The organism is Sporosarcina sp. SAFN-010 (genome assembly GCF_059415065.1).
In genome coordinates this window covers 115,343-173,013 of record NZ_JBPFDS010000007.1, presented here as the reverse complement: position 1 = coordinate 173,013, position 57,671 = coordinate 115,343, and the positions used below count along the sequence as shown (strand labels likewise).

The 57,671-nt window shown below is 40.1% G+C and carries 55 protein-coding genes (2 of these 55 running past the window's edge); 15 read left to right on the top strand and 40 right to left on the bottom strand.

Annotation, left to right across the window (positions count from 1 at the left end; translation table 11 throughout):
• The 5 genes from ACR65F_RS10190 to ACR65F_RS10170 form a co-directional block, all read right to left on the bottom strand.
• Positions 1-597, bottom strand: the start of a protein-coding gene (locus ACR65F_RS10190) for a bifunctional metallophosphatase/5'-nucleotidase (RefSeq protein ID WP_440504350.1). It extends 1,299 nt beyond the left edge of the window; only the first 597 of its 1,896 coding nucleotides appear in the window; the start codon lies at positions 595-597; its stop codon lies off the left edge, out of view.
• 106 nt (positions 598-703) lie between these two features.
• Entirely contained in the window at positions 704-1,417 is a 714-nt protein-coding gene (locus tag ACR65F_RS10185; RefSeq protein ID WP_440504349.1) for a GntR family transcriptional regulator, read from the bottom strand.
• 62 nt (positions 1,418-1,479) lie between these two features.
• Positions 1,480-2,094, bottom strand: a complete 615-nt coding sequence (locus ACR65F_RS10180; RefSeq protein ID WP_440504348.1) for a sterol desaturase family protein — start codon at positions 2,092-2,094, stop codon at positions 1,480-1,482.
• A 408-nt stretch (positions 2,095-2,502) separates the two neighbouring features.
• A complete protein-coding gene (locus ACR65F_RS10175) occupies positions 2,503-3,666 on the bottom strand; it encodes a CynX/NimT family MFS transporter (RefSeq protein WP_440504362.1) in 1,164 nt (387 codons plus the stop codon).
• Between the two features lie 62 nt (positions 3,667-3,728).
• Positions 3,729-4,418 carry a FadR/GntR family transcriptional regulator gene (locus ACR65F_RS10170; protein ID WP_440504347.1) on the bottom strand — a complete coding sequence of 230 codons (690 nt, stop codon included), beginning with the start codon at positions 4,416-4,418 and terminating at the stop codon, positions 3,729-3,731.
• 366 nt (positions 4,419-4,784) lie between these two features.
• Here ACR65F_RS10170 and ACR65F_RS10165 point away from each other — a divergent pair, with 366 nt between their 5' ends.
• Positions 4,785-5,453, top strand: a complete 669-nt coding sequence (locus ACR65F_RS10165) for a 2OG-Fe(II) oxygenase (RefSeq protein WP_440504346.1) — start codon at positions 4,785-4,787, stop codon at positions 5,451-5,453.
• A 167-nt stretch (positions 5,454-5,620) separates the two neighbouring features.
• Here the strand turns inward: ACR65F_RS10165 and ACR65F_RS10160 are convergent, their stop codons facing one another.
• The 8 genes from ACR65F_RS10160 to ACR65F_RS10125 form a co-directional block, all read right to left on the bottom strand.
• Positions 5,621-6,079 (bottom strand): DUF2691 family protein, encoded by a 459-nt coding sequence (locus tag ACR65F_RS10160; protein WP_440504345.1) that lies wholly within the window; start codon positions 6,077-6,079, stop codon positions 5,621-5,623.
• 123 nt (positions 6,080-6,202) lie between these two features.
• Positions 6,203-6,820, bottom strand: coding sequence for a hypothetical protein (locus tag ACR65F_RS10155; RefSeq protein ID WP_440504344.1), 618 nt, complete (start codon positions 6,818-6,820; stop codon positions 6,203-6,205).
• On the bottom strand, positions 6,798-7,316 hold the full coding sequence (locus tag ACR65F_RS10150; protein ID WP_440504343.1) for an RNA polymerase sigma factor: 519 nt from the start codon (positions 7,314-7,316) through the stop codon (positions 6,798-6,800). The genes ACR65F_RS10155 and ACR65F_RS10150 overlap by 23 nt, the downstream gene beginning before the upstream one ends.
• Positions 7,317-7,600: 284 nt before the next feature.
• A complete protein-coding gene (locus tag ACR65F_RS10145) occupies positions 7,601-8,029 on the bottom strand; it encodes a hypothetical protein (protein WP_440504342.1) in 429 nt (142 codons plus the stop codon).
• A 46-nt stretch (positions 8,030-8,075) separates the two neighbouring features.
• Entirely contained in the window at positions 8,076-8,765 is a 690-nt protein-coding gene (locus tag ACR65F_RS10140; RefSeq protein ID WP_440504341.1) for a hypothetical protein, read from the bottom strand.
• A gap of 381 nt (positions 8,766-9,146) precedes the next feature.
• A complete protein-coding gene (locus ACR65F_RS10135; RefSeq protein ID WP_440504340.1) occupies positions 9,147-9,908 on the bottom strand; it encodes an AAA family ATPase in 762 nt (253 codons plus the stop codon).
• A gap of 167 nt (positions 9,909-10,075) precedes the next feature.
• On the bottom strand, positions 10,076-10,402 hold the full coding sequence (locus tag ACR65F_RS10130) for a hypothetical protein (protein ID WP_440504339.1): 327 nt from the start codon (positions 10,400-10,402) through the stop codon (positions 10,076-10,078).
• Positions 10,403-10,630: 228 nt separating this feature from the next.
• Entirely contained in the window at positions 10,631-11,257 is a 627-nt protein-coding gene (locus ACR65F_RS10125; RefSeq protein WP_440504338.1) for a hypothetical protein, read from the bottom strand.
• 418 nt (positions 11,258-11,675) lie between these two features.
• On the opposite strand from ACR65F_RS10125, the gene ACR65F_RS10120 reads away from it, so the two are divergent.
• The 3 genes from ACR65F_RS10120 (at position 11,676) to ACR65F_RS10110 (ending at position 14,453) form a co-directional block, all read left to right on the top strand.
• Positions 11,676-12,209, top strand: a complete 534-nt coding sequence (locus tag ACR65F_RS10120; RefSeq protein ID WP_440504337.1) for a hypothetical protein — start codon at positions 11,676-11,678, stop codon at positions 12,207-12,209.
• Between the two features lie 234 nt (positions 12,210-12,443).
• Entirely contained in the window at positions 12,444-13,430 is a 987-nt protein-coding gene (locus tag ACR65F_RS10115; protein ID WP_440504336.1) for a hypothetical protein, read from the top strand.
• A gap of 174 nt (positions 13,431-13,604) precedes the next feature.
• Entirely contained in the window at positions 13,605-14,453 is an 849-nt protein-coding gene (locus tag ACR65F_RS10110) for an aldo/keto reductase (RefSeq protein ID WP_440504335.1), read from the top strand.
• A gap of 304 nt (positions 14,454-14,757) precedes the next feature.
• Here ACR65F_RS10110 and ACR65F_RS10105 read toward each other — a convergent pair whose 3' ends face one another.
• The 6 genes from ACR65F_RS10105 to ACR65F_RS10080 form a co-directional block, all read right to left on the bottom strand.
• On the bottom strand, positions 14,758-15,402 hold the full coding sequence (locus tag ACR65F_RS10105) for a vWA domain-containing protein (protein WP_440504334.1): 645 nt from the start codon (positions 15,400-15,402) through the stop codon (positions 14,758-14,760).
• Between the two features lie 77 nt (positions 15,403-15,479).
• On the bottom strand, positions 15,480-15,986 hold the full coding sequence (locus tag ACR65F_RS10100) for a hypothetical protein (RefSeq protein ID WP_440504333.1): 507 nt from the start codon (positions 15,984-15,986) through the stop codon (positions 15,480-15,482).
• A 169-nt stretch (positions 15,987-16,155) separates the two neighbouring features.
• Positions 16,156-16,440 (bottom strand): YkvA family protein, encoded by a 285-nt coding sequence (locus ACR65F_RS10095; protein ID WP_440504332.1) that lies wholly within the window; start codon positions 16,438-16,440, stop codon positions 16,156-16,158.
• Between the two features lie 133 nt (positions 16,441-16,573).
• Entirely contained in the window at positions 16,574-18,622 is a 2,049-nt protein-coding gene (locus ACR65F_RS10090; RefSeq protein ID WP_440504331.1) for a transglycosylase domain-containing protein, read from the bottom strand.
• A gap of 327 nt (positions 18,623-18,949) precedes the next feature.
• Complete coding sequence (locus ACR65F_RS10085) at positions 18,950-19,351, bottom strand: DUF4362 domain-containing protein (protein WP_440504330.1); 402 nt, start codon at positions 19,349-19,351, stop codon at positions 18,950-18,952.
• 475 nt (positions 19,352-19,826) lie between these two features.
• A complete protein-coding gene (locus tag ACR65F_RS10080; protein WP_440504329.1) occupies positions 19,827-19,937 on the bottom strand; it encodes a putative holin-like toxin in 111 nt (36 codons plus the stop codon).
• Positions 19,938-20,242: 305 nt separating this feature from the next.
• Here ACR65F_RS10080 and ACR65F_RS10075 point away from each other — a divergent pair, with 305 nt between their 5' ends.
• A complete protein-coding gene (locus ACR65F_RS10075; RefSeq protein WP_440504328.1) occupies positions 20,243-21,094 on the top strand; it encodes a DegV family protein in 852 nt (283 codons plus the stop codon).
• Positions 21,095-21,286: 192 nt separating this feature from the next.
• Here ACR65F_RS10075 and ACR65F_RS10070 read toward each other — a convergent pair whose 3' ends face one another.
• From ACR65F_RS10070 to ACR65F_RS10035, 8 genes are all read right to left on the bottom strand, one after another.
• Positions 21,287-22,051: an aldo/keto reductase family protein gene (locus ACR65F_RS10070; protein WP_440504361.1), complete on the bottom strand. Its 765-nt coding sequence runs from the start codon at positions 22,049-22,051 to the stop codon at positions 21,287-21,289.
• A 270-nt stretch (positions 22,052-22,321) separates the two neighbouring features.
• On the bottom strand, positions 22,322-23,440 hold the full coding sequence (locus ACR65F_RS10065) for a P63C domain-containing protein (protein ID WP_440504327.1): 1,119 nt from the start codon (positions 23,438-23,440) through the stop codon (positions 22,322-22,324).
• Between the two features lie 881 nt (positions 23,441-24,321).
• Positions 24,322-26,175, bottom strand: a complete 1,854-nt coding sequence (locus tag ACR65F_RS10060) for a hypothetical protein (protein WP_440504326.1) — start codon at positions 26,173-26,175, stop codon at positions 24,322-24,324.
• Between the two features lie 224 nt (positions 26,176-26,399).
• Entirely contained in the window at positions 26,400-26,702 is a 303-nt protein-coding gene (locus ACR65F_RS10055) for a hypothetical protein (RefSeq protein ID WP_440504325.1), read from the bottom strand.
• 175 nt (positions 26,703-26,877) lie between these two features.
• On the bottom strand, positions 26,878-27,336 hold the full coding sequence (locus ACR65F_RS10050; RefSeq protein ID WP_440504324.1) for a hypothetical protein: 459 nt from the start codon (positions 27,334-27,336) through the stop codon (positions 26,878-26,880).
• 98 nt (positions 27,337-27,434) lie between these two features.
• A complete protein-coding gene (locus ACR65F_RS10045) occupies positions 27,435-29,360 on the bottom strand; it encodes a DNA/RNA helicase domain-containing protein (RefSeq protein WP_440504323.1) in 1,926 nt (641 codons plus the stop codon).
• A gap of 303 nt (positions 29,361-29,663) precedes the next feature.
• The gene (gene sstT, locus ACR65F_RS10040; RefSeq protein WP_440504322.1) at positions 29,664-30,902 is read right to left on the bottom strand and encodes a serine/threonine transporter SstT; all 1,239 of its coding nucleotides are present in this window, start codon (positions 30,900-30,902) and stop codon (positions 29,664-29,666) included.
• A 363-nt stretch (positions 30,903-31,265) separates the two neighbouring features.
• Positions 31,266-32,426 (bottom strand): DUF3221 domain-containing protein, encoded by a 1,161-nt coding sequence (locus ACR65F_RS10035; RefSeq protein ID WP_440504321.1) that lies wholly within the window; start codon positions 32,424-32,426, stop codon positions 31,266-31,268.
• 137 nt (positions 32,427-32,563) lie between these two features.
• Between ACR65F_RS10035 and ACR65F_RS10030 the strand changes: the two genes are divergently transcribed.
• Positions 32,564-33,415, top strand: coding sequence for a hypothetical protein (locus ACR65F_RS10030; protein ID WP_440504320.1), 852 nt, complete (start codon positions 32,564-32,566; stop codon positions 33,413-33,415).
• 255 nt (positions 33,416-33,670) lie between these two features.
• Here ACR65F_RS10030 and ACR65F_RS10025 read toward each other — a convergent pair whose 3' ends face one another.
• Both ACR65F_RS10025 and ACR65F_RS10020 read right to left on the bottom strand, forming a co-directional pair.
• Positions 33,671-34,705 carry a serine hydrolase domain-containing protein gene (locus tag ACR65F_RS10025; protein WP_440504319.1) on the bottom strand — a complete coding sequence of 345 codons (1,035 nt, stop codon included), beginning with the start codon at positions 34,703-34,705 and terminating at the stop codon, positions 33,671-33,673.
• Positions 34,706-34,917: 212 nt separating this feature from the next.
• Entirely contained in the window at positions 34,918-35,838 is a 921-nt protein-coding gene (locus tag ACR65F_RS10020; protein WP_440504318.1) for an HNH endonuclease, read from the bottom strand.
• A 238-nt stretch (positions 35,839-36,076) separates the two neighbouring features.
• On the opposite strand from ACR65F_RS10020, the gene ACR65F_RS10015 reads away from it, so the two are divergent.
• Positions 36,077-36,526, top strand: coding sequence for a hypothetical protein (locus ACR65F_RS10015; RefSeq protein WP_440504317.1), 450 nt, complete (start codon positions 36,077-36,079; stop codon positions 36,524-36,526).
• A 261-nt stretch (positions 36,527-36,787) separates the two neighbouring features.
• Complete coding sequence (locus ACR65F_RS10010) at positions 36,788-37,738, top strand: polysaccharide deacetylase family protein (protein WP_440504360.1); 951 nt, start codon at positions 36,788-36,790, stop codon at positions 37,736-37,738.
• Positions 37,739-37,860: 122 nt separating this feature from the next.
• Here the strand turns inward: ACR65F_RS10010 and ACR65F_RS10005 are convergent, their stop codons facing one another.
• Positions 37,861-38,511: a hypothetical protein gene (locus ACR65F_RS10005; protein WP_440504316.1), complete on the bottom strand. Its 651-nt coding sequence runs from the start codon at positions 38,509-38,511 to the stop codon at positions 37,861-37,863.
• 65 nt (positions 38,512-38,576) lie between these two features.
• On the bottom strand, positions 38,577-39,446 hold the full coding sequence (locus ACR65F_RS10000) for an HD-GYP domain-containing protein (RefSeq protein ID WP_440504359.1): 870 nt from the start codon (positions 39,444-39,446) through the stop codon (positions 38,577-38,579).
• Between the two features lie 370 nt (positions 39,447-39,816).
• Here ACR65F_RS10000 and ACR65F_RS09995 point away from each other — a divergent pair, with 370 nt between their 5' ends.
• Positions 39,817-40,536 (top strand): toast rack family protein, encoded by a 720-nt coding sequence (locus tag ACR65F_RS09995; protein ID WP_440504315.1) that lies wholly within the window; start codon positions 39,817-39,819, stop codon positions 40,534-40,536.
• Between the two features lie 210 nt (positions 40,537-40,746).
• On the opposite strand, the gene ACR65F_RS09990 is transcribed toward ACR65F_RS09995, so the two are convergent.
• Together ACR65F_RS09990 and ACR65F_RS09985 are read right to left on the bottom strand one after the other, a co-directional pair.
• Complete coding sequence (locus tag ACR65F_RS09990) at positions 40,747-41,355, bottom strand: DUF4352 domain-containing protein (protein ID WP_440504314.1); 609 nt, start codon at positions 41,353-41,355, stop codon at positions 40,747-40,749.
• Positions 41,356-41,399: 44 nt separating this feature from the next.
• Positions 41,400-41,906: an antirestriction protein ArdA gene (locus tag ACR65F_RS09985; RefSeq protein WP_440504313.1), complete on the bottom strand. Its 507-nt coding sequence runs from the start codon at positions 41,904-41,906 to the stop codon at positions 41,400-41,402.
• 784 nt (positions 41,907-42,690) lie between these two features.
• Here ACR65F_RS09985 and ACR65F_RS09980 point away from each other — a divergent pair.
• From ACR65F_RS09980 to ACR65F_RS09955, 6 genes are all read left to right on the top strand, one after another.
• Entirely contained in the window at positions 42,691-44,208 is a 1,518-nt protein-coding gene (locus tag ACR65F_RS09980) for a helix-turn-helix domain-containing protein (RefSeq protein ID WP_440504312.1), read from the top strand.
• Positions 44,209-44,716: 508 nt separating this feature from the next.
• Entirely contained in the window at positions 44,717-45,754 is a 1,038-nt protein-coding gene (locus tag ACR65F_RS09975; RefSeq protein ID WP_440504311.1) for a FecCD family ABC transporter permease, read from the top strand.
• The gene (locus ACR65F_RS09970) at positions 45,754-46,779 is read left to right on the top strand and encodes a FecCD family ABC transporter permease (RefSeq protein ID WP_440504310.1); all 1,026 of its coding nucleotides are present in this window, start codon (positions 45,754-45,756) and stop codon (positions 46,777-46,779) included. The genes ACR65F_RS09975 and ACR65F_RS09970 overlap by 1 nt, the downstream gene beginning before the upstream one ends.
• Positions 46,780-46,811: 32 nt before the next feature.
• Complete coding sequence (locus ACR65F_RS09965) at positions 46,812-47,792, top strand: ABC transporter substrate-binding protein (protein ID WP_440504309.1); 981 nt, start codon at positions 46,812-46,814, stop codon at positions 47,790-47,792.
• Positions 47,793-47,877: 85 nt separating this feature from the next.
• Entirely contained in the window at positions 47,878-48,657 is a 780-nt protein-coding gene (locus ACR65F_RS09960; RefSeq protein ID WP_440504308.1) for an ABC transporter ATP-binding protein, read from the top strand.
• A 25-nt stretch (positions 48,658-48,682) separates the two neighbouring features.
• Positions 48,683-49,228 (top strand): nitroreductase family protein, encoded by a 546-nt coding sequence (locus ACR65F_RS09955; protein ID WP_440504307.1) that lies wholly within the window; start codon positions 48,683-48,685, stop codon positions 49,226-49,228.
• Between the two features lie 321 nt (positions 49,229-49,549).
• Here ACR65F_RS09955 and asnB read toward each other — a convergent pair whose 3' ends face one another.
• From asnB to ACR65F_RS09920, 7 genes are all read right to left on the bottom strand, one after another.
• Positions 49,550-51,400, bottom strand: coding sequence for an asparagine synthase (glutamine-hydrolyzing) (gene asnB / locus ACR65F_RS09950; RefSeq protein ID WP_440504306.1), 1,851 nt, complete (start codon positions 51,398-51,400; stop codon positions 49,550-49,552).
• A gap of 56 nt (positions 51,401-51,456) precedes the next feature.
• Entirely contained in the window at positions 51,457-52,773 is a 1,317-nt protein-coding gene (glnA, locus tag ACR65F_RS09945; RefSeq protein WP_440504305.1) for a type I glutamate--ammonia ligase, read from the bottom strand.
• Between the two features lie 21 nt (positions 52,774-52,794).
• A complete protein-coding gene (dapF, locus tag ACR65F_RS09940; protein ID WP_440504358.1) occupies positions 52,795-53,685 on the bottom strand; it encodes a diaminopimelate epimerase in 891 nt (296 codons plus the stop codon).
• A 15-nt stretch (positions 53,686-53,700) separates the two neighbouring features.
• A complete protein-coding gene (locus ACR65F_RS09935; protein WP_440504304.1) occupies positions 53,701-54,939 on the bottom strand; it encodes an LL-diaminopimelate aminotransferase in 1,239 nt (412 codons plus the stop codon).
• A gap of 417 nt (positions 54,940-55,356) precedes the next feature.
• Positions 55,357-56,145: a helix-turn-helix domain-containing protein gene (locus ACR65F_RS09930; RefSeq protein WP_440504303.1), complete on the bottom strand. Its 789-nt coding sequence runs from the start codon at positions 56,143-56,145 to the stop codon at positions 55,357-55,359.
• 729 nt (positions 56,146-56,874) lie between these two features.
• Positions 56,875-57,018, bottom strand: coding sequence for a hypothetical protein (locus ACR65F_RS09925; protein WP_440504302.1), 144 nt, complete (start codon positions 57,016-57,018; stop codon positions 56,875-56,877).
• A gap of 111 nt (positions 57,019-57,129) precedes the next feature.
• Positions 57,130-57,671, bottom strand: the 3' portion of a protein-coding gene (locus tag ACR65F_RS09920) for a class I SAM-dependent methyltransferase (RefSeq protein WP_440504301.1). It continues 160 nt past the right edge of the window; 542 of the gene's 702 nt are visible here — the last part of the coding sequence; its start codon lies beyond the right edge, outside the window; it ends in the stop codon at positions 57,130-57,132.

Sequence of the window (57,671 nt, the reverse complement as noted above, 5' to 3'; positions counted from 1 at the left end):
CGCATCATTAAACGTAACACCGGACATAGGAGCGTTGCCAGCTGCTTCTTCTCCCATCAACCCTAAAATGCCGATTCTAATCCCTTTACGCTCGATGACCATATAATCTTTCACATCGTACTCATTCATCGCTTCTTTTAAAGCTTTTATGTTGTCGGGAAACTCGCCATTCTCATCTGTCGGAAAGATCGTATTTGAAGCAACAATGCTAGGGAGTTCTTCGCCACTGTCCTTTGCGGCGCGTAAACTTCTCGCTAACCCTTCCGCTCTAAAGTCAAACTCATGATTCCCTATTGTGGTTACATCATATCCCATTTGTCCCATCATTTTTAGACCTGGCGCGTCCGTTTGGTAAATCGTTTGGAACAATGTCCCCATTGCGAAATCACCCGCATCGACTAATAGGGCATCCGGATCTTTTTCTCTTTGCTCTTGAATCGCACTATGTAATCTAGCATATCCGCCAACTGTCACTTCCCCTTGCCCTTGCCCTCTATCGATTTCAAACGGAAGGAAATTGTCATGTAAATCATGCGTGAAAAGGATGGTGATGGATTCGTCAGCTGAATCCGCGTTCCCTTTTGGAACATCCATCATGAAGACTGTAGCTATGAGTAGAACGTATGAAAGAAACCTGACTAGTAATTTAGTAATTGTAATCTCTCTCCCCCCTTATGTATCTGTGCAAAGCACAACTCACTTATTACATGTCTTCGAACCTAAATCTCACACCGATTTTTTCATCAGATGATAATTGGTTTGCCCATAACGTATAGCTTTTTTCCATCATCGCATGGGCGAGCTCTTCTGCTTGCTGATCATCACCTTTTAATGCAACGGCCATTAATTTCCTATAATAGTTCAACGATGCCTCTCGGCGAAAAGAGCTTTCAAAGTATTTCATTGCCATTTTTACATAAGCTGGCTCAAAGCCATTGAGCACGAGTGCAAAAAGAGGGTTCTCGGATAATCTAGCTAACTCTTTTTGTACCTTCCAATCATAAGACGCGAAAGCTTCCGGAGTGTCTGGTAACTCATCGAATTCGGATAGCAAGCCTACTACTTTAGGGTGATTCAGCTTAACTGCTTTTTTTATATATTGGGGTGTTAGCGCAATACGCAGTTCTAAAAAGTAGAGAACGAAAGCATCGGGTACTTGGTCAAAGTACTCGATAATATCGACGATTGTTGTAATATTTCCACCGTACCAATAATCATTCACAACAGCACGTTGGCCTTTTCTAAGCGTCAGCCAACCCCCATGACTTAGGCGCTGTAAAACTTCTCGAATCGCAGGACGCCCTATATCATAGATAGTGGCCAATTCTCTTTCCGTCTCAATTTGGCTGCCTGCTAGATATTCTCCTTGAAGGATTGCTTTAATGAGTTCTTTTTCAACAGAGGCTGTTCGATTCATAGCAAGGTCTCCTTTTGGCAACGTATAAATAAAGAGCGTGGAATACGTCTATACCTTTCCACTCAAGTACGCTTCTCTAAATTCTTTGCAGTCTCACTTTTTTCGACCAATTTTTGATCTCTATAAGTTCCGAGCGTTTTATCAACAGAGGTATGCGTCACACCAAACCAGTAGTTTTCATTTTTAAAATGATGCCAAAGATGGGCTTTCTTAATCTTTCTCCCTATCTCCGTTCGCGGTTGAACAGGTCGATGTGCAATGTAGTGCTTCCATTCGTAATACATAAAATAGACAACGATTCCTGCGAGATAAGCAATCATTAATTGGAAGTTTCCTGTTATTAAGTAGAAATTGAGCGCAAAGATTGAGAAGCCAGGCAAACTGAACCAAAGCGGTAAGAATAACAGTTTTAAATTGTTAGGATCAGCGTGGTGATCAAAATGTAAGCGCTTAATCCATTTCAGTAAAAAAGAATTAGTTGGAGTCTTCATGTGAAATAAAAATCGGTGGATTACATATTCACTCATTGCATAAGTAGCCATCCCAATAATGAAAGCAATCCACGTACCTATGTAGAGAGCATTTAATAAAGTATAACCCATGAGCGGAATAAACAGAATAAGCATAATAGCGATATCTGGATACGTGACAAACTCTTTCATGTACTTAGTATTCATTTACATTCCTCCTATCGTATGGTTGAAAAATTCCCGAGGTAGTCTAGTCTATGAAAATGTTACGTTTGGTATGACCATTTTAATCATTGGTCTTACCAAACTATATAGTTTTCTAAAAAGATAGTCAATTAAATTCAAAAGTTGCAGATTGGGCTCAGTCAATGAATAGAATCATCATTTTGAAAGTAATCCCTTCTAACACAATCAGTAATGGATTCAAATTCGTGCAATACCCGCAAATGAGTAGTGAGACAGCAACTCGTCTTAGAATACTCCATATAAATAAAAGCTAGATGAGAGCTACAAAATAGCCTTCACCTAGCTTTTATTTTTCCGCTGCATATGTTTCGACAAACTTCAGAATTTCTGTAGCGTTGTGCCATACACAGTTAACGGCTTCTTATGATTCTAGTTCTCTGAAATTGTATTTCCAATTACTCTATCTCTTCCAGCAGCAATGCCAACTATTAAGATGACAACAGCTAAAGCAATTAACATGATAAGTGGCATTGTCCAACTATCTGTCATATCGTGTAAACCACCAAATACAATTGGTCCTGTTGCTGCCAGTAAATAACCAAACGACTGTGCCATACCTGACATATCAGATGCTTCAACTGCAGTGCTTGTTCTCATGCTGAAAAACATCATAGATAAGCTAAATGCGCTACCTGCGCCCATACCGATCATAATGACTGCTACAGGCATCAAAGTCTGATTCCCAATTAAAACGCCTGTTATACCAAGTATAAACAGCACCGCAGTGGCCCCACTTAGGAGGATTTGATTTTTCATGCGTTCAGCAAGTACAGGAATTATAAATGTAAATGGAATTATAGCAAACTGCATTAAAAACAACATCCATCCAGCTGCACTCATACTATACCCCATGCCTTGCAGGATTTCTGGCAACCACGTCACTAACGTGTAAAAAATTAAAGACTGTAATCCCATAAATACCGTAATCGACCACGCTAGCGGAGAACGAGCTAACGATAATTTCTCTTTTGGTGTGGCCTTCGAATATCCAGTTGGATCTTTACCCTTTTTCAATTGGGGAGCCCAAACCGCAATGGCAATGAAAACAGGAATCGCCCAAAATGCGAGTGATCCTTCCCAGCCAATTTTACCGATAGATGTTAAAGGTACACTTAAGCCGGACCCTAGCGCTGCAAAGATGTTCATAAACACACCGTACATACCAGTCATAATCCCAACTTTTAATGGAAAGTTCATTTTAATAAACCCAGGTAGCAATACGTTACCAAACGCAATCGCAACCCCGATTAAAATAGTTCCTGCGAATAATGCGCCTGTTCCAAATAATGATCGTAAGACAATACCAATTGCCAAGACAACTAATGAAAAGAAAATAGTCCTTTCCATCGTTATTTTATGCGCTATTTTCGGTGCAAAAGGTGAAAGAAGAGCAAATGCGAGTAAAGGAAGTGTTGTAATCGTCCCCGCCAACGCATGGCTAATCCCTAAATCCGTTCGTATTAATGTGATTAAAGAACCAATCGATGTAAGTGGCGCCCTTAAATTGGCAGCAATTAAGATGACCCCAATCATTAAAAGCCATTTTTTCTTAGAATCTATTTTTGTTTGTTGTAATGCTGTATCTTTTTGCAAATTTAGTCCTCCTGAATGCGTTTAATCTTCTTTCTGAAATCGTTTATGTATGTATTTACATAACTAATAGCTGCTTGCACATCTTGCTTCTTAATGGCTTCTAGTAATTCATAGTGAATCTCTTCACTATAGTTAAAGTAGGCATCTGCCACCATTATTTCTTCGATTGAAGACTGCAGTGGTTCAGTTATATGTTCATAAAGACGTTCTAACATCTTATTATGTGATGCTTTAACCATTGCTTTATGAAATATAATATCTGCTTGTAAAAATTCTTGTACATCTCCTTTTTCAGATGCCAATTTACATAACTGAATAGACTCGGTCATTGCTTCTAAATCAAGATCATTACGCCGGATGGCTGCAAGCTGTGCTGCTTCTCTTTCTAAAGCAAGACGCACCTCTAACGTTTCCATGATGCTCGACTTTTCAACTTGTCTATGAAGCGCTACACCAAAGGCACTAGATGATTTTACAACCGTACCGCTCCCTTGTTTGGTCTCAAGTAAACCCGCATGAACTAGAGCACGAATTGCTTCTCTTAGTGTATTCCGACTCACGTCAAATTCCTTCATTAATTGCATCTCTGCAGGCAATTGATCGCCAATTTGCCAATGGCCACTTTCGATAAGTTGTTCAATTTGAATCACCACTTGCTCAACCAACGACAAACGTTCTGTCTTTTTCAGCATGAGTGCACCTCCAAAGGTTCTTTTTGAAAAGTTGTAGGATGATTGGACTTAATCAATATATCACTAAATTTATTATAAGTAAATATGAGAACTCCTGGAAGCTGCCGGTGGAAGAGACTATCATTTTTAATTAACGGGTGATGATTGTTTCTTCACCAATATTGATTAAGTCTGTTAAGATATGACCGAATGGCAAACATATTAGTAAAAACAGGAATATATAACTACCTTTTTGACTACATTCCTAATTTACGATACTTATTCCAGCATGCTAAAATAAATTAACTTTACATCCAAAGAGGAAGTGTGAACCGTACAAGAAGTCCGACATTAGCTGTACACTCATAGCCCCAGGGCGTATTTGATTTGAAAATCAAACTATTGAAGAGGTGTTCGAAGTTGATAGCGGAGAATAAAGAGCAAACGATATTTAATCACGTTGGTAAAAAGATACTGACGGATAGAGAGATTGACATAGTCGCGAAAATCGAAGAACCAATGATCGTCGTTTTAGGCAATATGTTAAGTGATGAAGAGTGCGATGAACTAATCAGATTGTCCACAGACAAGATGAAACGTTCAAAAATCGGCACAACACGTGAAGAAAACCAGTTAAGAACGAGTAGCAGTATGTTTATTGAAGAAAGCGAAAACCTAATTGTTGCGAGAATCGAAAAAAGAATTGAAGCGGTTATGAATATCCCGATTGAACATGGAGAAGGTCTGCAAATCCTTCAGTACAAGCCGGGTCAAGAATACAGAGCACATCACGATTTCTTCTCGTCGACTAGTAAGGTAACTAACAACCGAATTAGTACGCTAGTCATGTACTTGAATGATGTAGAGGAAGGTGGCGAAACGTTCTTCCCCCACCTGAACTTTTCTGTATCGCCGAGAAAAGGGATGGCCGTCTACTTTGAGTATTTCTATAACGATACGATGTTAAATGATGCAACGCTGCATGGCGGAGCACCTGTGGTAACTGGGGAAAAGTGGGTAGCGACACAATGGATGCGGAAACAGAGGGTACGGTAAATGAGAGGTTTTACTGAATTAATTTGTTAGCTCCTTTTTCTGAATAGTGTAAACATATAGATAGTTAATCCATAGTTGTGGTGCCTGTGCAAGAAACAATCATGTTTGTTTAAACATTCATGGTTGTTTTGCGCACAGGCACCTTTTTACGTTTTTTATATGGCAAGCTACTCTCCCCAGACTGAGTAAAGAAGCCCTTTCAGCTCGTCATCCTTCAGTGGTTCAATATTTGTGTACCCAAGTATTCTTGCCCGCTCAGAAAGATGTGAAATCAATTGGTTATTTTTAGCGATGGCGATAACTTGGACAGAGTCAATTACCAAAAGTGAAAACAGGCAGGAGCTCTCCATGAATTCTTTGTAATTATTTATCTCACTTACTGTATCTAAGGATGGAAATGCTTTCAAGTCGACAAAGATCAGGTAGTGCTGGCCACTTGCTAAATGAGTGATGAAATCTCGGTCCGCCATAACGGTATCAGCGATAAAAAAACGTTTCTCATACCCGGTAAAATACGATTCACCGGGACCTGTCCTCCAATACCATGAAGGTTCAGTCATGCCATTCAGCAATTCATACAGTTGGTTTCCGGTTCCGTTCCGGATATCAAAAATAATACCTTGCACACGACCACTCCTTTATTAGTGAAAGCCTGTTCAAGAAACTTTCGTGTTTGTGTAAACATTCATGATTGTTTTGCGAACAGGCATCCAAACATTTCAGTTGGTGATTTTTGGTTTTGCTACGATTTAGTCGATGTAGTTGTTCACGCTGTAACGAATTCCGTCTTCCCCTACATATTGTCGTGGGGCGGTTTTCTCCAATGTGTAAGAGAAGTTATTTTCGCCGGGTACGGTGATGGTATACAGATCTTTTTTCTTTTTAACGGTATAGTTTTTATAGTCGCCCTCTTGCAGCTTCATTTTGGCCAGCTTTGCTTGATAGTTCTCAGATGCTGCCCTGATTTCCGATTCACTCTGTTCTGTTCCCATGAAGGAATCTCCCATAAAATTGTTTTGAATGTACATTGTTTTCCCATCGAAAGCAATATAGTAATTTGTCACTTCAAACGAATCCTGCTGTTTCATAATGGTGCCTTCCCAAGAAGCCGTTACATCTTTAGCGAAAAATCCGGAACTAAGCGAATTCGGTTTGCTGATCAGGATTGTCACGGTGAATGCTATTGTAATAAGCAATAGTATAGAAATAATCGCAGGCTTCCAATGAAACTTTCGATACCTATGCGGTACACTTTTGCTGTGGAAGACCGATTGATGCATGGTCCTTTTTTGTTCCCCTGTGGGCTGAAACGACTCGCTAAGGGAACCGAGTTTTTGAGTCAGTTCATCGTCGGTATAGGATTTCATGAGACATGCCTCCTTTCTCGAGTTCTTTTTTGAATGCGTCCAGTGCGCGTTTCAGTCTCATCTTCACTTTACCTTCAGAGCTCCCAAGTATTTCGGCTGTATCTTTCGTGGAGAACCCCTGGATATGCCGTAGTAGGATGACTTGCTTCTGATTCTTATTAAGGCAGTGGAGCGCTTCATAAAATTCGGTCTCCTGCGCGTTGAGTTCGGCCATTTCTTCGGAGGACGGGTGGCTACCGAACACATGGAAGTCCTTATCGAAAAAGTGAGTCAGAGGATGTTTTTTTCTGAAGTGGTTCAATGTTGTCGTGTAGGCGATTCGGAAAATCCATGTCTTCACCGCGGCACGACCGTCGAACTGATGCGCCTTTTCCACGACTTTCACGAACGTTTCCTGTGTCAGTTCTTCTGCTGTGTGCCGGTTCCGCACTTGCATGAAGATATAGCTGTACACAGCACTGGCATAATCCTCAAACCATTGTTCTGCGGACATCATTTCACCTCTCTTCTATATACTTAGACACTATATTTTGTATTTGGTAACGCTAGTTTAGAAAATTATTTCATTGGTCGTGTATGGCGGATAGGAATGCAAATAGAAAAATGCCCAGTTGCTCCAAGTTTTGTACCGGGAGCAGCTGGGCAAAGTGCTACAGTTTCCACTGCCTGTGCACCGCACAACTTGAACACTATTCAGAGCCGTCCCCGAGTTGCGTCGTGCATAGCGACAATATAATTTTTGGTTTGTTTTTTTCCTTACCGGTTCCTGCAACTTTACAGTTAATTTTTAATGAACAGGTTTTTCAGGACCTGAGCGTTTTCAGGATTCATCCTGCCATAGCTTTCATCTTCCTTGTTGCTGATGATAGTTGCAGAGTCGTCTTCTTCGAACCAGATCCGATATTGGACAAGTGACTCAGGCATGTTTTTGTCTTTCTCATAGAAGAAAGTTGCCAGAACGTCTTCTGGCCGTGCCATGTCCGCTTTGGTATTTGACTGCCACTCCGTATTAACGAATGCTTTTTGTGCCGCTTCCAAGTCATCGTGTTCCACAAGTATCTTTTCTTCTCCTTTTTTGCCATGCTCATCAACCTGTTGCACGTCAATCCGGACGAGTCGTCCTTTATCCTTTTCTGCAGACTGTCCTGAACAGGCAGTGATAACGAAAACCAATGCCAAAAGGGTAATAACTTTCCATTTCGATTTCATCTCTGTCCACCTCTCATTTTGCACTCTTTATATCCCGCGCACGCCGTCACTCCTTAACGGCTGATTCAATTATCCTCTTCATTTTCTCGTTGCCATGTCCTTCATAACCAATTATATTTTCGTCTATCATGTAGATTGTATGGAAAGTGGATCCGTCCTCCAGATGGAAGTATATAAAGACCCTGTTGTCCCTATCACTTTCGTTTTCCGGGGTTATTTCTCCTTTATAAGCAAGCGCTAGGTATTCTTTAAGAAACTCCTCAGTCTGTCTAGTTTCTAGTTCACCCAGTAGGGTATCATCTTCATCACTTCGGATGCTGATTTTGGTCACTTTCCCTCGTATGTCGGCAAGGTCCCCGAGCGTTTCTGCATTCGGATTGTCGATCACTTGAAACACACGCCCATCCGCGAAAACACGAAATTCCGGTTTGTAGCCTATTACTTCATACACAGGCGTCCCTACCGACACATACGTTGCCTCTCCATTTTTCAGTTTATGGCTAGAGCATGCATGACCATCTAGCATATACGTTACCTTACCAAGCCTATCTCCTGTTTCGGGAAGAGTAGTCTCTTTATTAATCATGTCACTGCCATATTTAATGTCGTTTATCATGAGGACATCCGCCCAATCAATTTGACCATCCGGACATCCCCGGATCCCATCCCAGACTGAACAGCCCGCGCTCAGTGAAAGCATAGACAAAATCATAGCCAGTAACCACTTCTTCGTCATCCCATCAATCCTCCTGAAGTTTTCAGATGGTTTCAAACTCAATTTATCAGCTAAGCAAGCGCGGATTTGGCTGTGGATGAGCAAGTCACACTTCACCATAGCAGGTTTATAGTTATTATTTATTCTTAAAGTCAGGTTATTAGATTCATATTATTGTATGAACTATCTGTCATTTCATCATACCTCATTGGTAAACTGTAGTGCATTCTTTTTTCCCACTTTTCCCCTAAATGGCAAAGAGCCACTTGCCAGAGGGCAGCAAGTGGCTTAATTTTCACGGTGACTGTGCAAGAAACTTTCATGTTTGTTTAAACATTCATGATTTTTTCGCCCACCAATTTTTCTCTATTTTAAAATTGATCCACATGTAGATTTTGTCTTTCATCGCTTGAATAGATGATGGAGCAGCCGGTCCCGGTCGCTGAAAAACTGATTCATGATCGAAAAGTGTGGGGTGTCTTCCAATTCGACTTCCCTCATCCCTTCGTTTTCCAACTGATAGATAAAAGCTGTTGGATACGCCATCAGGATCGGCGAATGAGTGGAGATGATGAACTGTGAACCTTCTGTCACGAGCTCATGGATTCTTGAAAGCATCGCGAGCTGCCGGGTTGGCGACAATGCTGCTTCCGGCTCGTCCAATATGTACAGACCGTTCCCCTGGAAACGCTCGATGAACGCCGCGAAAAATGATTCCCCATGTGATTGCTCATGAAGAGACTTGCCACCAAAGGAATCAATGATTCTTCGTCCTCCCAAAGGTTCTGAATCCAGTTCTTCTATGTGGGTGGCGACATTGTAAAATGTTTCCGCACGAAAGAAAAACGAATCATTCGCCCGATGAACGCCTTTGACGATTCGAAGATACTTATCCAGATCGGAATGTGAGTCATAGCTCGAAAAATTGAAATTCCGCGTGCCCCCTTCCGGATTAAACCCAAGGCTGATTGCAATCGCCTCCAGCAGCGTGGACTTTCCCATCCCATTTTCCCCGATGATATATGTGACATTCGGATGGAATGCCAACTCTTGCAAGCCGTGGATGAAAGGCAGATTGAGCGGATAGCGCGCAAAGGACTGGATTTGGTCTCTCTTCAAATAAAGACTTCGTATGTATTGTGTATCCTTTGTCAGTAAGGCCATTGGCAAAGCCATCCCTTTCTATATTAGCTGTTGGGTGTTTCCTTAGTTTTTTCCAGAATACTCCTGCTTGCATAATAGTACTGCATCTGCATAAATGAATTTTTCTTGAGCTGTTCCTTATTCAGATAGGTTATTTCACAGTGAAAGTTTCTCACACAAAAACGTAGTTACATAGAACCGATCAGCAGCATCAGCACCATGATCATCATGAATACAACAGTCAGCAGGAGCAAGAGCAGTGAGACCGCGATATTCCGTCTGAATTCATGGATTCCAAACACCAAGCCAGCGAGAATACTCACCCACCAGACAATATCAATAAGTAGATTGTTGAACTTGTCTAGTACGCCTGAAAAGAACAATACAAGGAGCCCCACCTGCAGCAGTAAGATTCCTAATCCGAAATTTGACGGCCGGCCCAGCGCCTTGTTTTTGCTGAGAACCCCGATTAATAGCAAAATCAGCATCAGTAGAATTCCTGCTGCGCCAATCATTATTGTCACGCTCATCTCTTACCTCGCCCACTTCCCTATTATCCATCACTTTCTTAGTTAGACGCTTAGGTTTAAAATAGGTTCTGAATTTTCGTTAAAACGGAGCGCAATTTTGCAACTATTAGGCTCGTTGGATTTACCAAAAAACACCATTAATTAAAGATTTGCACATACTACTTTTTTGATAAGACTACTTTGGGCTGCCTGTTCTCTTAGTCTATGAATCGCTTATTTTTCAATTACGCCAATTTCATAACCTTCATACAAATCCTGACTTTCGTTCCTCCAATTCAAATAGAGACTCGCCAAGACTTCAACATTCTCAGCTGGAAACTCTCCAGACCGCGAGCCAGAAGAAATCATTTCATTTTCAACATTCTCAGGTTTCGGGTCATACACCACTTTTGTTTCCACGACTTTTCTAATCAATCCAGCCTCAGAATCAATATCCACGACCATCTGTAGGCGAACCTTTCCCTCTTTCGTCGGAACCTCTCTGAATACCAATTTCTCTTTCCCATGTGCCACTGTCTCACCATATGTGTATAATAACTCGCCGGTATCTTGAGAAGTGATGTCCACAATGATGTATTTGTCCGTTGTTCTTTTTGTTAGTACGATGTCTCTTTTTTGGTAAGGGATCTTCACGTAAAGATCGTTCAGTGCAACTTGGTGGTCCGTCAAAGTCGGTGAATCTATATAGTCAGATACCACGCCTGGACCCGATGGCGCCTCATGTTCGATCGTTCTTTCAGGATCAGGATTCGGTTCGTGACCACTATCGATGACTAGCACAGAAATAAAGATGACCGCCGCTAGGAGCACAGCAACTATATAACTTTTCCTCAAACTCATCCCCACTTCCACTTCTTATCTAATATGCACCTTTATTATTCAGGTTTATTTCATTGAACGTTAAGAGAAAAAGAATGGAATCAATTCTATCGAGTTCTTCCCGCCAAAAGACACGGCTGGTATGTAGTTAAAATAGCGAAGGTCAATAAACTAGAACACTTCTTCTTCATACCGCTCACCTGATTTTCCAGCATCTGACTCTTCAATCAGCTTAATATTGATTGAATCGTTCGTCAAGACTCTTTAGAAATGAAACCTGCCGTATTCATAGGATGGTCAATTCCCTCCACATGATGGCAGTCTGCATGTCAAAATCGTGTGTGTTTACACTTCCTTGATATTTACGTGGACAGAGACTCAAATTGATTCGTGTAACTTTCCAGTTGTTTGTTCGTCTAGTTGGCAAAGGTGGGAGCATATGAATAGGCTGACTGTGTTTTTCATGATGAGTATTGTCTTTGTAATGGCGGGCTGTACTTCTGATAAAAGCAATACGGAAGAAACTGAGTCGATACAGGCTCAACTGGTTGCTTCTGAAAAGACATTGCCGAGCAATTTTGAAAGCATTAGCAATCAATCTGTACCAAAGGGGATTCAAACTGAGCTTGTTAAAACACAAGATGTGTACGAAGATTCTTGGAAAGAGTTTCAACTTGAAGGTTCAATTCCAGAAATAGATTTTAAGGCGAACGACGTTTTGTTTGTCGGAATGACTGAATCCAGCAGTTGTCCCTATATCCTCGATTCCCTCAAGACCAACATAGAAGAGAGTCAGTTATTGATTACTTTTGAACCGTTGGATGATGTGTGTACAGCAGATCTGTCACCAAGAAACTTCGTAATTGCGATTGAAAAAAAACTATCTTCCAAGTTAACATCCTTCCGAATTGTATCGGAACAAAAAGAAATTGAAGTCCCAATTTTAGTGAAATCGATTGAGTACGAGGGTTAAGTATAAGGTTCATGTAAATCATGCTTCTGCATTGATGTTTTCGGTGCCATCGCAAACCGCATGTGTTTCAATTAGTCGTCGCTGCACTTTAAATTATGACCATCGTACAGCAATTCCACCGTCATACCCGCTGTTCCTGTCATTTAAATTTCCAGATTAAAATTATCCTGTTTCCGATATCTCTTGTTCTTTCATTGATCTTTTCGCTATGATAGAACCAATGAAACTACAGGGGTGTCACAAATGGAAACGTTCAAGGAACTAATAGGAATGGCGGCCATTACGATTTTTTTCGGTCTGCTGACGTGGGGTCTTACATCATCATACTTAGAAGAGTATGACTTAATGTCCACAGAGCCGAAGTCAGAAACAGTCGCGAGCATAGTCGGTACAAAAAGTCTGTTCAGACCTCCTGCTTACAATGTGAAAATCGAGCAGCCCGACGGTACACCATCTGAAGAACTGTACCGCATCTCAAAAAAACAGGCGGAAGAACTTACTCGGGGGGATGAAATAGAGGGCTATGCGAACGGTCCGACGGGTTTTTCAACGAGCCGGGATATCCTTATGGACAGCATGTTTTATCTGGCGGGCATCGGCGTACTCGGATTCTTAGCTTTCTGCTGCCTGGTCGCTACTATTCTTTCCATTCCTGCGATTGAGCAGGCGGAACAGAAGTCCGCATACAAGCGTTATGTAAAAAAGAAACGAAAAAAGCGCAAAAAGAACAGGAATAAGAAACAGCATGATACCGGCTGGGGAATCGCCGGCGCCATCGTCCTATTCTTCATGTTCTTAGCCTCCCGCTTCCTCCTTAATCTCTTCAGGAAAGTAATGCCTTTCGGAAAGACAGAAACGGAAGCTACGATCTTCGACACGTATTCATACATCACCTACCGGAAACACGAAGATTCCATACGCGAATTCACGGTCGCATTTGATGACCAAGACGGCAATACCATACAAGTCATCAAAGATGTGACTCGGAACACCTTTGCAGATTACGACATCGGTGACCGATTGCCGATCTCCTATGATTCTACTAATCCGTATGACGTCTTTGTCCGCGGCACTTCCATTCAGGACACCTTTCAAGCCCTGCTCACCTGGGAGATGCTCGTCTATGGCTCAATGCTGGCAGTCAACGGATTTGTTATCTGGGCTTATTATGATAGCAGGCTAAAGGGGAAATGGAAGAAACGACAGGTGGATGCTCGGTGAGGTGGATTACCTAAAAACTTTGGTTGTGTAAAGTCATCTCCAAAACAATTCTGAATATCACCTTGATTATGCTGCGCACAGGCAAAGTTTTCAAGGAGGTTTGGCAGCTCTCTTGAAGGGAAAATGAGAGAAAGACCTGTCAGATAAAATAATTGCAAAAGGAGTATGATAAATATGAATACTATACAATCACATCGATTAAACGACGGTACGAGCCTTCCATCAATTGGCTTCGGAACGGTGAACATCAATGGTGCACAAGGAGTAACGTCCGTTTTATCAGCCATCGAAGCTGGATATAGACTCATTGATACCTCGACGAACTATAACAACGAAGGAATGGTAGGAGAAGCGGTTCGGCGGTCATCTATCCCAAGAGAAGAACTGATGATCAGCTCAAAACTCCCTGGCCATTCACATGATTACGACAAAGCGATTCTCATGATCCAAGAATCACTGTACCGTATCGGACTTGACTACTTTGATAAATATTTGATTCATTGGCCACTTCCGAAGCAAGGTAAATATGAAGATGCGTGGCAGGCTTTAGTGGATGCGCAGAAATTCGGACTGATCAAGACGATCGGCGTATCGAATTTTTTACCGGAACACCTAGAGCGGATCATTGAAAAAACAGGTGTTACGCCTGCAACGAATCAAATCGAGCGCCATCCGTATTTCAACAATAACGAACTGGTTGAGTACAATAAAAGCCGAGGTATCCTAACAGAAGCCTGGAGTCCTTTAGGGCGCGAAATAAATGATGTGTTAACAAATGATACCATTGTAGCGATCGCTGAGAAATATAACAGAGAGCCAGCGCAAATTATTATTCGCTGGAACTTGCAAAACGGTGTCTTACCGATTGTAAAATCATCGTCATACAAACATCAAAAAGCAAACCTTGATGTCTTTGGCTTTGAATTAAGTGACGAAGATATCCAAACAATTGATTCCTTGGATAAAGGCGAAGCAGGAAGAGTAGAGGGTCAGCACCCGAACGAATATGAAGAGTTTGAATGATTAGCCTCTTTTACTCATATAATAATGGATGGTTCTGATACCTAAACTAAAAACCTAAAAACCGACTCTATAGAATTTATAGAGCCGGTTTTCTTAGGTTTTAAAAATATTCTCTGATTGATTCATCTATTGTGTGTGATCCAGGTCCTTGTCCTTTAATGGGGAATCAGAAATCGTTATCTAACGAAGCGCTTCTTTTTAACTCGCTACGAGTTACCGCATAAGCACCAGGCAACTTAAGCACTTTACTGAATCGCTCTGGAGTTGTGTCGGACACTGGCAACCATTATAAATTACTCCTCTTTTATCTTTTAGAACTTCTAGTCGTAAAATCTTCTTCGATTCGTTCTTTCCAACTTTCTTGTATTTCACTATGAAGTCTAAACGAACTGATGGTTTCACTAATCACGTCATAATTCAATTCGGTTCCTTCTCCATCCGCGTGAAAATTCGCAGCACGATTTTGTGAAATACCGAATTGACTCGCTGTTGCAATCGCATCGATATTCGCTCCAAGAAAAATGAATTCCCATCCATGCTCGTTCTTTTGGACATCAATCAGCTTTCGAATTTTATCGTACGTGAACTCACGACTCGCATTTTCCAATCCATCCGTCGTAATCACAAACAGTACATTCTCTGCACGTTCTTCATCAGACGTGTGATTGACTCGAAGAATCGTTTTCCCTATCGCATCCAACAGAGCCGTCATCCCTCGTACATAATACGCATCATTTGTCATCGCTTGGACTGTCTGAAGATCGATTCGGTCATGCAACACTTCATATGCATCGTCAAAAAGAATCGTCGTCACACGTGCGTGACCCTCTTCTTTCTTCTGCTTCTCAAGCATCCCGTTATACCCGCCAATCGTATCCCGTTCAAGCCCACTCATTGAACCACTTCGATCTAGGATAAAAACCAATTCTGTTAGACCTTTACTCATCATAATCTCCTCCTCAACGTTTCTATACATTGAGAATAGCATCTGGATGCAACGACTTGGTCGCCTGCGAAGCGACAAATTCATCCACCCAGTACAGGTTGCTCAAAAGCGATTAGCGCTTCATTGACTTGGAAGATATCATGAATTCCTTCGGTAATGAAAAACTGTATGATGACATCAGACTTACTACTAGGGGATAACGCAAATCCCGCTCGCAATAACAAATCCTGCGTCTCATCCAAATCCAATTGCAACGCGAGCGCGAACGCAACGACAGTCGCCTTGCTCGGTCGATACTCTGGATGGTTGCGAATTTTAGAAAATAACTTCCGATCAATATGGGCTTTCTTATATACCTCGCTATCTACCAATCCTTTTTCATCAATCGTGCGCAGCAGCAGTTCTGAAAAGGTTTCATGCACTTGGTTGAAGACATCTTCTAAGCTGCGTTTGTTTTCTTGTATATATATTTCTGATTGGAGTATGTCGGGCTGCTCTTCTAGAATTGAATACGAAATGATGTCAGAAATGTAGTTGTCGTTTATGTATTGTTGAATTCGTAACTTCATATTGTTGGAGGGTGACATAATCTCTTCCTTTCTCTTTTTGCTTAGTATGTGAAAAGCGCCAACACCCAACAAGTGGAGTTGACGCTTTTCTTTCCTGTGCACAGGAAACCATTATGATTTCGCTTCTCGTTTTTTACTCTTCTTTTCAATTTCTTCATCTACAGATACAACATCATCCATTACACTATCACCAAACCATTCCTATAGCTCCAAGAAGCATCCCAATATCATCGGCATACCCGACTACTGGAATCACATCTGGAATCATATCTAATGGTAAAATAAAATACCCCAATGCTCCATAAACGATTCCTTTCGCTTTTTTCGGAACTGACGGTTTTTGAATCGTATAGTAAAGAATCATGGCGGTGTACGTTACTTTCACTCCGGCTGTTTTGCCAAACTTCACAACTTTGTCCCAAAATTTCTTATCTGAGTAATGCTTAGAATAACCTTTGCTAACCTCTTCCATGCAAGTAGCTCCTTTCATCACACTCCTGTTTAAAAGAGTTCATGTTATATCTGCTCTAACCTTGAATCCTCTTCCTCAAACCTTTCCATACAATCTTCATAGTCAGATTAGTTTCTCACACAGGTGCCATTTTTTAATCGTTAAACCACTTCTGTCCCCACTTTTCGATACTCTCCCAAAACTCTTTTCTCTTCCCGTCCTTTTCCTTTTTCTTCTCTTTCTTTTCTCTTTCTTTCTTCGTCTTTTTCTCCTGCTTCTCCAGCTCTTTTATATCATCTTTAATTAACGACAAATCAAAGGTCTTCGTAGATAATTCACTGGCTGTTTGTGACACAACCTGCGCGAAAATGGGCGGTGCAGTAAAACTGCTGGTAGAGGTTAAATAATGGTCGGCGTCTGTTTGATCATATCCGAGCCAGACCGCACCGGCAATGTCAGGTGTATAGCCGACGAACCAGTGATCTTTGGAACCATCCACCCCTTCAAATGGGAGCTGCGTGGTGCCCGTCTTCCCCGCTACGTCCATACCGGAAATCTGTGCTTTTTTCCCAGTTCCTTCTTCTACAGCGCCTTGCAACATATGAGTCATTTGCTCGGCAACTTCCGCATCCGTCACTTGCACGGACTCTCCCTGCCACTTCCCAAGCACTTTTCCTCCCGAATCTTTAATTTCTGTAATCGCATGAGCTTCCTCCATCACGCCATCATTCGCAAACGCGGAAAACGCTTGCGCCATCCGTAAGGGAGAAGTTCCTTTGTCTAGCCCTCCAAGCGCCAATCCAAGCGTACGGTCGTTTTTTGTCAATGAAATCCCAAAACGTTCCACCGCATCCACGCCCTCTTGGACGCCGATCTGATCCAACAGCCAGACGGGAGGAATATTATACGATTGCGCAAGTGCCTCGTACATGGTCACTTCTCCTCTATATTGCTGGTCAAAGTTTTTCGGAGAGTACCCATCCATATCGAGGGGTTCATCCAAAATCAAATCCGACATACGGTACCCGTTCTCGAGTGCCGGAGTATAGACGGCAAGCGGCTTTAGCGCAGATCCGGGCTGCCGGATGAGATCGGTCGCATTGTTGAAGCGTCCCTGCGTATACTCTCCTCTTCCACCGACTAACGCGAGAATTCCACCAGTTTTAGGATTAATGAAAACAGAGGCACTCTGCAACAGCTGATCAGGCGTGCTCTCCGGGAAATTTCTGTTGTCTGCATACACGTCTTCGAGCGCATTCTGGACGACCGGATTGATTTCAGTTGTAATATGCAATCCGCCTGACAGCACTTGATCCTTTGTCAACTGATACCTATTCACCGCCTCGTCTACTACACGATCGATATAATACGGATAGTTCTCTTCATCATGCGGCACTGTTGAATCGGCGAGTTCCAGCTTCTGTCCAATCGCTTCCTCATATTCTTCCTGACTCACATACTGTTCACGCAGCATCTGCGACAACACCAGATTGCGCCGCTTCACCGACTTTTCCATATTTTTCGTAGGCGATAAATTCGACGGGGCTTTAATGATCCCTGCGAGTGTCGCAGATTCGCTTAACGTCAATTCGCTGACATCTTTACCGAAATAAGTCTGTGCCGCACGTTGGACACCCCATGCCCCGTCGCCGAAATAGATTTGGTTCAAGTACTGTTCTATGATTTCCTCTTTCGAATACTCGCGTTCAATCTTCTTTGCAAGGATCAGCTCCTTGAACTTACGGGAGAAGGTACGCTCTTGCGTCAAAAACACATTTTTCGCAAGCTGTTGCGTAATCGTACTGCCTCCCGACACGATTTTTCCTTTGGACGCATTCTCCAGTAATGCGCGCCCCATCCTCAAATAATTAATACCGTGATGTTTGTAGAACCGTTGATCTTCCACGGAAATGACAGCTTCCACCAGCGTTTCCGGAATCTGGTCGATCGATACACCTTCTATTTTCGAATTCGACACCGTGCTGATCACTTCTCCGTTCGGATCATAAATAACCGTCGATCGCGGTGCGGGTTCTTCGAGTTTACTGACATCGCTGAATGTGATGAAGAGATTCAGTACAAGTAGTACACAAAGGACAGCAAGCACAGCACCGACACACACGAAACGAATGATCTTTTTCTTCAGGCTGCGGTTCTTTTTCATTGTTTTTTTATGTTGTTCTTTATATTCGGATCTTTTCATATCGATTCTCCTGCTTTTTTGACTGCGAAGTTTTAGTCGTAATGGTCAGCATACAATTGACGAAAGGGGCTGTTTGAAAGTTGCGAGATTCAACTTTCACGGGTTTTTGGTACGAGTGGAGTGAGCAATGCCTGTGCACGGAACTTTCATGTTTGTTTAAACATTTATGATTGTTTTTTACACAGGCACTTACAGCTCTCCCCACTTACATCCCTTAGTAGACTTAGAAGGCAGCCCAGCCCCCATTCTTAGATGCCTTTACCTGGATAAAAAAGAAACAACCCACCGGTTACAGTAGGCTGCTTTTCATTATGGAAGTTATCGGGATTAATCACTTGGAATTGAAGTTACAGGAATTCCTTCTTTGTAAACTTCACATCCTCTTAGTTGATAAATCGTATGATCGCTTTTTTCTATTATTTTAATACTCTTACATGTATCCTCTATTACTCCGTGATCTCCGAACTCATCGAATCTTGTATCAACTTTAGAACTCAACTTTTTATCAGAATACTTCAGGTCGTGAATTACTGGATCGCCTTCATCAGTGTAGTTTACCACACGAACTTCACTGTCCTTATTATTAGAAACATCTTCCGTAAATTTTTCAAGTAGATCAAGATTCTTTATGTTTCCATGTGTATTGACTACATCATGTTTAGATGGTGAATATTCACCACAGCCAAAAAGAAATAGTGATAGTAAAACAAGAATAGACACTTTTTTCACCAGATCCACTCCCTATATTTTGTTTTATATTTATATAATCAAAATACCCAGTTAACCGATACGGAGTATACACCTATTAACATATATTACAATAAGGAGCATTACTGTTAGAAGCTTTTTGGAGACTTGAACACAATGAGCCCTCTTGGTATGACGCGGGGTGTCATATCTGCACGAATTGACCCCCAATTTGCATACCAAGAAGGATTCGAGTGAGCGCTGCATGTGCACGAATCTTTATGTTTTTTCAAACATTCGTGATTAGTTCTTATACCTGCATCTCTATTGTATAACCCAATAACGAGCGATAGGTGTTATTTCCGAATATTTGTGCTAAACTAAAGCTATACTGAAAAGGACTGAGTGCGTCAACACTCAGTCAATACAGCTGCCACCCTCATGAAGTGCGGGTGGCCAGTTGAACATAGGTGTTAAAAGTAATCACCCTGCTTACTTGGTCGTTAGCGGTGGGTGGTTACTTTTTTCTGTTGGTGTATAAAGCAATCATCGCTACAATGGTTGTTGCCATTGCTGCGAGGAACAACCCAAATTGGAATAACATGTTCATTGCTTCGTATGTCACCATACTAACACCCCCTTTCTCAAGGGAGTGCCAACCGCCCATCCGCTATATGTCGCTGCGTCTATATCATATCACTGCCCGCAATGCGAAACCATACTCCTAATAACCTCGTCGAGCTAATTGTTTGATGTCAATGTAACAAACTTTGGCGTTTATTCAAGCATTCATGAATGTTTCATACACAGCGGCATTTAACACTCGAGAGAACACTTCATATTTTTCATTAATCAAACCTCCCGCACCCACATATCCTGTATAGTGAAACTACATACACTCATCCACACAACACAAACTGGAGGCGACACATAATGGCAAGAATCATCCTAACAACCGAAAGCGGTGCCGATTTGCCGGAATCTCTAGCGAAGAAGCACAATATTCATGTAGTACCGATGCACGTCATCATGGACGGCAAAGACTATTTGGACGGTCATCTGCCTGTAGCAGATATCTTTGATTTCTATAACCGCACGAAGAAGATTCCTTCCACTGCTGCTACGAATACGCATGAGTACCAGGAGTTTTTCAAAACCATCCGGACGGAGTTTCCTCAAAGCGTCATCATTCATATAGGCTATACATCAAAAGCGTCTGTTTCCTATCAGAATGCGTTGACGGCTGCGGAAGATATAAAGGATATTTATTTACTGGATGCGTTGAACGTCACAGGCGGATTGACTGCAGTTGTTATGTATGCGGCTGCCTTGCTCGAAGAAGAACCTGATATCGATCCTATACGTCTGGTGGAGGTGATTGAAGCTAAGGTTCCGAAGTCACGACTAGCCTTCCTTCCCGGCAGCCTGGACTTTCTGCGGGCTGGTGGACGAGTCAGCAATATGGCGTATCTTGGCGGCGCGTTGCTGAAAATCAAGCCGTGTATTGAATTAGTGGACGGTAAGCTTATGTCGACTAGGAAATACCGCGGTAAGATGGAGAAGGTCACTGTAAGTCTGTTTCATGATTATCTACAGCAATACAACATCGATAGACAGCAGATCTATTTCATTTATTCGATTGGACTCAGTGAGACGATCAAACAACGGATCAATGAAATTGCGATGGAACAAGGATTCGAGAATAGTATGTGGATTGAGGCTGGAGCGATGATCTCGACGCATTCCGGTCCTGGAGGATTTGGTATTGCGGGGCTGGAAGTGTAAATAGCTGCTTCAGTATCATTTTTAAGGGTTGCTTGTGTACCGCACAACTCGAACACTGTTCAGAATTGCTCCGGAGTGTATCATACACAATCAGTTAATACTTATATCTTTGCTCGACACTAACATATATATATGAAAAACCCACAGCTGGCGTTGCCACTGTGGTGTTTTTCATCAAATGTAACGAAACTCTTATAATTTGCTAATTCGTTCACGGTCGTTTGAAGTAAGCTCAAAGTCAAAGATCGCTAAACTTTGTGCTTGGCGCTCTTTATTATGGGACTTAGGAATAACGATCACATTCCGCTCAATGCTGTACCGCAACACAACTTGTGCGTATGTTTTCCCATACTGGTTACCAATCTCTTCTAAAATCTGTTTAGCTTGTTCATCGATACCACCGAGCGGCGACCAGGCAACAGTTTCAATCGTATTCTTTTTGTTATACGCTATTAACGTGTCATTCCAAGTACCAATTTGAGATTTTATTTGATTTACTGCGGGTCGCACAGTGCCATTTTCAAGAAGTATATCTAGGTCAGCTTCTTTAAAGTTCGAAACGCCAATAGCCTTAAACACGCCTCGCTTATAATAGTCTTCTAAAATCCTCCACGCTTCCAGCATTTCATCAGGATTATCCCAAGGTCTGTGGAGAAGAAATAGATCGATTGTATCTGTTTGCAGTTTCTCTAAACTCTTTTCAATTTCAGCATGAGCCCAGTCCGCACCAGCAAAACCTTCGAATGTATTCAGCTTTGTCGTAATAAAGAATTTCTCACGCGGCAGAGAAGAATTCGCAATCCCCTGTCCAAGTACTTCTTCATTGTTATAGACTTGAGCAGAGTCAAAATGACGGTAACCATTTTCAATAGCCCAGTCAACTTCTTGCGTGTCTCCTCTTAAAGCACCTACATACTCGTTTCCTTCTTTCCCGTACGTATTGGTGCCACTTCCAATGATTGGTATAGCTATGCCATTATTTAATGTGATATTCTTCAGGATATCCCCTCCCTATACTGTATTTCTAACTTTACGTGTCCAAAAACAGAGAAGAAATCTATTTGTTCTGACAATCGAGAGGGTTGATTTAAAATTAAGTAAGGTAGTGGAGTTCGTATTTAATTAAGAACCGCTTAGTATAAAGTGCCTGTGCCTGAAACTTTCATGTTTGTTTAAACGTTCACGATTGTTTCATACACAGACACCTAAACAATACTAACCTGGATATTATTTCTCTTCTTGATTGTCTAAATCCTCAAGTGTTATTTGATATCTATCTTGCATTTGTCTAATCTTCTTAATTTTGTCACGATACACTTCTTGGAAATTCACTTTAAAATCATCCATGTCTTTAGATAACTTCATCACTGGTATTAGGCTCTCAAGATGCTCTCTGAGATATCTAATTCCATGATCTTTAGATAAAAAGCGATGAATATGGAATTTCCTCTTACTTCGATCTTTTTCTTCATCATATATTAATGGATTTTGTTTATCAATTTCATCCCAAACATTTGGAGGAAGTAAGTCATAAACATATTTCCTCGTGAATTTCGCGAAATATAGCGGTCTCTTAGATGTAGTTGGATCATATGGAACGCCATACAGTTTGAATAATTGTTCAAAGTATTCACTTCTAAACTCTTTTGAATACGGTCTTAATTCTTCTGCGATAAATTGTTCTAATAACAATTGAAGCTCGTCTTTTCCGCGCACGTCTTGGTAATTTGTCGCTTCATCAATTAAAGCTGTAATACCTACTTTAGCTAATGATCGTAATAAAACTTTCGCTTTTTCAAGAACATGTTCTTGATTTTTTGTAATTAGACCTTGTTTTTCAGCTTCCATGTATAAATCACATATTATAGGTATTGTATTTGCATCATACCACTTGCCAGTAGACCCATTAAATTGTGCAACTTCAAAAGGCATTACTTGTTCAATATTCCGTGGATACATCGTTGTTAATAAATTAGCTAAGGATTTCGAACCAATAATGGGTGGAAATCCCTCCACTCGGGTTTCGCCTTTACGCGTTCTATCTAGAGCTGTAAATAAACTTGTGTCTTTAATTATTCTTCTACCATCACTTAATACCGCTCCAGTTAGTACGGTTTCCCCTATATAAAATTTCGATTCATTAACAATAGCTCTAGGCAGTTCTATAAAGTTCCCTATGTTTAGTCCCTCTGTATTTTTTTCTACCAACTCTTTTTGATGATAATTAAAATACCTCATACCGTTATCATGAATAGCTACATATAATTTTTCATCACCAACGAAGTAATAACCAACTTTTAATGCATGGGGCATTTTAAGACATTTTTCAACATATCCTATATTCATTTCCTCACCTCAATGAAAATATATCATGACTCACACTATAGGTCCAGTTAATTTTGCAAAACTTAAAAATACGGACCTTGTGAATTTGAATAAGAAATAAACACAAATTTTCGAACCTAATTGGGAATTGATTTCGACTTGCCTGCGTACAACACTGACGTGAATAATTAAACTATCATGATTGAACTAATATGATAGTTTCTTGATTACGACCACTCGATTTAACCACTCGTGACAACTTTTTTACCATGGTACGTCAAAGAATTTACCACAAAATGACAATGTATGTACCAACCTTGCTGGAACCCTAGTCACACTAGGGAATAAAATGATTTTCAACAGTTCGGATCGTAGATGGTAAACATTTGTACCAACTTGACACGGAGCCTCCACGGGCATGAGTTCCAAGCCATGAGGCCAGCAACAAGTAGCTGGCTTGCCCCGCGCAGGCTATTATACCCGCCTCTCCATGTAAAGTTGTGAGTATTAGAATCATTATCTTTTACCTAGTGGTAAACGGTTGATGTTACTTGGTACATATGTTGTCCCACATTAGTAAATTACTTGACCCGTGTCACAGGTGGTACATTTCACTGGTTGTAATCATTTCTCACACAGGCACGTTTTCAAGTCAGACCGTCCACCAAGATTTAATGCACTATAATCCAACCCATAATCAAACGGCACACGCTCACATTATTTGTTAATAAGTGCACTGGCAGTACCAATCTTCGGTAAAAACAGTAAAAGCCTCTGCAAACCGGTTATGGTGCCAGAGGTTTTTGGTTTTTTTGAAGTACCTATGATTGGTCGCTGTGTACTGCAAAACTCGAGCACTAATCAGAGTAGTTTTGGACTTTTCCTTGCACAGTCATTTGTTTTTAAGAGTTAATTCTGATATACATTTTTGCTCCATACCCTTTAACTCCTTTAATTTGATACCCTTTAGAAAAACTAGATAAAGTTTGGACGAAGTTCTTTCTTAGATCTTTCTTTGCTTCAGTCGTTGCCTTTTTCTTATGTTTAGATTCATTAAACTCTACTATTAATTCATTTTTACTTACTTTTAAAATCAAAGAATCTATATCAGTTGTTACTCTTTGACTTAATGGTTTTGTGGCATCAAAAATTGTAGCTCTTTCTATTAAATATAATTTGAAACCATCATATTTTCTTTTAAGACCATATTTTAAATGATTTAATTCATGTATACGGTCTAAGTCATTATTTGTTTCTAGTGCTTTTTCTAGCGTATCATAGACATTAGCAAATTTTTCATCTTCGAAAACAACGTCAAAGTGATGGTAATTCAGATTATTTTTGTTAGCCACAATTTTAAAATTTGGTTTGAAAAACATTTTTACAATATCCCAAAAAACATCCTCAAATATCCCTATAACATCCCTCATATAAGAACCATAAAACTTTTCTGCTACAGGTTCCATAACCATACCTTTTAATTTATTCTTATCCTCTAAAGAAATTGTATTATTATTTTCTAGTTTTTCTAATAGTTTTATCCTATCCCTATTATTATTTATAAGCATATCACCTAAAACATCTTCAATAACTTTAAAAATTATATATACATTGCCAACTAATTCATTTCGTGTAATGTTGTTTGGAACGCAAAAGTCTATGTAGGTTTCTTCTAAATATTTATTATCATCAATGTTAATTAAAATTTCTTTTTCTCTAAAGATATATTTTAGGTCTTTCAAATATTTATATTGATTATCAAAATTATTCATATTCCTTTTTAACTTTATTCGTGTCAAAACTTTATAATTGTCTTTTACTTCTTTCACCAGACCTTCTGTAAAAATTTCTTGCAACATTATTTTATCTATACAGTCTGACATTCCTAGGTTATACCTTGCACTTTTAACATATGATTGTTGTATACATAAAACTTCCCTATTTAGATACAAATCTTTATTTAAAGCTCCTAATATTGAATTTAAAAATTCAATGCTTTCCGTATTATTTCTTCTTAAATTCAAAGTAATACTAACTAGATTCAATGAGAAAGGGGTATGAGAATAATGGCTATCAATGGATATTATCGCCAACTTTCTAATTGTGGAAAATATTTTTCTAAGTTCCAATAATCTTAAAAAGTTTACTTTGAAATCAATTTCATTTTCTTCCAATAACAATAACTTATAGAGTTCAATTAGTGTTCTCTTTAAATTCGTTGAAGAAATTTCTTTATAAACTCTTGCAATCCCCATAACATAATGTAGTTTAGAATACTCCATATCTACTATTATCTTTCTTGCGTATCTTTTGAGAGAGTTATCTTTTATTTGATCAATTATTTTCTTTCTACTATCTTTGTTTTCGTCAAGATGATAAAGAAGTGCTTTCTCATCTGCCAAAGTGTTTTTGGCATGACCAAAATTAGATAACATAAACCATGCTTTTAATATTCCATTTCCAGATTCTGATTCTCCTTTCAACTTTAAATTCCCGACATTATATATTGATTCACTACTATGAAATTTATCAAAAATATCAACCAGCATACATTGAAGCATTAAATAATCATATCTAGAATGGATGACACTATCAAAAACTCTTGATATCAAACCCAGATGCTTCATGTTTTTTTGTCGGTCAAATTCATTTGTTACATTATAAAGTTCACAAGCTTCATAGCTTTTACCAAAAAAACTAATGTCTAAAAGACCAAATGTCGGAATATTAGCTTGCACGATATGTGTTTTACTCATAAACAATATTCTCCTATCAATTATATTTCACTATACGATGTGTATGAAAATATTCCATTTTTAAGTATTCATTATTTTTTCACCAAACATCTATTCACTATTATATGATTCTAAGTGTTTTCATTTACTTAGTTAATCGGTACCTAGACCCCATACAATTCAGGTACTATTCAGAACCATATGAGATCCACGTACGTTATTTCCATCAACATAGAAAGAAATATTTAGTTAATTTTCTTTGTATTGGCAACTAGTCTCTTTGCCTTTTCTCGGATATTTTCTTTTACTCTATTCGACTCGACAATGTTTTCCAGTGCTCTAATTTCCATATTCTTCTCGAATATTTTTCTAGCATTAGAAATTCTTGTCTTTTGTGCATTTAAGGAAATAGCTTTTGGATTTTCACTTAGCAGTTTCTTAGCCAATTCTCCATTATCAACACTTAAATCACTAAACTCCTCAAAGTATTCAACAAAGATTTCTTTTCCTATAGATCTTAATTTCTTTTCTAAGAGATCTTGATTCATTATCCACGCCACCTTAATGTCTTTTTAGTGAAGCATTTACGGAATTAGTTAATCGGTACCTGGACTGCATACAATTCAGACACTATTCCAAATTGTATTTGCTCCAAGCAACTTATTTTATACTCTACATTATTCTGGTAGAAAATTCTTTTTGTGAAAAATGTTTTGTAGAATTTTAAGATTTTTTACTATCTAATAAGATTTTAGTTGCAACTCCTCCAGCGCCTAAGGCAACTACAGCTACAACAGTGACGAGACCAGTAGCTAAGTTTCTGTCACTTGCTTCTCTTTCATTATTGTAAAGACGTTGATTTTCTTTTTCTTCTCTCATTCTATTTAGTATGTCTTCTCGTTGTTTGTAAAGATTGGATTTCCCAAGAGTTTCGTCAGCTTTATCGATTTCTTTGTTTATATAATTTAATGTTTCCAAGAGACCTTTATTATATTCTGAGGTTGAATACTGATCTGCTAAAGTAACCTCTTTGCCACTCCTTCCAAAATTCAATGCCTCTTTTGCGAAATCAACAAGTACCTTTGCAGCTTCAATATTTTCTTTTAGTGTGTTATTTTCAGGACTTATGTTTCCGACTTTCTTTTTAATGATAATACTCTCCTTGCATTGCATAAGTTTCATTGCTAAGTGCCTGTGCAAGAAACTTTCATTTTTATTTAAACATTTACGATAATTCTGCGCACAGTCACATAGTCACGAACGGTATCTACTAGAAAAATTCAATACTCCCTTTTCTCATCCACCAAATACAAATCCTTCTCCCTCTTCCTCTGATACATCGTCACCATCTCCAACCGTTCTTTCAAATACCCCTGCAGCTCAGGATTCGTGCAGTATACAAAGCACCCCTTCTGCCCCCTTGTCATCAACGTCCGGTAGGTATTCCGAATAATTGGATCCGCCAGTGCGTGAGCCTTCTCCGGATCTTCTTTCGCAAGCTTTTTAATTCCCTTTAGTGATTGATCGGTTTTCGCTCTTCTGGTGAAGTCAGTTACTAACAGTCCATTTTCCATTCTTAAATCATCACCTATAATAACGCCTACATAATCGAATTCGAGTCCTTGTGCTGTATGGATGCAGCCTGCTTCACGAACGGAGGTATTTTCGATTGCCCATGTGTTTTCTATGTTCCAACTGATACCAAAATCATGTTCTGGTAAAGTGATGTCAAAGTGGTCGACGTCGAGTCTATTTGGCTTCGGCCACTCCCAACAGTAGCCCGCCATCATACGAGATTTGTTATTGTGTTTATTTAGCTTCTCAATTTCATCCAACATGGCGTTTGGTTCGTCAAAAATTCGGAAGTCGTAGTCCATCCCCATGTCGTTCGTATTGGCAGTATCTCTAATTTCTAACACATCATCGAGCCATGAAATGTAGCCATCTGATCCGTCACATCTGAACTGAGAAACGAGTTTTCTAGTAATAACTTCTGCACCAAATTCTGCAGCATATTTTTCGATTGTCTCCGTGCTGCCAATATCACTCAATGTTACTTTTTGGTGTTCATCGATGAAAAAGATAGTGAAATGGGAGCCTTTGATCAATTCCTTGACTTGATTTTCCCCTTTGTTTTTGAACATCCCCGATTTCTCGTTCAATCGATGAGCTTCATCTACAATTAAGATATCGAATTCGTTGAGTTCAGCTTCTGTAAAGCTGCCAGAGCCTTTGAATAGGTTATCGATATGGGACTTCTTGAAATCCTTTTTCAACTTAGTTGAATAGATATTTCGAGGAGCTGCATTTTTAGTGACATACATCGCCACTAATTCCTGATCAATCAATTTGACGAGAAGATTGATGGCCAGCACGGATTTCCCAGTTCCTGGACCTCCTTCTACAATCATTACCTGTTTCGTGTTTGTACGAACACTATTGAGTGCTAAGTGGAATGCCTCTTCATAGAAAACTTTTTGTTCATCAATCATGATGAATTCTTCGTTCCCTTTCAGCATGTTGTTCAGTGTGTCCTGCAGTGATTTCGAAGGACGGATTCTGCCGTTTTCAATTTGATAGATTATACGGTCTTGATCACCTAAACGAATGTACTTTTTAATAAATTCTCGAAGCTTTTGAATTTCCCCTTTTGCAAAAACAGGCGCTTTTTCAAGGTGAGGAGCATAGTGTACATCTGTTAACGGATCGTTTTCTGTTTTTCTGTAATTATGTAAATAAGCGCAAGGCTTCAATTGAATTTCCTGTTGCTGGACGTTTTCGTTAAAGTCCTCAATTAATGCAGCATACGACCATGCCTGATAAGAAGGATGAACGAGTTCACGCATTCCTTTTCCTATGTAGGTACGGACTACCCCATCGCGCGTTTGAATCTTCTCGACTTCATCCCATTGTTTCAACTCAACTATTACAACATGATCCTGAGCGCCGTCATTTCCTGCAATCAGGAAATCCACTCGTTTCGATGTATTGGGAATGTTAAACTCAATTGCAACCGCTGCGTCTTTTGGTATCTCATCATCCTGCATAACGTTAGACATCTTTTGGAGAGAGTTTTCCCAAGATCGAATTTCCGCTTTACTTGTCCGGCCGATTTTCTGTTGATAGGAGCTGTAAAGACGATCCACAAGGAGCTCATTGACGACATCTCCTACGAATTGTTCTTTCGTCGATTCATAAATGATCATATAAACACCAACTTACTGAAGTATTCTAGCTCTATCCACATCTTACCAGTAATCCATAATTGTCACAATACTTGATAAATCGACAAAACTATGTAGCGCATGACTTCCGTTTATGTCATCAAAAAGATCCAGGTCTGTTGGAAATTCAACAGACCTGGATTTTCATATTTAGCCTAACTCTTTATACAGCGAACAAATGTGATGAAAGCTATTATGTTTATTTTACTCACCAACATTTATACTAAAAAACTACAATCACCAGATCATCTCCGGTAATTGTAGTCTCTTTTATTCCTATATCCCTTACGACTTCAAAGTAGCAGCGTTACCTACTTTACTTTCTTTATACTCTTTAGCATACTCAGCTGTTGCCGTGAACAAGACGTCAGTTGATGAGTTCAATGCAGTTTCACAAGAGTCTTGAACAACCCCGATGATAAAGCCTACACCCACGACTTGCATTGCAATCTCATTCGGTACTCCGAACAGACTGCATGCCAGAGGGATTAATAGAAGGGATCCGCCCGCCACTCCTGAAGCACCCGCTGCAGAAACAGCTGCAATGACAGATAGCAAGAGCGCTGTCATGAAGTCCACTTGAATATCAAGTGTGTTGACTGCTGCAAGTGTAAGTACAGCGATTGTAACGGCTGCACCCGCCATATTAATCGTAGCCCCTAAAGGAATGGATACGGCGTACGTATCTTCATCCAAGCCAAGCTCTTCACACAATTTCATATTTACAGGGATGTTTGCAGCTGAACTGCGTGTAAAGAATGCTGTGAGACCGCTTTCTTTTAACACTCTGAACACTAATGGATATGGATTTCTGCGTATATAGACATAGACGATCAATGGATTCACAACAAGTGCAATGAACAACATACAACCCACTAAGATTAAAACGAGTTTTCCGTATACGAGTAAAGCAGAAAGACCAGTTGTTACAATTGCATCAAACACAAGACCCATAATACCAATCGGTGCTAGATTGATGACCCATTGTACAACTTTAGTAATGGCATCCGAAAAGCTGCCCAACATATCTTTCGTGTTTTGATTCGCACTTTTTAGTGCAAGACCCAGAATAACTGCCCACATTAAAATACCTAGATAGTTCGCATTCAGTAAAGCATCTACTGGATTGGATACCATATTAAAGAGTAACGTTTGAAGGACCTCGACAATACCTTCAGGTGGAGTAAGTCCTTCCGCTCCTTTAGTCAACGTTAGTGTAACTGGGAATATAAAACTTACTGCGACAGCGACAACCCCTGCTAGAAGTGTACCAATCGCATATAGAGCTAGAACCGTCTTCATATTTGTTTTCGTACCGCGTTTATGCGCAGCAAGTGCGTACATGACTAAAAATAATACTAGAACTGGCGCTACTGCTTTTAATGCACCGACGAATAATGAACCAAAAATAGTGATCCCACTTGCTGCAGGCACTGTTAAGGCTAAAATAATACCAAGAATAATACCAATACCAATTCTTTTTACTAGACTAATTTGATTCCATTTAGCAAATAGATTCTTCATAGCTATCCCCCTTAAACTTTTTTCAAACCCCTCCGATAAAAACGTACAATCGTCCCTCTCTATTGAGTAAACATATGCAAATCTTTCATCAAAGTTGACTGAGGATTAATTTTAACACAAGTTTTTTATAATTGAGTAATAGTTTTTTAATATCAGAATATTTATGAGTTTTTTTGTAGTATCCTATCTATCATTTATGCGTGTAGAGATAGTTATATACTAAAAAAGCTGAAATTACTATTTGTTCTTTAGTAATTTCAGCTTATAGGCTTATAAATCAAAGTGCTGAACCATGCATTTCAGAAAAAATTCCGAACCTTTCCTGAGTTGTGTCGTGCGTAGGTACAATTATCTATTCCTCTTTCACCGGTCTTCAATCTCCAACACCCTCTCATCGTTCAGTATTAGTGTCCAAACGCTGCGTGTCGGTTCATAGCTCACTTTTTCGATGACAATAAAATCGTTTGCATTCTCCTGAATCGCTTTCTCAACAACTTGTGATTCCGAAAGCATAGCACCTGCAGGGCGATAATCAGGAAGTATTTCGACGAACTTCGCTGTACCTTGCGCAGGATATGACTCGGCAAGTGCGCCGGTCGCTTCCACTTTTACTCGCTGCCCGACTGTTAGCTGATCGGCTTCGGGGAATGAATAGCTCACCGCACCTTCTGTTCCTCCTGCGACCAAAAAACTGCCGTTTGAAGTCTCCAAGACAAATCCGCCTTCTTCCACAGGTGACTCAGTTCCGAATTTTTTGGGTTTGATAACCGAAGACTGTCCTGGCTCTGCAACCATGTTACCTTCCTGCTTAAAATTCAACGCATAATCAGGGAATTGTTTTTCCAGTTTCTGCTGCTGTTCAGTTTTCAAAAAGTCGTGACCGATTGCAATTGCTCCTGAAATCGTATCTACGGAAACTGAATAGGAACCACGGCCGTCGAATAGTTCATCCACCGCTTTCACAACTTTATCTTGCTGAACATATAATTCATGCTGCGTATGGGGACTGCGGAAAATATAAATCGGTTCCGCCAAGATCTCTCCCGCATCGATCTTCTGCTGCAAGATGTCGAGGACCTGTTGCAACCGCTTGTCAGGGTCTTTCAGCCCAATCCAAATCCCCGACTGCGCAGCGCCTTCCTGCTGATTTTCAAAGAAGAGCACCCCCTCCTTATCAAGTCCTCCATCGGCACCGTACACTTCTTCGACCGCGTCGATTGCAGCAGGACCTTCAATCGCCTGGACCGCCATGTCCTCTTCCAATTCCTTTGACGGGTTCCCGAAATAACCTTCCGTGTAATCCGTACTAGTCAGTTGCTCCAGAGCTACCAAATCCCGCTTAGGCGACTCTTCGACAGACTGTTTCAGTTCTGCAATAATATCACGGCCGCCTACGGTTTTGATCGCCCGCCAGCTATCCTGCTTAACGGAACTGGTGTCTGTTGCCCGGTCAGTCCCCTCTGTTCCGCATCCACCTAGCAATAATGCAATGGTTATGCCAGCCATAAAGATCATATTTCTCATCGTTCAGTCTCCTTTGACAAGTTAGACGGCGGTGGTGGTGGAATGTTACAGTTTTAAGCATTCAAACAATTTGAGTCCTGTTCATCCGGTAAGCAATCCGCTACGATAAGGGTAATCAGCATTCGGGAGTGTGGCAAATGGAGAGGATAAAAGAAATTGCTGGACTCGCAGCCGTCACGTTACTGTTAAGCTTGCTGACGTGGGGGCCGGCGTCGTCCTACCTGGAAGAATACAACTTATTCTCAGCAGATCCGACGTCAGTAACGGTTACTGAAAAGACAGGAACGAAAGGTTTATTCACTCCTCCCTCATATTACGTGCGTGTCATACTGCCGAACGGTAAAGAATCACAGACTCTCAACCGGATTTCTAAAAGGCAGATGATGGAGATCGAGAAGGATGATTCACTATCCGGATACTCATCGGGTCCGTCTGATTTTTCGACGATACACGATATTGTCATAGACAGTATCTTTTACCTGGCCGGTATTCTCACCCTAGGATTTTTTGCGTTCTGTTGCCTCGTCGCAACGGTGCTTTCCTTTCCAGCACTGGATCGGTTGGAGCAAAATAGATCATACAAGCGAAACGTGAAACGCAAACGGATTAAACGGGAGAAACAGGAGAAAGAAGGAAAAGGCTGGGGGATAGTAAGTGTCATACTTCTGTTTTTTCTATTCTTCTTAGGGCGTTTTGGTTGGAACTTGATACGAAAATTGCTGCCGTTCGGAAAGACAGGTACAGATGCCATGATTTTTGACCGATATTCAGATGTCACCTACCGCAAATACCAAGACTCGATTTATGAACTGACCGTTTCTTTCGAAGATCAGGCTGGACACAATATCCAGGTTATCAAAAACGTCACACGGCACACTTACCAGCAATACGATATTGGAGACAACTGCCGATCACTTTCAACAATGCAAATCCTTACGATGTGTTTGTCCATGCCACTTCTATCAAGGACGCGTTCTAGCTGGCCATGACCTGGGAATCATTCGTCTACGGAGTGCTATTGGCTGTCAACGCTTTTGTCGGATGGGCGTTTTATGATAGCCGGCTGAAGAAAAAGTGGCAGAAGAGTCGGGATCAATAAAATCCTTGAAGTGTACTGGGCAGCTCTGAAACAATTCCTAATCGCGATAAGAAACTATTTATTATTGAAAAGTATGATCCCAGTTTAAAAAAGCTACCAGGAAAAGTCAATGTGACTTCCCCCAATAGCCCTAAGTACGTTCTTATTATATTTTCAACTCTAGTACTCCCTCAATCTCCTTCAACATCTCATACGCACCGTCAGATTTATTGGAGCACACGACAATCGTCGCTTCTTCTTTAGGTACATAAACGGCGCGGAAGTTGACGCCGGGGTCGTAACCCATTTGGATATATTTGACGACGTTAAGTTGTTTGTCTACTGCCATGTAGCCGCCATATCCGTAATAGATCAGCCTGTCTTCATCTACTACTTCACGAGGTTTCATTAGATTCACGGTCATTTCTTCAGACAGCAACTCGTTCGTTTTCAGTGCTTGCCAGAACTTCGCCATGTCTGAAACAGTTGTGTAAGCCCCGCCATCTGGTCCACCTTTAGCTGGTAGTGAGTAGATGTTAGTTTTCCAAGAGCCATCTTCATGTTCAATGTAGCCAAACGCGGTTCGTGCAGGCAATCGATCCGTCTCGAAGTATCCGGAGTCTTGCATGTCTGCTTTTCGGAAAATCCGATCTTCTACAAATTTAGTAAAGCTGACCTTAGCTACGTGCTCAATGATGAGTCCTAACAAGATGTAGCCTGAATTGTTGTATTGAAACGGGCTGCTAGGTTCTGCTTGCATTGGTTCATGTTGAAAAAGCGGCAGGAAGTCCTTTGGTGAACGCACGTTATAAGCTGGACGACTTTCCCACAGTTCTTCGTAATCTTCCATGACGTCTTCATTGAAATAGTCAGGTATCCCCGATGTATGCGTCAGTAGCTGGTGAATCGTAATCTCGCTGTTGAAATGAGGAAATTCAAGATCGACGCAATCGCTTAGTTTCGAGTCGAACGTTACCTTCCCTTCTTCAACAAGCATGCAAATTGCGGTTGCTGTGAAGATCTTGCAGCCGGAAGCAATTGAAAAACGTGTGTTAAGCTGATTCTCTACTTTGTCTGACCAGTTTGAGTATCCGTGGCTACCTGTGATGATGTTATCCCCTTTCCGACCATAAAAGGCACCGGAAAAAGAGAGTTCCTTTTGCTTTTCATCCAAATACGTTGAAATGTTTTCTGTATTCATAGTGATTCCTCCTGGATTCCTTATTTTTTGTATTGCTCGTTAAAAAGGAACCCAATTATGTTGTTCATACCATATAACGAATCATATGAATTCACTCCCTGCCGATTAACGTTACTGCCATTTTACAAGAGACGAATAATCGTTTCAATTATATTCTGAATATTAATCACACTGTTTCATTACTCATATGCTTCAGCTATTTCGAACAAAGGTTATTCCTTAAATAGATGCTTCTTATGCCACTTCAAATACGGTTTATTCTCCTCGGTTCTATTCACCCGCAACTTCCCATGAAGACCATACTTGTTGTAATCCTCTTCAGGGATGCTCGCTGATATATGAATCTTCCCTTGTCCATCAAATGAAATAAGACCATTGTTATACAAAGCATTATGGTTGCGACAAAGTAAGATTCCGTTGTTGGGATCAATACGCTCATTGTTGGTGCTGTCTTTCCATGGTTTTGCGTAGCTTGCCTGAAGCAGTTCGGGCAACTCGATGTCGCAAAGTGCGCATTTATCGTTCCAAAGTGGCATGAGTTCGTTTCGGAATCGTTGGTGGCCAAGTCGGACTTTCGTTTTTGCTTCTGCTTCGGTTTCAGCGAGGATTGGAGTGAGGAAATCGTGCTCCGTTTTTCGCACGGTTCCCATTACGAATTCCAATTGCTCTTCATCGATTTCGTAAATGTTCAAGTCGCTTATGAGCTCGACAAGTTTAATGGTGAGTTCATCGTTGCACGGATATAGATAGCCCTGATTCCCATTGGCGTTTTCCTGAAACGGTGAATACTTTACAGGCAGAAGCGGGAGAATCTCATCGAAAACATCTATGATTGTTAATGGCTTATCAAATTCATAGTAATCTGCCTCTACTAGATAGCCTTTATCGTTTTCATTGCCTGGTAGATGAATTGGGGTTGGCTTTCGTTCTTCCCTGTATCCGGTTTTCGCTATACTAAGTGCGACAATATCCCCTTTTACATAATGGAAAATACGATCCCCCTCATTGACTTCTTTCATCCGTTCCCAGAAATGCTGGACATTTCCGGCACTGTCTTGTTGCAAGGACCAGAGAATTCCTAATTCTTTCTCTTCGTGATAAGTACGTCCTTGCATCACTATGTAACTTTGCATATGGTGTCACTCCTTTACGAACTGGTGCATGTTCAACTACTTTAATCATAGCTGTTAATGAAGGAAGTTGCATCTTTAGGCGTTGAGATTCCCATGCAACTTTACGTTTGAATTTGGTGTAGGAAATTTCCGAACTGTGGTATTCTGGTTCTAATACAAATCGGATACACTCGGGTGAATACTAATGGATTTTATAGGAAGTAAGTGAGTTAACCAACAAAAAGGGAGGAGGAAGAACATGGACAAGGAATTAATCAACACGTTGAAATACGTCTTGGATGACGCTCTCCAGCCTATACATCATCGTTTAGATAGGATGGATCAACGCTTTGATGGGTTGGATCAGCGTCTTGATGGAATGGATCATCGTCTCGATGGGATGGATAACAAGTTTGATGGGATGAATAAGAAGTTTGATGGAATGGATAACAAGTTTGATGGGATGGACCAACGTATTGGTAGTTTGGAAGTCGAGCTAAAAGAGTTTCCTTCAGAAACGAAGACTTCTCTTCAACTTATTCAAAATGGACAGCGGAGCACGCGTGAAGAAATGACGCAGCGTTTTAATGAGACCCGTGAAGGATTCCAAAGAATAGAAGCAGATTTTAAGTTCGTGAATCATAAGACCGCGGATCATGAATTAAAATTTAATCGTCTAGAAAATGAATCGAAAGAAAATCGTCAATAACGTTTTTCAAGGATCCATTTTAATTCAATGTGTTAAGGCCGAATCTGTCAATATGAACAGATTCGGTCTTTTCGTATTCTCTGTATACCATACAATCTAGAAAAACTCGTCAAAATGACTCAAAAGGCAAAACCATCATTGTAGACGATGAACATTTATTCAAAAAAGCCTTGGAATACGACTGTACTTTCTGATTCAGTATTAATAATCAAACTACGGGCATACCAGAATAGATTGACTACAACTTCTATACTGGAGGTTATTATGAAACAATTTGTTCTATTGGTGTTTGTAATAATAGTTTGCTTAGCTATCATAATTGTTGGCAATGAAAAAAATCCCGCTTTAAAAGAAACCATGATGGCGACAGACGCTGGAACTGATGTTTCTACAAAAGCAATCCAATCCTATGCAAAGGAGTATGAAATAAAGCCTATCGATGCGAAGATTGACCGGGTGTGGAAGGCCATTCCAGGATACAACGGTTTAACTGTCGACATCGAGAAGTCCTATCAAAAAATGTTAGATAACAACAATTTCAATACTGAACATCTCGTCTTTAAAGAGGTTTCCCCAAAAGTTCATCTAGAGGATCTTCCCCCTTCACCTATTTACAAAGGCAATCCTGAAAAGCCGCTAGTCGCGTTATTAATCAATGTTGCATGGGGCGAGGAGCATATTCCAAATATGTTAAAAACGTTAAAAGAGTCTAATGTAAAGGCTACTTTTTTCTTTGATGGCAGTTGGGTGAAACAGAACCCCGACATTTTAACAATGATTAGTCTTGAGGGACATGAGATCGGTAATCACGCTTATAGTCATCCTGATCTCGCTAATCGTTCCCGTGAAGAAACATGGATTGAATTAGAGAAAACAAATGAGGTCATTAAAGCGACATTGGGCGTAAAACCGAAGTGGTTTGCACCGCCAAGCGGGAGTTTTAATCAGGTGACTATTGACGTTGCACATGAACTGAAGATGAAAACTATCCTTTGGACGACGGACACGGTCGACTGGAAAAAACCAGATACGTCTGAGATGGTCTCTCGAGTTTTATCAGATATTGAAAATGGCTCCATGGTACTTATGCATCCCACAAAACCAACTGCTGAGGGGCTTGCTGCAATAATTGAAGGGATAAAAAAGAGAGGAATTCATCTAGGTACGGTGAGTGATTTAATGAGCGAAAAGCGGTTGGATTCATACAAATAGTACCTATGAACACAATTATCGTGATTGGTGAGAAACTGCTTATGAGTGCTGTAATTAACCGTGTAATAGTCTAACGCCTATTAATTATTAATGGAGTTTTTGAAAGTCCAATCATTAAATGATTAATGGGCGTCATTCATATATCGATTATAAAGAATTCGAGCACCGTCCATACAGTCAGCGTAGAGCTTTCTGACTTCCGAATCGATACATAATTTGATGTAACTTTCATCTTCCAAAATTCGAATTACCGGTTTCATTTCATAATAATATTGAGGGTCCGGATTGTCAGTATGCAGTATTCCTTTGTACGTTTCCAAAAGAATGACATAGGTGTGTTCGAGTAATCGATAGTCACATTTCAATTTTTCTTGTTTATAAAATCGTTTAATCTCAAGTGCGAACGATTTGCTGTCTTGAAAGTAAATTGGCGTAGCAGGGGAATAATAATAGTTCTGATTGTTGTACTGACGTTTTTCGATATGCAGTCTGTGCCACTCGGACACTTCTTTATACTTATCACCCAGTACATTGTACATGCTCGATACGGTACTGATAGGCTGATTAGAGACATAATTAAAAATTTCTGCATTCTCTTCAATATCATCTATTGTCGTAATTGAACACCAACATATGTAGTTATTGTCCACCGTTCCGAGGATGCATACTTGTTGATCAGCACTAATATAAACGTCAAATGAAATTTCTCTATCACTAATATCGTAGTTAGGCAGGACTGCATTTTGTAGTGATATCATATTATGTGTTTTCATAATCATCCTCCAGTTTGTATGGGATGACTCCGATTTAATTTAACGTGCTCTTATACTTTCGGAGGTCACTTCCATCTATTTTGCTTTTTCTCCAGCACAGCAAGGAATGCATCCACAGCTTTCGGATTGAACTGTGTTCCCCTACCCGCCACTAGTTCTTGAATAGCATCTTTGGTGGGTAATGCTTTTTTGTAAGCACGTTCCGTTGTCATTGCGTCAAACGAATCTACAACGCTAACAATCGATGCTTCCAGTGATATCTCGTCACCCTTCAGTCCAAAGGGATACCCTTTACCGTCATACCGTTCGTGATGTTGCTCTACAATGAAGGCTGATTTCCTTAGCATGTCCACTTTGTGATTACGCATCATTTTAGCACCCTCAATTGTATGAGCTTTCATAATATCCCATTCTTCAGCTGTCAATGACCCTGGCTTGTTAAGTATTTCTAAAGGCACCGTGAGTTTACCAATGTCATGAAAATAAGCTCCCCATCTTAGTGTCTGCAAAAGATTCTTCGGCATATCGAGTTCCGTCCATACTTCAATAGAGTAGTTCTTGATTCGATTGCAGTGCATATATGTATAGCCGTCCAGTTTTTCAATTGCATCCGCTTCTTCTTGTAAAACTTGTGTTTCAAAAAAGTCAGGTTCGAAAATTTCAACTGTGGTTTTAATAAGTATTTCCGCATCCGACAAAGCGTGAAATAAAATAATTTTTTCATACTGTGATGCGTCAATGGTTTCTCCCAGTTGAAAATCACGACGCATTCCTTCATATAATATTTCAACAGTTCCGTTTAAAAGCGTATATTTTTCAACTACTTCGATATCTGTATCTAAGTTAAATTGAACCCATAAATTTTCTCCTTTGTGTAACGAATACAACGCATTGGATAATCCTTCCCATTGCCCGAGTAAGATCACAATCCGCATACCCCAGATGAAGTTCGGGATACCCTTTTTCATCATAATTTCTGTACGATCGATTGTTCGACATGTTTTATCCCCCTAGGAAATAGTCCGTACGATGTTCAACTATCACTACACTGCAAGTATAACAAAGCTTTAAAAAGCTGCATAACTATCCATAAACAATGATAAAATCACTTCTAACTGAATCATGCAACTTTTTATACTTTAAGATACTTTCTATCAGTATAATATGAAATAATAGATTCTGATTCCGAGAGTCCTGATTCCCATAATTATTCCTACAAAAAAACACCTTGTCCTGCTAGTTATTAGAAGTTTATTAGATTGAATAAAAGATAAAAATAGAATCCACTTAAAAGGAGTATGAACTATGAAGAAGTCTATATTGGCTATGTTAATCGCAGGTTTGGTAGTTACCCTATGCATACTTGGATATAAGTGGTTCTTTGCCACTTCGACAGAAAAAGAAGTCACTATTGAAAAAGATGATGTAAAATCATTAGCAGTGAACATCAATTTTGACGCAGGTAATTTAAATATTCAAGGTGGTTCCACGAACTGGTTAGACGCTAGATTTGATTATAAAAACAAAAAGTATCTTCCTAAAGTAAAGTTTGATAAAAAAGGAGACAAGGGTGTTCTAACGATCAAAGCAGAATCCAAAGTTTTCGCAGTCAATAGAAGCAATCAAAATAATCATTGGGACATTCAACTCAACAATGATATTCCTATTGACTTGGATGTTGACATGGGAGTTTCTAAGGCGACATTGAACTTGAATGAAATTCAACTGAACAAATTGACAATCGATGGCGGCGTCAGTGATTCAACAATAGACTTAGGGGGCGAATGGCAGAATAGTCTTCAGGGGAATATTGATATAGGTGTTGGAAAGATGACACTACTTATGCCAAAACAGACCGGCATTAAACTGAGTATAGATAAGGGACTTGGAAAACTTGAAATGAAAGATTTTATCGCACAAGGTAATAACGTATATATAAACGAGGCGTATGAAAATAGTGAAACAAGTATCGAATTAGACATCGATATAGGTGTAGGAAGCTTGAAGGTGGACCTTGTCGATTAGGAACTCCTACGCGTTTTTAAGTGTTGATAGATTATCAATGTAAGGTTTTAAAACTACTAAAAGTATATGAGTTATTGCCTGTATATCACAAGCAGTCTCCACACCTCTATGTTGTCTTTATGTTTTTCTTACTGTTTGTTATTACATAAAAAAATAGTGATTTGAAAGGTTAAACCTGACAAACCACCATCTATTTATTAACGGATTTTTTTACTGTGCAATCTTGATTAGTCCCGTTTCAGTACCGAAGAATCCAGTTTGCACTTGAAGCATTAGTTCAGGATTTGCAATCAATTCGTCTGAAACATCAAAGACTACAACGCCCGTTGCTGATAAATCAGGGTTCACTTGCTGAAGGAAGAAATCAGTTGCTTCGTTCGCATAGATGGATGCAGTACTATCAGCATCATATGTTTTTTCTCCAGCTTTAATTTGGAAGAACGACGTATCAGTTGTGATCGATTCATTACCTGTGTTTTTAACAGTTACGTTAACAAGTAAGTATGTACCTTGTGCATTTTGTCCGTATTCGCCACCAACATTCTTTGCCGTTGATGTGCTATTCACTGTAAATTCAACCTTCCCTACTTTAACCACTTCACCAATACCCGCAACCTTTGCTTCTTTCTTTTCAGGCTTTGCCTTTTTTGGTGTTTCAGCTTTAGCAGGTTGTTCTTTTAGGGTATTTGTATCAGAAGTTGCTGCTTCATCGTCTCCGCTAGTTGATACTGCAATAACAACGATTATTGCAAGAATCCATACCCACCATTTTTTATAAAATGGTTTTTTTGCTTTTTCATTTGATTGTTTCTTAGTCATGTTATAAGTCCTCTATTCTGCGTATGTGTGTTGGTATAAAAGCTTTAATATGTGATGTAAAAACCAATATCAGATAAGTCTATGTATTCACCTGTGTTTAACCAATTGGCTGCGAGTTTTTCCATATCAACGAAATCCAAGACTTCTTTAGGAATTTCATAGGAGAGAAAACCTTCGTCATTAAGGTAGTGTCCAAGTTCATTCAAACTATGACAATTAAAAGCCATATACTTGCCATCTTGATGTACCTGTATGACCTGTTCCAATTCCATACTTTTAGTTTTGGCTATCAGGGCGATAATTTGCCTTTCTGATTCTGCAACCCCTTCAAGATACTGCATTATACGGTTTAACTCATAGATGTCATCGTATTCACCAACCTCAATAGGGAAGGAACTTTCATAATCATGAATGAGTATCCCCTTATTAATCCCCAGCACTGCATTCAGATGAGCATCAATCATTTCTTTTTCTGTTGGAAGCGAAATCCATTCCCCTACTAAATTACCTGCCTTATTCTCTGCAAGATTTACCGTGTACAGATTCAGCATCTGTTTTTTCACATCCTTTCTTTTTGGAGTTGTTTTGACGTCCGTGCATGCCATAAAACTAGTAGAATGATAAAATATTGAAACATAGTGTAAACAAAATGTAATCAAATTGTAAACAACGTAATCAATATACCATTTCAACATTTATATACATAGATGTAATATTTGGTAATTTATTTAGCTTGATTTTTTCAAAAAATGTATTATAGGATTGTTATATTTTGAGTAATAGAAGGTGGCCCGTAATATTATGGTGTAGGTAATTACTGTAGTTCTACCGAAGGAAATTTCAATACCCTAAGCATAAATTTAGATAAAAATGAAGCCCAAACCGTTCAACAATCTGGTAAGGGCTTTTTGATTTTTATTCAATTGTCATTCAAGTTCTCATCTAAAATGCTTCAGGCAATTCAACTATCAATCCAGTGAATTTAATACCTAGGGACAGCTAGTCATTCAATCTCTATCACTGAAGGTGGTCATGTATTTAATTATTGTAAGGTTTTCTTCACTCTTATCCTCCCCGAATTAGTTTCAACTCTGCAAAATCTCCTACATAACCATAGGTACCTGTGCCTCGGACTTTCGTGATTGTTTAATCATTCATGATAGTTTCGTGCATAGGTACCTTTTTTAATCTGAAGTCATTTTATTAACCTTCACTGTATTCTCTACTCAATCACCATACTCGGTTGCACATAAATATTCAGTGTATTACAATGGGTGGAATTGATAATGATTTTCATTATCAATTCCACCCGTTCTAAAGGAGTAGATTTCGTATATGAAACAAATTCACGATTTAGCATGTCTTGCTGTTATTGAGGAAATGCATCTTATTGAGATAACTGAGGAATGGAAACAACCAAATTCTAAAAATCATCATTTGATCTACATCCTGGAAGGTAGAGTCAACATTAAATCCACACTATTTAATGGGATTTTGAAGAATGGAGACATGTTTGTACAACCTACAGGAACAGAATCCTATTCCGTTACACCTATTACGGAGCCTATTTCTGCTTACTACATACGCTTTTCTTCAGCCAGTGTTTCTAGATTGAATGACAACTGGAACATTGAAGACGCACCCCCACCTGTTAGTGGCAAGATACGTGTTCAACCGATCCCATTCATACGACAAAGGTTCAATCACTTACATCGGCTATGGAAGAATAGCTTAGGATTCACTAATCCCCTTCATATCGCCTGGCTTGAACTTTGGGAGGCTATTAGAGCAGGTGAAGTTGTTGAAGAACCTAATATTAAAAAAGAGCTCCAGAACATTATTCATCATATGGATCTACATTATAACGATGATTTCCAGGTTGAAGACATGGCTCGCCACTCTGGTGTAACACCAACCATCTTTTTTAAACTTTTCAAAGAATCTACTTCACTTAGTCCGTTGCAATACATAACTAGAAATAGAATAGAAAAAGCACGACAACTACTGGTCGCAGGAGACGCCTCAATTCGCGAAGTTGCCAATGCTGTTGGCTATCCAGACGTGTACTATTTTAGCCGTATATTTAAAAAGGTTGTTGGCATTCCTCCTAATCGTTATCGCCAATTACTACAACGAAAAATAGCTGTTTTAAACCCACCACTTTATGACAACCTTCTCGCACTAGGGGTCCCGAGAGATATGCTGATTCCCTTCTGGAACAGAGATGACCAGAAGGAGGTCTATAGAGATCACGATACATCTGGCATGGAATTTCAATGGCTGAGCAGAGAAAAACCAGAACTGATTTTTGGTATCGACAATGCAAAGCCTATGTATGACCAACTAGCTAAGATCGCTCCTACTCATCTACTAACATACAAGCCTTTCACTTGGCGCGAGCATTTACGTGAACTAGCAACCATCCTTCAAGTAGAAGAAATCGCGGAATATTGGCTGAGTTACTACGAACAAAAAGTTGCAGCTGTTCGAGAACGCATTCATCGCCAACTTGGTGACCAAACCGTGTTGGTAGCATTAGTACATGACGAAAAAATTCGTGTATGTGGAGCTAATCGACGTAAAATCGGACGCTTTCTATACGGTGATTTACAGCTGAACGCGCCAATCGGTACAGACAGATTCGCTTTCTCTGATATCGAAAATTTGACAGAATTAAACGAGTTCAACGCAGATCACATATTACTCCTGGGTGACGATCCCATTGAAAAAGAAACGCCTGTGCAGATTTCAGGTCAAGTCCATCATGCTAGATTATGTCCATGGTTACATTATTCTGCGGTAGGTCATGAGAGGTCAATTGAGGAGGCACTTTTTTATTTCTCATCTGAATAAGATATTTAGAGGATTGTACATCTAAATAATCAGGATTTGCTATTTCTATTTAAAAGTTTATTTCGTAGAATCTTAATTGATAATAGTTATCATTATCAATGATTTATTAAAGGAGAAAAGACATGAACGCATCATCTATCCCAATAGACGAAACTAGTCTAGAGCGTAACGTGATCAGACAGTTTAAACCTATCGTACTTTCAGAGAAACATATTTGCAAACCTCTTAAACTAACAACCCGGGGATCTACTCTGGGAAGTATTAAGATGATGCCCTTTCTCTTATTCGTTGGAAAGAGAAAAAGGAAACGTAAACACATGGGTTATGAAACAGCACTTTTATCGCCAAAAAATTCTCGCAGTATATGGCGTCATGCCCAGAAAAAAGTTTTTCCAACTACTACATATCGGTTATGCCAAGGTCGTTCGGGTCGTCTCCACTCCTACACTTGCACAGCTGAAAAAAATTGCAATCCACTCAGCGATTATTGTGGGGGCGTGTGCCTACTATGTTGAATCCATCGAACAAAATTGATAAACCACCTATCCGAACGCGTCCATGGATGGCAACCATCATTATCGTACTCGGACTGTTATTGACCTTATTTGGTATCAGTTTCTCGATTTTAACGGGTGTAGCCAACATATCTTACGAAACGATCTGGCAAGCTTTGACCAATTACGATGTAAGCAATGAACAACATACGATCATCCGTGAACTACGCTTGCCACGCGCATTGGCTGGTGCATTAGTGGGAGCTGCATTCGCGGTTTCCGGAGCGATCATACAAGGAATGACTCGCAATCCAATTGCTGATACCGGCCTGCTTGGCATTAACGCTGGAGCTGGACTGGCACTTGTTCTCGTTTTTGCTTTCCTTCCTGCTTTACCGTTTAAATTCATCATTCTTTTTTCATTTATCGGGGCAGGTCTTGGCGCTTTGCTCGTATATGGAATTGCTTTCATGTCAAAGGGCGGTATGTCACCGCTTAAGTTGGTACTTGCTGGGGTCGTAGTCGGCTCTCTAACCACGGGTATCAGCCAGGCTGTTTCCTTACTATTTCAGATCAATTACGATTTAGCATTCTGGTCAGCTGGTGGAATTTCAACAGCCGAATGGTTTCAAGTGTCTGTTATGATGCCATGGATTATAGGTGGACTAATTGTAGCAATGCTTCTCTCCCGTTCCATTACTGTTCTTAGTCTTGGCGAAGAAATAGCATCTGGACTCGGACAGCGAACGAAGTTGGTAAAAGGATTAGGAACGGTTGTAATTATGGTACTTGCAGGAGCATCCGTTTCTACAGTAGGTGGCGTTGCATTTATCGGCTTAATGGTACCTCATATTGTCAGATTTCTAGTTGGCGTGGACTATCGTTGGATCATTCCTTGCTCAGCAGTGGTGGGAGCTGTACTAGTCATCTTTGCTGATATTGCAGCGAAGCTGATCGCTGCTCCTTATGAAACGCCACTAGGTGCAGTTATCGCCGTAATAGGCGTTCCATTCTTCCTGTACCTAGCCCGCAAGGAAAGGAGGGAGCTGTAATGAACACAGAGTTGTTCAATCCACTCCGCCAAAAACGTAGTATCAAGCTTGTAATTATCATGTTCACTTTACTCATCGTAGGCTTCTTCATTAGCTTAAATGTTGGACGTTACAGCATCCCCCCTATGGAAGTACTGCAAACTTTGATGGGGAATGGGTCCAAAAAACAAAACATAGTTTTGTTTGACCTTCGCCTTCCCCGCATGATTATCGCTGTCTTAATGGGGATGGGACTAGCTGTATCAGGGGCCGTTCTACAAGGAATTTCACGTAATGGATTGTCAGACCCTGGCATCCTCGGCATCAGCTCTGGGGCTGGGTTGGCTGTATTATTGTTTGTATCTTTCTATCCTAGTAACAATATGGCACCACCCTTCTTTATGCCATTTCTTGCTCTTGTCGGTGCAGGTTTAACCGCTATCCTGATTTATATTTTGTCTTATAAAAAAGGGCACGGTATTTCACCTACACGTTTGCTTCTTACGGGTATAGCGGTTGGAGCAGGTTTAAGTGCAGTTAGCATCATATTGACGCTTCAGCTAAACCCACGGAACTTGGAGTTCGTAGTAACGTGGCAAATCGGGTCTTTATGGGGTTCTAACTGGAAATTTGTTATTGCACTGCTACCTTGGATAGTTATCTTGCTCCCCTTTGTTTACTGGAAGTCCAAAATACTCAACATGCTTAACATGCATGAACAAATTACAGGAAGCTTAGGCGTTTCAATCCATAGAGAACGTCTTGTATTACTCGCCGCTGCTGTCGGTCTAGCGGCTGCCAGTGTAGCCATTGGCGGTGGCATTGGGTTTGTTGGCCTGCTAGGTCCTCATATTGCACGCCGATTGGTTGGCCCACAGCACCAATTTATGTTGCCTATTACTGCATTTGTTGGCGCATTACTTGTTCTGACAGGCGATACAATCGGGCGAAGTTTGATGGAATATACAGAAATCCCTGCGGGTGTAGTTATCTCATTACTCGGAGGTCCGTACTTTATCTACCTACTCATGAGAACTAAAGGTTAAACCAAATTTAAAGATATTGGAGATATTATACTATGACTAAGAACAAAACCATCATAACATTGCTACTTTCAGCTTCACTTGCTCTTACAGCATGCGGAACCGATGAAACAAATAACTCTAATTCAAATACAAATAATGAAGCGACTTCCGAGAAGAGCTCTGAACAATCTGGATTCCCACGTACTATCGAGCACGAGAAGGGTGAACTCACACTTAATGAACCACCTAAGAGAATTGCCAGCGTCGATATTATGGCAACAGACTACTTACTCGCACTGGATATTGCACCAATTGTGTCAGAGGGCTTTGGAACAAAAGACAAGTCCCCTATCTTCAACAAATATGCAGAAGGTAAAGATGTGACCGATCTCGGAGGTAAGACAAATCTTGAAACGTTGCTTGAGCTAGAGCCCGACCTGATCGTTATGAGTAACACAAGCTCCAATAAAATGGATAAATTCGATGAATTTAATAAGATGGCCGACAGTGTTGTCATTGATTTCACCGAAGATGCTCCTACTAGACTTAGAAAATTTGCAGAAATTGTTGGCAAAGAGGAGAAAGCCGAGGAAGTCATCGCTTCATTCGATAAGCTTAAAGAAGAGGCGACAACTGTGGCAGCCGACCATAAGGATGAGACCGTTTTGTTCCTTGTATCTAACGGTAAAGATTTCACCGTTATTCATCCCAACAATTTCCCGATTTACTATGAAGAAGTTGGTCTTAAACCTGTAGAAGGACTCCCGCTTGAAGGAAAGATTGGCGGCCGAATCGGCATTGAGGCATTAAGTGAATTTTCTCCAGACCATATCTTTATTGCAGAAAACCGCAGACAAATGAACCCAGACGATCCACAAGCGCTTATTAATATCTGGACGGATAATCCGGTATGGAATAACCTAAAAGCAGTTAAAAACGATCAAGTATACTCAGTCGATACACTTGTTGGAGATACTTTTTTCCTAGGGCAGGTTGCAGGAATGGAAGCTATTAAAGAGAATCTTGGAAAGTAACAATGTAGAGGTATTTCAATAGCACTGTGCGGTTAGAAATAGAGGAATAATTTTGTCTCTCCCGCACATGGAATGGAGATGTAAAATGATTCAAACAGAAGCACTAACAATTGGCTATGAAGAACGTATCATTGTAGAAGAACTGCAATTGCATATCCCTGAGAAAAAAATCACGGCGTTAGTCGGTGCCAATGGTTCTGGGAAATCAACGATATTAAAAACGATGGCACGCCTGCATAAACCAAAAAAGGGTGCTGTCTACCTCGATGGTAAATCCATTCATGGGCAGAAAACGAAGGATGTAGCAAAACAGCTAGCAGTGTTACCTCAAAACCCGACTGCTCCTGACGGCCTAACAGTAACAGAGCTTGTATCTTATGGTCGATTTCCACATCAGTCTGGTTTCGGGTCATTAACAGCAGAGGATAAGGAAAAGATCACATGGGCAATAGAAATCACCAATATGATGGAATTTGCTAACCGTCCAGTGGACATGCTTTCCGGTGGCCAACGACAAAGGGCTTGGATTGCTATGGCACTTGCACAACAAACTCCAGTACTGTTCTTAGATGAGCCAACTACCTTTCTAGATATGGCCCATCAAATCGAAGTACTGCATTTGCTACAAAAGCTAAACGAAGAGGAACAGAGGACCATTGTTATGGTCGTTCACGATCTCAATCACGCGAGCCGTTTTGCACACCATATCGTAGCCATCAAAGATGGAAGTGTCATTAATAGCGGCAGTCCTGCGGAAGTAATGACCCCAGAAGTGCTACAATCCGTGTTCGGTATTAAAAGCGATATTATATTAGATCCTCGCAGTGGTCTCCCCCTTTGCTTGCCTTATGCGTTAGCTTATTAGTATAAATATAAAGGAGAGAGTTATCATGCAAAATAGTACATTTCCAGTATCTAAAGCTATTCAAGAAAGAAGAACAATAAAGCAATTCAAGACCGATCCGATTGAGGAAGAATTATTGCTTGAATTACTAAATACAGCAAGTTGGGCTCCTAATCATGGACTTCGAGAGCCTTGGAGGTTCATATTGTTTGTAGGAGAAGGTAAGCAATTTCTGATTAATAAAATTGCAGAAAGCGCCAGAAAGCCAAAGGATCCTGTGAAACTTATGCAAGTACCTGCTTACTTGGCCGTCATCATTAAAGAGGATGACCGTCAGCGGCAGTTGGAGGAAGATATGCTCGCAGCCGGTACTTTCGTCCAAAACCTTCAACTTGCGGCATGGGAACGTGGTATCGGCGTAAAATGGCTGACAGATCCTTATACTTTTAGACCCGAATTCAGAACGAACATCGGGCTAAACCCGAACGAAAAGCTAATTGGGTTACTACAAATCGGATATCCTGATAACATTCCTGAAGCTAGACCAAGGACTCCGATACAGGATAAACTCACCGTCGTTCGTACTCTTTGACAAGGTGAGACTCAACAGGACGAATATTGATCATTAGTAAGTGAGTAGAATTTTTTCTAACGCATAGTTCAATAAGCAAAAAACACGTCAATCCCCTATTTTCAAAGGGTTTGACGTGTTTTTTGTAATGCTGGTGTAATACCTTTAGAATGTGAAATTTCAGTCGAAAGTCTGTTCAACAGAACGCATTGGAACAGATCATTCTTTAAAAAAATTATGCTAAAAAACACCTACACTCTTATATAGAAGTGTCTAGTCTGCCGTCGTGTTATTATTCGGTATAACTTTCATATATGTGTGTGAGTCATGCACCCCGGAAGACTAGTTATCAATGATGTTTATGTTGTAATTTTCTAACCACATATTTATTTGGGCAAGGTGGGCAATGAGTTGGGGGCCGGTCATAAGTTGACCGAACCAAGGATCTTTAAACGAGGACCCATCTGAATCGAGGATGTCTTTGACTTTTTGTTTTGACACGAGTTCTAGTAGTGGGGATGTCTTATTATCTAGAATGTTATTCAACTTGGTTTTAACTAGTTCCATATAGATGTGGTGATGTGTTTTAGGATACGGACTCTTTTTCCGATAAAGAATTTCATTTGGTAATACTCCGTCTAACGCCTTTCGTAATATCCCCTTTTCATGACCGTTCAACATTTTCATTTCCCATGGTATGTTCCAGGCATATTCTACGATACGGTGATCAGCGAATGGAACCCGCACTTCTAAACTCGATCCCATACTCATGCGATCTTTTCGCTCTAGAAGCGTAGACATAAACCAAATCATATTTAAATATGACATTTCCCGGCGTCGCATTTCTATTTGGGTTTCTCCTCCTAGATGAGGCACTTCCCTTATCGTTTCGTTATAACGGTCCCTCACATACCTTTCTAAATCGAGCTTCTTTTGCCAATGTGGAAGCAACAGCTGCTGTCTCTCCGATTGGGAGCGTATCCACGGAAACCCCTTTCCATTTAGCGATTCTTCTTTATAGAACCATGGATATCCGCCAAAGATTTCATCTGCACACTCACCAGATAAAGCAACGGTATAATCTTGTTTTATCTGTTCGCAAAACCATAACAATGAGGAGTCTACATCCGCCATGCCAGGCAAATCTCTCATCATTACAGCGTCTTCCAACAAATTTGCGAGCTGATCATTTTTTATAATAACCGAGTGATGAATAGACCCCAAATATTGTTGCATTTTTTGTATCCATGGCTCATCTTGATCAGGCTGAAAGGAGCTCGCTTTGAAATGTTGATTGTTTTGCTCATAGTCAATGGAGTACGTACGAAGGGTATCGCGTCCCTCTTTTTTAAAGAATTCCGAAGCAAATGAACTAATCGCACTCGAATCTATTCCTCCAGATAGGAAGGTACAAACAGGTACATCTGCAACTAACTGGCGCTCAACGGCATCCTTAACAAGGATTTTTACTTGTTCGGCCGTCTCTTCTAACGAATGTTGATGCTTTCTGCTCTCTACATTCCAATAACGCCAAACTTTCATTCCATCTCGATTAAAAGTCAGTGCATGGGCTGGGCGAAGTTCATGAATGCCCCGAAAGACACCATGACCTGGCGTTCGAGAGGGTCCTAACCCAAACACTTCCTGCAAACCATCCCGGTCCACCTCCGTTTTCACTTTAGGATGTGCCAGTATGGCTTTAATCTCCGAACCAAACAAGAGCGATCCATTTTCTTCACGGTAAAACAGAGGTTTGACACCTAGGCGATCTCTTACCATAAAAAGCTGCTCCCGGTGTTGATCCCAAACAGCAAAAGCAAAAATTCCATTTAGATGCTTTACGCAATCTTCTCTCCACTCGATATATGCCGTTAATAACACTTCCGTATCGGAATAAGACTGAAAAGAGTGCCCCCTCTTCAATAATTCCTTTCTTATTTCTTCTGTATTATAGAGCTCACCATTATATACGATCGTAAAAGTATGATTGTTTTTTTCTATTACCATCGGCTGTTTACCTCCAGCAGGGTCGACAACTACAAGCCGTCTGTGACCAAGTAACAGATGACGCGAACTCCATATATTCGAAGCATCCGGACCTCGTTTTGCCAATGTATTTGTCATCTTTTCCACAATGGAACCTTGCTGTGTCAAATCTTGATGCCAATCAATCCAACCCGTTATTCCACACATATGCTTTTACTCCTTCTCGTTAAATTTTTCCACCATTCTTCTATTCATTCGTACTACTACAAATAGTGATCGCGTTCCCATGAGTGAACTTGTATCCTATACCTATCGCATTCGATTTGTTTTGCTTCTATGAACCGGTTCAACAAATGTCTACCTAGTGCGTGAGTCATCACTTCATCCGCTTTTAAATTGTTGAGTGCCTCATCTAAATTAGCCGGTAAATCAATGATTCCACACTTTTCGCGATGCTCTTTTGACATCACATAGATATTTTGGTTGATTGTTTCAGGAGGTGTTAACTCATTTTTTATACCATCCAATCCCGCAGCTAATAGGACAGCCATAGCCAAATATGGATTTGCGGCAGGATCCACACTACGAACTTCTACACGCGTACTCATTCCACGTGATGCAGGAATTCTAATTAGTGCACTTCTGTTTCTTGCTGACCAAGCCACATAACATGGAGCCTCATACCCAGGAACTAGCCTTTTGTAGGAATTAACCGTAGGATTTGTTATTGCAGTAAAAGCCTGTGCATGCTTCAGAATTCCTGCCACAAAATTTCTTGCAGTATCACTTATTTCTAGCGAACCGTCTGGATCATAAAAAGTATTTTGGTCTTTTTTGAATAAGCTCAAGTTACAATGCATTCCAGATCCGTTTATGCCAAATACCGGTTTAGGCATAAATGTTGCGTGCAACCCATGTTTACGGGCAACGGTTCTCACTACAAGTTTAAAGGTTTGAATATCATCACAGGCTTTTAAGGCACTTTGGTATTTAAAGTCAATTTCATGTTGGCCAGGTGCTACTTCATGGTGGGAAGCCTCAATCTCATACCCCATTTCTTCCAGTTCCGACACGATATCACGACGGCAGGTTTCTCCTAAGTCAATTGGTGAAACATCAAAATAACCGCCATGATCATTCAATTCCAGTGATGGGCCACCCTTGTCATTCAGTTTAAATAGGAAGAATTCCGGTTCCGGTCCAACATTAAAATCCGTAAACCCAAGTTCTTTCATTTCGTTCAAAATTCTTTTTAGATTACTGCGAGGATCACCTGCAAATGGCGTTCCATCTGGATGATGAATATCACAGATGAGACGTGCAACTTTCCCTTTTTCCGCTGTCCAAGGTAAGACAATAAATGTATCTAAATCCGGGTATAAATACATATCAGATTCTTCGATACTTACAAACCCTTCAATTGATGAGCCATCAAACATCATTTTGTTATCGAGTGCTTTTGGCAACTGACTGATTGGGATCTCAACATTTTTAATCGTTCCGAATAAGTCCGTAAATTGTAGGCGAATGTACCTTACAGATTGCTCCTTTGCCAACTCTATAATAGATTGACTGTTCATAGTTATAACCCCCGTTTTTCTTTACTCTTCGTTTTCATTGATCATCGAACTGAACTTATTGGTGTAAGTCATCAATTCTCCGTGGCAAATATATGTTGCTTCTCCTCTTTTCCACACGCGGCCATGTTCATCCCATCTTACTGTCAAGTCTCCTCCGGGGAGGTGAACTGTTATCGGAAGATCCCTATCCAACATACCGTTTAATGTAGCAGCCACTACTGCAGCACAAGCGCCTGTTCCGCAAGCCATCGTCATGCCGGATCCCCGTTCCCACACTCGATACTCAATTTCTTGGCTGTTTTTCACAGTAACAAAGCCGACATTTGTTCGTTCTGGAAACAAATCTGAGCATTCAATTATGGGCCCTATTTTTTCTAGCGGTACTTTTTTTACATCTTCTACAAATATGATGGCATGTGGATTTCCCATGGATACACAAGTCAATTGATAGACATCGTCTCCAAAAGAATGCGGATCGTTCACAGATACCATACATGGATCACCTTGCATCGGTATTTTATTTTTAAGTAATTCGGGCTCCCCCATATCCACAGTTACATACTGCACCTGCTTTTCTTTATCCGCCTCCACCTCAACACTCATTACCCCACCCAACGTTTCAATGGTAAAAGAAGATGTAGTAACGTACTTTTGGTCAAAAAGAAGCTTTGCTACACATCGTAAACCGTTTCCGCAATTCTTCCCTTCCGATCCATCCACGTTAAAAATTCTCATTCGAAAATCTGCTATGTCCGAAGAGCATATTAGAATGATGCCGTCAGACCCTATACCGAAACTCACATTAGAGACTATTTGAGCAAGTTGACTATAATCTTGGTACTCCTTTGCAACACCTAATTGATTGAAAATCACAAAGGAGTTCCCCAACCCCTGCATTTTAGTAAACAAAATGCTCTTTCCCCCTTTTTAAAAGATAAACTTGGATGAACTCAGCCTTACTTGGATCTCATTGATTACACGCTCTTCCTCCTCAATGCCTTCTGCTTGAAACGTAACTGAAAATCGCACATAATGGCCGGAATCATCCCACGGAACGCTGGATATTAAATGCTCACGTATTAAATATTGGCTAAACTCTTCCGCTGACTGAAATTGTGTTCCGTTTGCGATCGCTTTTGGTATCTTTGTATATAAGAAAAATGAACCTTTTGGTCTTTCAACATTGAAGCCGCAATCCTGTAATGCTTTAACCAACAAATCTTGTCGACGGGAATACTTCACTGCAATCTGTTCTGTAATTTCCGGATGAGCAAGGGCATATGCCGCCGCTTTTTGTATCGCAATAAATTGACCAGAGTCACTATTGTCCTTCACATTCATAAATGCTTTGATAAGCTTCCAATTTCCTGCCAGAAAACCAATGCGCCAGCCTGTCATATTGAATGATTTGGATAATGAATGAAGCTCGATTCCAACCTCCTTTGCCCCTGGGACAGAAAGAAAGCTTAACGGCTTTTCATCCTCGAAAACAAGAGCAGCGTAAGCCGCATCGTGCACAACAATCAATTGGTTTTTCTTTGCAAATTGAACTACTTCCTTAAAGAATTCCTCATTTGCTACAGCTCCTGTCGGGTTGTTCGGATAATTCAAGTAAAGTAGCTTCGCCTTTTTTAAAATACTTTCATCCAATGAATCTAGTTTTGGCAGAAATGAATTTTCCTCCAATAGCGGCAGATGGACAACTTCTCCTCCGTAATATTCTGTATGAGTACCTAAAATAGGATAACTAGGCGAAGGAATAAGTGTAATATCGCTATTGTTAATGAAGGCTGCAGGAAAGAGCGCGAGGGCCGTCTTTACTCCAATCGTATGGGTGATCTCTGTTTCCGGATTGAGATCATCCACACCAAATACATGTTTCATATAATTTGCCGCAGCTTGCTTAAACTCAATAATCCCATTATCTGCATACATACGATTTTCAGGTTTCATTGCTTCTTCCGCCAATATTTTCACAACTGCTTCATTTGCCATTGCATCAGGTTCGCCAACACCAATGTCGATCAATTCCATATGAGGATTTGCCTGCAATGCCTCTTTTTTGGCTCTCCTTATTTTTTCGAACTTATAGGTTTCTTCCTCCAATCCAAATTGAAGAGCACCTATACGGTCTGCAAACAGTTGTTGTATATAATCAGTTGACATATCCATACCTCCTAAGCATTCAAGCCGTCTTATTCGTGATGTATTTATTGCATTCTAAGAGCATGCCGCTTTTCAATCATTTTTGTGGAAATATCTTAGCTACATAAACCATATCCATACTAAAACAGTATTTTTAGTCGGATTAAATCGGTAGTCTACAGCTAAAATTGGAGTAAGATTATTTTCATCAATAACGCAGTCTGCAAGCATCGTGTTCAAACTAAGGATCTTACAGGCCATTTGTGTACTGTGTATATGTTTTGTATTTGGAATCTCTTCGACAGCTTAAATTCATTTTCTACTTGTATATTATCAATAATAAGGTGAATTTGATTTAGACCAACCGATTAAATATTTGAACTTTTTGGCAGTACTAAAAAGTTGCAATAAAAAAACCAGGCATGGGGCCCGGTGTGATCAACGAATTTCTGAAGGATTTTTACCTGTGTACTTTTTAAATTGTCTGCTAAAAAAATGGACATCGCTATAGCCAAGGACACACGCAGTTTCTGTCACTGTCAACCCTGCATATTGGAGCAAATGTTCCGCCCGTTCAATTCGCGAACGAACAATATAGGTTTTAACTGTATGGCCCATGATTTGTTTAAACATCCTAGAAAAATATCTTGGAGAAAGGTGGGCACGAGCTGCTAAACTTTCTATCGAATGTTGTTCCCCGGGATGCTGTTGTATATAGTTGGCCATTCCCCGAACAATTTCCAGCAAGCTATCACTCGCATTAGCCCTTTCTTCTACCTGTTCTTCAGCTTCCCGCAATAGGTGTATCATGAGTTGCTTTAAAATGAGCTTTGCCTCTATTTCCATTCCAAATGTCTTCACTAATAGCAAGCGAACGTATCGTGTTAAGAGAGATTCAAAGTTGATCGGATTTGCAAATACCCGATGGGCGGTAGGGATCATTTGTGGTGTTTCAGTCACGTCAAAATGTATATAGGTTATTACGAGAGGATTTTGGGGTTTGTGCGTAGCTGATATAACTTCTCCATGTTTAAATAGAAAACAGTGTCCTTTTTGTACATCATACGGCTTACCGTTCAATACCAATGTTCCTTCCCCGCTCCAAACATAAAATACACCATAATTAGGGAAGGTTTTATCTCTTTTTTTCCATTGCCAGGTTGGTTCACAATGAATCGTGGCAAATACAGGTTTCAAAATAAATTGATCTGGATTCAAATTTAACACGCAGCACCCCCTATTATTAAGCATATCTTTTTCAGCAATTATTTAATACTGCTCGTCTATCTTCTGTCTACAAATGATCCTATGTAAGCATACTAGATAAAACTTGCTAAAATTCCTATCTATATTAGATAAAGTATAGTCCTAGTTCACAAAATCGAATATAACAATTTAGGGAAACCCGGTTATTCTATTATCTCAAGCGAAAAGAGGAAGTGGAACAATCCCACGCTGTATTATCTGTTAAGTGTGAGCAATTATATGGATTTTGAGTTGGATTTATTTGTTATAGACCGATCTTTTAGACAACAAAAAACCTCCTAATCTAATAATTAGAAGGTATACGGGCAAAATATAGTTTTAGGACTAAAAAGAGAATAATACGTTTTTTCCGAATGTTGATGGTTTTACTTACTCTCTTTAAAGTTGATATCCATGGGCTTTATCATCCTATTGATTACGTACCAGGAAGACATGGACGAAGCTTTAAGTACCAATGCTTTGCATGGTGTTTGTATACCTACTTATAAAATGTAAAATTATTCAATCATTTTATAAAGACAAAATTAAACTTGAGTACTATACATCAAAAGAGGAGGCCACTGCCCCTCGCTTTTTATTAACTCGACTTATCCTCGTAGCAGCAATGGAATAGAGTAAGAACTTTATCGTTTAGGTTATTCCTCAATCGCCCCCCGTTTGAAGAAAAACCCTTTTCAGAATATCTGCTTATCAGGATTTCGATTTAAGTAATTCGTCAAAGTTATATGCAATATAAACTAACGCTCCTACCCCAACACCGATAATTATACCGTTCGTTAACAGCCCGATTAGACCACCGATCAAAATAAAAGTCGTTACCTGTATTTTCTTCATAAAAATCCCCCCTAACTTTAAATCCCCTTTTAAAATGGCTCAATATAGCCCGATTGCGATATAGACGCAATTGCTTATATAGCAAACGCCCCCGATACTTGTATAAGACCCTTAACTTTTAATTTGCATTAAACTCGTCAATAAAAAATCTTCGCCGAATAAATCATCTGATTGTGCAGGCTTTTTCATCTTTCTAAAATTCAAAATATCGAAGTCTTTATTAAATATCTCCTTTAATCTTTTTTCAGAATAACCTATACCGCGTTTTAAACTTTTATCTTTGTAGACATCCCAATCAGGGGTATCTAAAGCGCCATCTGTATCGAAGCAAACAATCCCAAAATATCCGCCTTTTTTAAGCGCTTTTTTTATTATCTCTAAATAAGTTAAACGACGATGCGGAGCTAAATGATGGAACATTCCGCAATCGTAAATAAAATCGTAGGAATTAGGCTCAAATTCGAAATCAAATAAGGACACGCAATGAAAGTCAAGATTTACCCCCTCCTCATCCGCTCTCTCTTTCGCCCATTCAATCGCTTTGTTTGAAAGATCTAATGCACTCACATTACTTCCTTGCTTAGCCATATAAATAGAATTTCTCCCAGGTCCAGCTCCTAGTTCCAAAACCCTTTTAGGCGAAAGCTCCTCAC

What these genes read in the sequence shown, in the direction of transcription:
- ACR65F_RS10185 (WP_440504349.1), bottom strand. Translation starts at nt 1,417, where the DNA reads ATGAATCGAACAGCCTCTGTTGAAAAAGAACTCATTAAAGCAATCCTT.
- ACR65F_RS10180 (WP_440504348.1), bottom strand. Translation starts at nt 2,094, where the DNA reads ATGAATACTAAGTACATGAAAGAGTTTGTCACGTATCCAGATATCGCT.
- ACR65F_RS10175 (WP_440504362.1), bottom strand. Translation starts at nt 3,666, where the DNA reads ATGATTGGGGTCATCTTAATTGCTGCCAATTTAAGGGCGCCACTTACA.
- ACR65F_RS10170 (WP_440504347.1), bottom strand. Translation starts at nt 4,418, where the DNA reads ATGCTGAAAAAGACAGAACGTTTGTCGTTGGTTGAGCAAGTGGTGATT.
- ACR65F_RS10155 (WP_440504344.1), bottom strand. Translation starts at nt 6,820, where the DNA reads ATGAAATCCTATACCGACGATGAACTGACTCAAAAACTCGGTTCCCTT.
- ACR65F_RS10150 (WP_440504343.1), bottom strand. Translation starts at nt 7,316, where the DNA reads ATGATGTCCGCAGAACAATGGTTTGAGGATTATGCCAGTGCTGTGTAC.
- ACR65F_RS10145 (WP_440504342.1), bottom strand. Translation starts at nt 8,029, where the DNA reads ATGAAATCGAAATGGAAAGTTATTACCCTTTTGGCATTGGTTTTCGTT.
- ACR65F_RS10140 (WP_440504341.1), bottom strand. Translation starts at nt 8,765, where the DNA reads ATGACGAAGAAGTGGTTACTGGCTATGATTTTGTCTATGCTTTCACTG.
- ACR65F_RS10135 (WP_440504340.1), bottom strand. Translation starts at nt 9,908, where the DNA reads ATGGCCTTACTGACAAAGGATACACAATACATACGAAGTCTTTATTTG.
- ACR65F_RS10130 (WP_440504339.1), bottom strand. Translation starts at nt 10,402, where the DNA reads ATGATTGGCGCAGCAGGAATTCTACTGATGCTGATTTTGCTATTAATC.
- ACR65F_RS10125 (WP_440504338.1), bottom strand. Translation starts at nt 11,257, where the DNA reads ATGAGTTTGAGGAAAAGTTATATAGTTGCTGTGCTCCTAGCGGCGGTC.
- ACR65F_RS10120 (WP_440504337.1), top strand. Translation starts at nt 11,676, where the DNA reads ATGAATAGGCTGACTGTGTTTTTCATGATGAGTATTGTCTTTGTAATG.
- ACR65F_RS10110 (WP_440504335.1), top strand. Translation starts at nt 13,605, where the DNA reads ATGAATACTATACAATCACATCGATTAAACGACGGTACGAGCCTTCCA.
- ACR65F_RS10105 (WP_440504334.1), bottom strand. Translation starts at nt 15,402, where the DNA reads ATGATGAGTAAAGGTCTAACAGAATTGGTTTTTATCCTAGATCGAAGT.
- ACR65F_RS10100 (WP_440504333.1), bottom strand. Translation starts at nt 15,986, where the DNA reads ATGTCACCCTCCAACAATATGAAGTTACGAATTCAACAATACATAAAC.
- ACR65F_RS10095 (WP_440504332.1), bottom strand. Translation starts at nt 16,440, where the DNA reads ATGGAAGAGGTTAGCAAAGGTTATTCTAAGCATTACTCAGATAAGAAA.
- ACR65F_RS10090 (WP_440504331.1), bottom strand. Translation starts at nt 18,622, where the DNA reads ATGAAAAGATCCGAATATAAAGAACAACATAAAAAAACAATGAAAAAG.
- ACR65F_RS10080 (WP_440504329.1), bottom strand. Translation starts at nt 19,937, where the DNA reads ATGGTGACATACGAAGCAATGAACATGTTATTCCAATTTGGGTTGTTC.
- ACR65F_RS10075 (WP_440504328.1), top strand. Translation starts at nt 20,243, where the DNA reads ATGGCAAGAATCATCCTAACAACCGAAAGCGGTGCCGATTTGCCGGAA.
- ACR65F_RS10065 (WP_440504327.1), bottom strand. Translation starts at nt 23,440, where the DNA reads ATGAATATAGGATATGTTGAAAAATGTCTTAAAATGCCCCATGCATTA.
- ACR65F_RS10060 (WP_440504326.1), bottom strand. Translation starts at nt 26,175, where the DNA reads ATGAGTAAAACACATATCGTGCAAGCTAATATTCCGACATTTGGTCTT.
- ACR65F_RS10055 (WP_440504325.1), bottom strand. Translation starts at nt 26,702, where the DNA reads ATGAATCAAGATCTCTTAGAAAAGAAATTAAGATCTATAGGAAAAGAA.
- ACR65F_RS10050 (WP_440504324.1), bottom strand. Translation starts at nt 27,336, where the DNA reads ATGAAACTTATGCAATGCAAGGAGAGTATTATCATTAAAAAGAAAGTC.
- ACR65F_RS10045 (WP_440504323.1), bottom strand. Translation starts at nt 29,360, where the DNA reads ATGATCATTTATGAATCGACGAAAGAACAATTCGTAGGAGATGTCGTC.
- sstT (WP_440504322.1), bottom strand. Translation starts at nt 30,902, where the DNA reads ATGAAGAATCTATTTGCTAAATGGAATCAAATTAGTCTAGTAAAAAGA.
- ACR65F_RS10035 (WP_440504321.1), bottom strand. Translation starts at nt 32,426, where the DNA reads ATGAGAAATATGATCTTTATGGCTGGCATAACCATTGCATTATTGCTA.
- ACR65F_RS10030 (WP_440504320.1), top strand. Translation starts at nt 32,564, where the DNA reads ATGGAGAGGATAAAAGAAATTGCTGGACTCGCAGCCGTCACGTTACTG.
- ACR65F_RS10025 (WP_440504319.1), bottom strand. Translation starts at nt 34,705, where the DNA reads ATGAATACAGAAAACATTTCAACGTATTTGGATGAAAAGCAAAAGGAA.
- ACR65F_RS10020 (WP_440504318.1), bottom strand. Translation starts at nt 35,838, where the DNA reads ATGCAAAGTTACATAGTGATGCAAGGACGTACTTATCACGAAGAGAAA.
- ACR65F_RS10015 (WP_440504317.1), top strand. Translation starts at nt 36,077, where the DNA reads ATGGACAAGGAATTAATCAACACGTTGAAATACGTCTTGGATGACGCT.
- ACR65F_RS10005 (WP_440504316.1), bottom strand. Translation starts at nt 38,511, where the DNA reads ATGAAAACACATAATATGATATCACTACAAAATGCAGTCCTGCCTAAC.
- ACR65F_RS10000 (WP_440504359.1), bottom strand. Translation starts at nt 39,446, where the DNA reads ATGCGGATTGTGATCTTACTCGGGCAATGGGAAGGATTATCCAATGCG.
- ACR65F_RS09995 (WP_440504315.1), top strand. Translation starts at nt 39,817, where the DNA reads ATGAAGAAGTCTATATTGGCTATGTTAATCGCAGGTTTGGTAGTTACC.
- ACR65F_RS09990 (WP_440504314.1), bottom strand. Translation starts at nt 41,355, where the DNA reads ATGACTAAGAAACAATCAAATGAAAAAGCAAAAAAACCATTTTATAAA.
- ACR65F_RS09985 (WP_440504313.1), bottom strand. Translation starts at nt 41,906, where the DNA reads ATGCTGAATCTGTACACGGTAAATCTTGCAGAGAATAAGGCAGGTAAT.
- ACR65F_RS09980 (WP_440504312.1), top strand. Translation starts at nt 42,691, where the DNA reads ATGAAACAAATTCACGATTTAGCATGTCTTGCTGTTATTGAGGAAATG.
- ACR65F_RS09975 (WP_440504311.1), top strand. Translation starts at nt 44,717, where the DNA reads ATGTTGAATCCATCGAACAAAATTGATAAACCACCTATCCGAACGCGT.
- ACR65F_RS09970 (WP_440504310.1), top strand. Translation starts at nt 45,754, where the DNA reads ATGAACACAGAGTTGTTCAATCCACTCCGCCAAAAACGTAGTATCAAG.
- ACR65F_RS09965 (WP_440504309.1), top strand. Translation starts at nt 46,812, where the DNA reads ATGACTAAGAACAAAACCATCATAACATTGCTACTTTCAGCTTCACTT.
- ACR65F_RS09960 (WP_440504308.1), top strand. Translation starts at nt 47,878, where the DNA reads ATGATTCAAACAGAAGCACTAACAATTGGCTATGAAGAACGTATCATT.
- ACR65F_RS09955 (WP_440504307.1), top strand. Translation starts at nt 48,683, where the DNA reads ATGCAAAATAGTACATTTCCAGTATCTAAAGCTATTCAAGAAAGAAGA.
- asnB (WP_440504306.1), bottom strand. Translation starts at nt 51,400, where the DNA reads ATGTGTGGAATAACGGGTTGGATTGATTGGCATCAAGATTTGACACAG.
- glnA (WP_440504305.1), bottom strand. Translation starts at nt 52,773, where the DNA reads ATGAACAGTCAATCTATTATAGAGTTGGCAAAGGAGCAATCTGTAAGG.
- ACR65F_RS09935 (WP_440504304.1), bottom strand. Translation starts at nt 54,939, where the DNA reads ATGTCAACTGATTATATACAACAACTGTTTGCAGACCGTATAGGTGCT.
- ACR65F_RS09925 (WP_440504302.1), bottom strand. Translation starts at nt 57,018, where the DNA reads ATGAAGAAAATACAGGTAACGACTTTTATTTTGATCGGTGGTCTAATC.